Source organism: Rhodoluna sp. KAS3 (assembly GCF_026000575.1).
GTDB lineage: Bacteria > Actinomycetota > Actinomycetes > Actinomycetales > Microbacteriaceae > Rhodoluna.
Genome location: NZ_AP026910.1, coordinates 688,397 through 746,067 on the forward strand (window position 1 = coordinate 688,397; position 57,671 = coordinate 746,067).

A 57,671-nucleotide genomic window follows, 5' to 3' on the forward strand; every position below is an offset into this window, starting at 1 on the left:
AAAAGGCCAGCTTCGATTCGCTTAGCAAGCTCAACTTCAAGCTCTGCGTTAAGAAGGGCTACCTTTCCAATTTGCTTTAGGTAGTCCTTTACCGGGTCGGCTGTCGCACCGGTGATGGTTGTGGTCTGAACCGGAATGTCATCTTCTTCACGATTCGAAAGAACCAAAGCGCCCTCAGGAACAACGATTTTTTCGGTTTCTTCGTGCTCGTCATCGTGGTGTTCATCATCAACCGCTGCGATGTCGACTGCTGAAGCTGCCTCAGCGACAATCTCTTCGACTGACTCAAGGTCATCGATCTCTTCTTCTTCGGCGTCATCGCCGAGACCCTTAGGTGCCTTTGCTGCTTTTGGAGTCTTGGCCTTCGGTGCAGCCTTTGCTTTCGGCGCGGCTTTCTTTACCTTTGTCTCAGATTCGACAACTGCGTCAAGATCAATAACCTCGACGACTGCTTCAACCTTTGCTTTGGCTGTGGTCTTACCTGCTGCCTTAGGCTTCGCAGGAGCCTTGGCGGCAGCCGGGGCATCGGTAACTGCCGACACGGCCTTCTTTGGCTTGACTGCAGCAGCTGGCTTTGCTGCCTCAGTTGAAGCCTTTGGTTGGGCCTTGGTCTTTACTGGAGTGCTAATGGTCTCAGGTTCCTTACTGATTGTTGCTGTGTCCCCCGACGACTTTTCATTTGGGTGCAAAAGGCTAGCTAGAAACCCCCGTTTTTTGCCCGGCACAGAATCATTAGATTGCTTAGCCACTTCTACCTCTCGACATCCCCCGCCTCACGAGCGGGATCGCACGCACCGTTTCGGGCATTACTAAGACCCATGTCAAATCCGCAAATGCGACAGACTGGGTCTAAACGACAATTATGACACGAATCCAGACAAATCCACTAATTTGAACTGCGTTTCAAGCTCGTCGAATTCTAGAACACCTTTTAGACCGCGGTTATTCCTGTCCTTAGGAGTCGATGAAGGCTTTTTCTTTCAACTAGGTACATCGTTAGACCGACGGCAACGACTAGAAATTGAACACTCATAGCCCACCTGAATCCCAGTGCTGTGTAGAGACCTACGTCGAGACCAGCAGAATTTTGAGCCTGTTGCACGGCATCCAAAATAAGACCCGCGACAAACATGGCCATAAATGTGGCCAGAAAACCACCGATGTTCACCAGCCCGTTAGTTGCTCCGAGCGAGGACTTTTTGACAAATGTCCGGGTGTAGTCGAAGGCAATCATGGAAAAAGGTGCGCTAGACGAAAGCACAACAACTAGAAGAGTCAGCGTAAGAATCGAAACTCTTTCCGGACCAAAGATTGTTAGCGACCAAGCGAGGACTATCGATAGCGAAACCACCACAACTGCCCTATCGCGCATCGCAGGGTATTTGGAACACACGGTGCTTACTAATGGGCCAACCACGAAACCCATAATCACGAACGACCCAATGATGAGCGAGGCCAATTCTTTCGATAGCCCCTGACCATTTACTAAAAATGGGTATCCCCAAAGCAAGATAAAGACTGATGTTGCCGACTGGAGTGTGAAGTGCGTCCAAAATGCCATTCGAACCCCCGGATGGCGGCTATTTAAGAGGAGTGTACTGAAGACACTTTTTAGTGACTTCACCTTGTGATGCAGAACATCGGGCTCACGATCATCCCGTACCACCACAAGGCTCACAACTACAAGCAATAGGGTAACGATACTGAGCGTTGAAAACGCAATGGACCAACCTTGTAGATGGAGTAGAGCCGCAAACGGGATTGCCGAAACTGCCTGCCCCAACTGCCCAATGTTGGTAAGAAGCTGTTGTCGGCGCGAGGCTTTGGCTCCCGAGTACCAACCATTAATGAGCCGAATCATGGAGATGAAAATAAACGCATCCCCCATACCTAAAAGCATTCGACCTACCACTGCAGGTGAGATTTCGACACTGACGGCCACCAAAATCTGACCAACGCTCATTAGTACTGAGCCAAGCACCAACAAGATGCGTGCCCCATAGCGATCAAGAAGGAGGCCAACCGGAACCTGCATCGCAGCATAGACGGCCAACTGGGCAACAGCCAGGGTTGACAATTGTGCTGCTGAAACCGCAAACCTTTCGGAGGCCTCAAGCGTTGCCACACCCAGGCTGCTTCGATTAGTCACTGCAAGGAGGTAGGCAAAGGCCCCGGCAGCCATCACCCAGGAACCTCGCGAATTTCTCACTCTGCCATCATTACAGGACTTGAAGTCCTACGCTGACTAGATGAGCAAAAAACTGGCAATCGTCACCGGAGGCACTGCGGGAATCGGCTTAGAAACTGCAATTGCCTTGGCAAAATCAGGGTTTGACCTTGTCATAACAGGCCGCTCAAAATTCAAGGCCGAATCGGCGTTGGAGAAGCTTTCCGTAGCTGCCAGCAACGCCAAGGTTGAGTGGGTTGAGCTGGACCTATCAGACCTGGATTCCGTGCGATTTTTCAGCCGCTGGCTGGGTAGCAGAAAATGGGACCTGCTGGTGAATAACGCTGGGGCAAAGGTTGAACGCCCCTTCAAAACCACGAAGCAGGGATTCGAATGGCACATCGGTGTAAACCACATAGCCCACCTCTTTTTGTCGCAGGTCTTGGTAAATAGAGGAAGAGACGGCGCACGAATCGTTTTTGTTTCCTCCATCGTTGCGCGACGAAGCTCAGGGATGCTTCTGAATAACTACGAGTCGCAGTCCCCCGGTGTTGCCTATCGCGACTCCAAACTCGCGAATCTGGTCACCGCTATCAATCTGGGAAAAGCCCTAGCTGAAAACGACCTAGACATCACAGTGACCATGGCCCACCCGGGCTTTACCAGGGCATCAGCCTACGGCACAAAGCTGATTAGAGCGGCAGAGGTTGTATTGGCTCAACCGGCTTCTACGGGAGCCAAGCCGGTCATATCAGCGTGCTTCTCCGAAGCCAATACCTACTGGGGACCAAAGTATTTCGAACTTTGGGGACCTCCGACTCGGGTGAATCTACCCGAATCAGTAGTTTCTGCTATCGACAAGGGTGAGATTTGGTCCGACTCTCTTGGAGAGATTCGACGGTACCTAGCCGGTGAAATAAGACCTGATTAGCTCAATCCTCGTCGGCTGAGTTTTTTCGACGATTTGCCAGGTAGCTCTCAAGTTCTTCGGCGATTTCTTCTGCAGAAGGAATGCGTGATTCAGGCCTGACCATTGGTGCTCGAATTGGGCCACTTGATTCAGAGCCGTAACCCGCCTCGAGAGCCGAAATCATCTTGGCCAGATCCTCATTTTTCTCTACCTGTTCGTTGATCTTCCCAAGAACTACATCACCTAACTCTCGCAAGCTGTCAGTAGGGAAAACGAGACCGGTGGCAGCGGATACTTGCTCGAATGCCTTGACGGCGGCTTGAGGATAATCGGTGTCTGAAAGGTAGTGAGGAACAAGCATCACGAGCCCAGCAATGGGTAAGTCAATCGCCGAGAGTTTGAACTCGATCAAATGTAGAACGTTGCCTGGAACCTGGGTTTGAGGCTTCCACTCTGAAACCGAGGCAATGATGTCGGCTCGATTACCTGAGACCGTTACCCCCACAGGTTTGGTGTGTGGAACTGGGAAAGGAATGGCATTCACCCACGTGAAATCCTTCACCGCAAGATCTTCCACTATTTCCTGAACTGCAACGGTGAAGTTCTCCCAGCGAAAATCGGGCTCGTAGCCGTGCAGGTAGAGAAACGGCTGATTTGCTTCGTCATGAACTAGATACAGCCCCAGGGTTGCAGGCTCGTAGTCGGCGATGTGATCGCGCTCGAAGTACATGACTGGTCTTCTTGAACGGTAGTCGAGTAAATCATCGTTATTAAATCGCAGCACAAGTTCGTGCGACAGCGACGAAAATATGTGATCCGACATCTGAGTTAGTACATGCCCGGCATCAGTGAAGCCGCTGAATCCGGCCAACAGACTGAGCCCCTTAGGAATGCTCGCAGGATCTACGGCGTAGGTGTAAAGGTCTTGTTGCTGAGTCATGACGACAATCCTAACTTTCGGCCGATTAACATGGTCATTATGAATAACTTCAAGGTCCAAGTCACCGCCAAAATTCCTACGGCCAAGCAGGGTTCGGTGATTATCTGCGGAGTCTCTAAGACTCCTAATGAGCTGTCCTTGGTTTCAGCAGATTTGGACCTAGACGCACTTACCGGCCAAAAGCTTGAACTTTTGGGTGTGAAGGCAAACCTCGAATCGCTCGCACTTATACCCGGCCCCTCAGGTTCAGTACTTGGGTTGGTCGGTCTAGACGCTGACCTGGCACCAGAAGACAAACTTCGCCAGCTTGGAGGCGTAATTGCTCGCGGCTGCAAGGAATTTTCGGAAGTAGTAGTTGCACTCCCAGACTTGGATGGGAACGCAGCATTGAATCTGATTGAGGGTTTTTCACTCGGCTTGTATGAGTACACACCTTATAAGTCGAATGCAGCTAAGACTTTGGTGAAGAAGCTCACTGTGGTGTCATCAGCCAAGGTAACTGCAGCGGCACTTACTGAGATCCAATTGGTCTGCCAAGCCGTCCACGTTGCGCGCGACCTGGTGAACCAGCCGGCCAATGACTTGTATCCAGCATCTTTTGAGGCACATGCCAAAAAATCCATAAAAGGCCTGCCTCTATCCATTGAAACCTGGGATGAGAAGGCCTTGGTTAAGGCTGGCTTTGGGGGAATCGCTGCAGTAGGTGCTGGATCCTCGAGACCTCCACGCCTTCTAAAAATTACCTTCGCACCCAGGGGCGCAAAAAAGCATCTTGCTCTGGTTGGAAAGGGAATCACCTTCGACACTGGTGGCTTGAGTCTGAAACCTGCTGAGTCAATGGTTGGAATGAAGTACGACATGACCGGAGCAGCTACCGTTTTGCAGTCGGTAATTGCGGCTGCGCAGTTGGGCGTAAAGACCAGAGTGACGGGCTGGATTTGCCTAGCCGAAAACATGCCATCGGGTACAGCAACCCGACCAAACGACGTGATCAAGGCTCGCAATGGAAAGACCATTGAGGTTCTCAACACAGATGCAGAAGGACGCCTAGTCCTGGCTGATGGCCTCTCGGCCGCCAGCGAGGAACATCCTGACCTCATCGTTGACATCGCTACCCTCACCGGAGCAGCGACCATTGCACTCGGAAATCGCACGGCCGGCCTGATGGGCGATGACGATGCTGTTGAGCTAGTAAAGGGTGCAGCGTCAGAGACGGCCGAACCAGTTTGGCACATGCCCCTGCCACAGGAACTACGCCCGCTACTAAATTCTGACATCGCTGACATAGCTAATGTGAAGATCGGCAACCGTGCTGGCGGGATGCTTATCGGCGGGCTATTTCTTCGTGAGTTTGTTGGCTTCGAGAAAAAGAATCCGTCCAAACGAATTTCATGGGCACACCTCGACATTGCCGGACCATCAGACAACTCATCTGGCCCCTACGGCTTCACACCAAAGGGTGCCACCGGAACAATGGTCCGAACCATGGTCGTTTTGATAAAGCAACTTGCCTCAAAGGTTTAGTCGCGAAACATAGTAAAGTTTGAGGGTATTCGCGAGATGGAGATATAAGTGGCCGACCACAACTTTGACGTTGTAATCCTTGGTGGAGGAAGTGGTGGCTATGCAGCCGCCCTACGATCAGCTCAATTGGGTAAAACCGTTGCTCTGGTAGAGAAAGACAAACTAGGCGGAACTTGCCTTCACCGTGGTTGCATCCCAACCAAAGCACTGCTTCACTCTGCAGAAATTGCCGACAATGTCAAAGAAGCAGCTCACTTCGGTGTTCAGGCTACCTTCGGCTCAATTGACATGCCAGCCGTCAACAACTACCGAAACTCAATTGTTGACCGCCTCTTCAAAGGCCTTACTGGCTTGGTCGGATCAAAGAACATCACCGTTGTCTCAGGAGAAGGCCGCCTAGTGGGCCCAAAGACTATCCAGGTCAACGGCGATAACTACACCGGCGAGAACATTGTTCTCGCATCAGGCTCATACAGTCGAACCCTTCCAGGCCTAGAAATCGGCGGCCGTGTAATCACTTCAGAGCACGCGCTCCAGTTGAACTTTGTCCCAAACAAGGTCGTCGTACTCGGCGGCGGCGTGATCGGTGTTGAATTCGCTTCTATCTGGAAGTCTTTCGGAGCCGAAGTCACAATTATTGAGGGCCTACCTTCACTGGTGCCGAATGAAGACGCATCAGTTAGCAAGGCTTTGGAGCGCGCATTCCGCAAGCGCGGCATTGACTTTAAGACTGGTGTTCGGTTCTCTGGCGTTGACCAGAACGAGCACGGCGTGATCGTTCGCTTGGAGTCTGGCGAAGCAATTGAGGCAGAACTATTGCTTGTTGCTGTTGGGCGTGGCCCAAATACTGCTGGTCTCGGATACGAAGAGCAGGGCGTGCAGATGGACAGAGGATTTGTCCTCACCAACGAGCGTCTGCAGACCAACATTCCAGGCGTTTACGCAGCAGGCGACATTGTTCCTGGTCTTCAGCTGGCTCACCGAGGATTCCAGCAGGGTATTTTCATCGCAGAAGAGATTGCAGGGCTCAAGCCAGCAGTCATCGATGAAAACGGTATTCCAAAGGTCACCTACTGTGAGCCTGAGATTGCCTCTGTCGGATTGAGTGAGGCAAAAGCTGCCGAAACTTACGGTGCCGAAAACATCTCAACTTACGAATACAACCTTGGTGGCAACGGCAAGAGCCAGATCCTTGGCACCGCTGGCTTCATCAAGCTAGTTCGTCGCAACAACGGTCCGATTATCGGTGTTCACATGATTGGATCACGTGTCGGCGAGCAGATCGGCGAAGCACAACTTATTGTGAACTGGGAGGCATATCCTGAGGATGTCGCAACCTTGGTACACGCCCACCCAACCATGAATGAAGCAATCGGAGAGGCTCACCTAGCCATCGCCGGCAAGCCACTTCACGCCCACGCATAAAGAATATTTCCCACAAGGAGCAGCATTAAATGAGTGAATCAGTAGTACTTCCAGCGCTGGGTGAAAGCGTAACCGAGGGTACTGTTACCCGTTGGCTAAAGAAGGTCGGTGACAGCGTTGCCGTAGACGAACCTCTAGTAGAGGTCTCCACCGACAAAGTTGATACCGAGATTCCTTCGCCAGTCGCCGGTGTTATTGAGCAGATTTTGGTTCAAGAAGACGAAACCGTTCAGGTTGGTGCGGTCCTAGTAGTAATTGGAGACGGCTCAGGTTCTGCCGCTGCTCCAGTTGCAGACGCGCCAGCGGCAGCTCCGGTTGAAGCTGAGCCAGTCGTGGCCCCTGTTGTTGCAGCGCCTGTTGCTCCACCGGTTGCACCAGTTGTTGCTGCTCCAGTCGCACCAATTGTTCCTCCAGTTGTCGCAGCTCCTGTGGTTGCTCCAGTAGCACCCGTTGCTCCGGTAGCACCAGTTGTTCCGGCTCCAGCTATGACCACTCCATCCGTTGCTTCAGACGCTGGCTACGTGACTCCTCTGGTTCGCAAGCTGGCTAATGAGACCGGTATTGACTTGACCCAAATCGCTGGCACTGGCGTTGGTGGTCGTATCCGCAAGGATGACGTTCTTGCCGCTCAGTCAGCGCCTGCACAGTCTGTTCAAGCTGCTCCGTCTGCGCCACTTCACATCCGTGCCGAGGCGTCTCCGCTTCGTGGAACCACTGCTCCTATGTCTCGCCTACGCAAGGTTCTTGCCGAACGAGCTGTTGCGTCTATGGTCTCTACGGCACAGCTGACCACCGTTGTTGAGGTAGACGTCACCAAGATCGCTTTGCTCCGCCAGCGTGTGCAGGCCGACTTCGTTGCCAAATCTGGTGGCAAATTGAACTTCATGCCATTCTTTGCACTTGCCGCGGCCGAGGCCCTTCGTGTTCACCCGAAGCTAAACGCGACCATCGATGGCGACAACATCGTTTACCACGGTACCGAGAACATCTCATTTGCGGTTGACACTGAGAAGGGACTGCTCACACCGGTTATCCGTGATGCAGCGAGCCTGAACATCATGCAGACCGCCCAGCAGATCGCCGATCTAGCCGGGCGTACACGCGCCAACCAGCTGAAGCCTGATGAGCTCGGCGGTGGAACATTCACACTGACCAACACCGGTTCACGAGGCGCACTCTTCGACACTCCAGTTGTGTTCCTACCTCAGGTAGCGATTCTCGGAACCGGCGTAGTCACCAAGCGCCCTGTAGTTGTAACCGATTCAAATGGTCAGGACGCCATCGCAATTCGCAGCATGGTTTACCTAGCGTTGTCTTACGACCACCGTCTGGTCGATGGCGCTGACGCCAGCCGCTTCTTGGTTGATGTCAAGACCCGCCTAGAAGAGGCAAACTTTGAGGGCTTGCTGGGCCTATAGCGGCTAGTTTGGTCCTCAGGATTGCCCGGTAGATCTGCTGCTACCGGGCAATCTTTTTTAACTGCCAGGTAGAGCCACTCTTTACTAGGGTTGCCTTCAAAATCCAGGGGCCCTCCGCACAGTCAACCTCAACCACAAGCAGGCGCAATCCGCCGAGATCTACTCGGCTAACTTCTTTGAATCCAGAGCCCTCTCTCAGGAACGTCCCGACGGACTTTAAATCCTCACTTGAAGTGTGGCAAAGCCCCAGCGAAGACGTTGGGTCAGGCTTGGAATGAGCACTCACGACCGGCATCGGGTGGATTTGTTGCTCGCTCTGGATTTCCACAGGGAATGACGCGATTACCAGAAGAGCTGAAACCAGCAACAAGGGCAGTGCCAGAAACAAGCTCCAGCCACGCAAGTACTTGCCGGGTGACAAAGTGCGGACCTCACCTGGTTCGCTCGACATGAGCCAGATGCGACCGGACCGACATCGCAGTATGTCAACAAGGTTTTCATCCTGGTGCAAATTGACAGCCCATGGAGTCAGCACCGAGCGACGTAACATTACTCCCCCATTCGGACCGGTGTACTTGAAACCCCGTGAGTATCGGCGCAAGGATTTCTTGGGAATACCCCGGATGTTTGGCTTAGGTGAGAGGTGAACCATGCACTCATCATGCTCGCAGTCTCATTCCGTCTGGGCGCATGCAGCAAAACTGTTGAGAATTAGGGAACATACTCGGCGGGAGGCGAGTTTAGACTTAACAAATGCCTGACTTTCTCACCGCCGGACTTAGCCCTGATTTCATCGGCTATGAAGAGGGATGGCAACTGCAGCGTGAGATCCATACCAGGGTTGTTGCTCATGAAATCCCAGACACTGTAATCCTGCTTGAACATTCCTCGGTATTTACCGCTGGTAAGCGCACCGAAGACTCGGAGCGCCCAGTTGATGGCACGCCTGTAATCGATGTTGACCGCGGTGGAAAAATCACATGGCATGGTCCTGGTCAGTTGGTTGGCTATCCGATTATGAAACTCCCAAGACCAATCGATGTTGTCGGTTACGTACGATGGCTTGAAGAGGTTCTTATAAAAACCTGCGCCGAGTTTGGCCTGCTCACAGAGCGAGTCGAGGGGCGAAGTGGGGTGTGGGCTCCTCTGAATGGAAGCCATGTCAAGGTCGCTGCCATAGGCATTCGCGTAGCGGAACACACCACAATGCACGGGTTTGCTCTCAACTGCAATAATTCGCTCGATCCCTATGAAACAATCATTGCTTGTGGCATCAGAGATGCTAAAACCAGCACACTCACCGAACTTTTAGGGCGAGAGATCACCCCCGCCATGGCGGCCGAAGTTGTAAAAAAACACCTCAAAGAGATTGGCAAGGTCGAACTGTGACCGAACAAAAACCCGAGCGCAAGCTACTAAGAATCGAAGCTCGCAACAGCTCAGTACCAATCGAAAAGAAGCCGGAATGGATCAAGACCACGGCGCACATGGGGCCTGAGTATCAAGCCCTACAGAAGCTAGTTAAAGGCGAGAACCTTCACACCGTCTGCCAAGAGGCAGGATGCCCAAACATATTCGAGTGTTGGGAAGACCGCGAGGCAACATTTCTGATCGGTGGGTCTCAGTGCACGAGACGCTGCGATTTCTGCCAGATCGACACTGGTAAGCCAGACGCTTTTGACGCAGATGAACCGCGACGCGTGGGGGATTCTGTGCGCCAGATGGAACTTCGATACGCGACCGTCACTGGCGTTGCAAGAGATGATCTTGAGGACGAAGGTGCTTGGTTGTATGCCGAGACCATCCGCCAAATCCACCAGCAATCGCCAGGTACGGGCGTCGAAATTCTGGTACCTGACTTCTCAGGAAATCCGGCACTGCTTGGAAAAGTGTTTGACGCGCGCCCAGAGGTATTTGCCCACAATGTCGAGACGGTTCCACGAATCTTCAAAGAGATTCGACCTGCTTTCCGTTATGAGCGCTCACTAGATGTACTTACTCAGGCTAGAGATTACGGGCTCGTGACCAAATCGAATTTGATTCTCGGCATGGGAGAAACCCGCGAAGAGATTTCTCAGGCTATGCAGGACCTTTTTGATGCCGGAACTGACATCCTCACCATTACCCAGTACCTGCGACCAACACCTAAGCACCACCCAGTCAGCCGATGGGTAAAACCCATTGAGTTTGCAGAAATGGCCGAAGAAGCCGAAGAAATCGGATTCCTTGGGGTTCTATCGGGGCCACTGGTCCGCAGTTCCTACCGCGCCGGACGACTCTGGGCTCAAACAATGCAGAAGAAGGGCTTTGAAATCCCTTCCCATCTCAGTCATCTAGCCGAGGCTGCTGCGAAAAGCGGTTTTGGACAGGCAGTTCACTAGAAACTTCGCGATAAGGTTATTCAATGGCTAAAAAAGACACCAAAACTCAAAAAGCACCTGGTCAAATGCGTCAGCTTTGGCGCGTCTATGTAATGACCGCCAAGGGCGACAAGACTTCCGTCCTATGGGCGTCACTTGGATTTGTACTTACCGTTTTGGCAGCCATCACTTTTAGCGCCGTGACTGCTCCTGGCAATGTAACCAACCTGGTCCTATTCAGCATTACCGGAGTTCTCTCGGGCATTTTGGTCGCGATGATTGTCATGTCTCGCAAGGCCGAGCGCGTTGCGTACATGCAAATCGAAGGTCAGCAAGGCGCAGTTGGCGCAGTGGTGGCCAATGGACTGCGCCGTAACTGGCGCGGAAGCGAGATGCCGGTTGCGATCAACGGCAAGACCCGCGATGCCGTCTATCGCACCATCGGTCCGGGTGGAATCGTTTTGATTGGTGAGGGTCCGAAGTCACGCGTTCAGCCTTTGCTTGAAGACGAGCGCAAGAAGGTTTCGCGAATCGCTCCGGGCGCCCCGATTCAGACCATTATTGTGGGCACCGATGAGAATTCAGTGCGAATTTATGACTTGAAGAAGTCACTTTACAAACTCAAGAAGGTTCTGAACCGGTCTGAGGTTTCAGTGGTCGATAAGCGTCTGGCATCGCTTGGCATGAACATTTCAATTCCAAAGGGAATGGATCCTGCAAAAATCCGCGCATCACGCAAGTAATCGCTGCTTCTAGCAGAGTGTTTTTAGCGCAGTACTAACGCTGTTCCAGCCAATTTGTCGTGTAGACCGCGATTATCGTTGTCCCAAACAATTGCCGGGATGATCAGCAAGATCATCGAAACACGCAAAAATGCAGCTCTGAATCCGACGTATGGATGCCCCAGTCTAAGAACACGCATTCGACAAATCACGTGACCGAAGCTCGCACCGAGGGTGGCAACCATTAGCCATTGCATCAGCCCAAAGGCAACCAGGGTGGCTAGGTTATCGCCGGCGAACAACCCGGCGGAGATTAGCAGCGAAATCCCCCAGTCAATACAAAGCCCAATAACTCTCCTTGGAACCTTTGCGAGGGATCCGGGGCCCTGTTCTGGAAGGCCAAGCCGCTTTCCGGCCCACAGTTTTTCTGTCATCACCCTTCGAGCCTAGTCAAAAGTTTTACATGGCTGAAACATTCGCTGGTTAGCGAGCACGGCGCGAAAAGATAGACTTTTCCTTGATGGCGTAATGATGTGCCAGAGTTTCCACCATCCACCATTTGAAGGGATTCCCCCTATGTTCAAGACTGCCTCAGAGGTTGTTAAGTACATCAAGGACAACGACGTAAAGTTCCTTGACGTTCGATTCACCGACCTACCTGGTGTTCAGCAGCACTTCAACCTTCCAGCAGCGATGATCGATGAGCAGTTCTTCATCGATGGTCAGTTGTTCGACGGTTCATCTATCCGTGGCTTTGCCTCAATCAATGAGTCAGACATGCAGCTCATCCCAGACGTCGGCACCGCATACATCGATGCATTCCGTGCTCAGAAGACTCTGGTTATGATCTTCGACGTTTACAACCCACGTAACGGTGAAATCTACGGTCGCGACCCACGCCAGACTGCCAAGAAGGCTCAGGCTTACCTTGCAACCACCGGCATCGCAGACACCGCATTCTTTGCCCCAGAAGCTGAATTCTTCATCTTTGATGACGTTCGCTACGAGTACAAGCAGAACGGCTCAATGCACTTTGTTGACTCAGATGAAGCTGCTTGGAACTCAGGCCGCGAAGAGGCCGGCGGTAACCTAGCTAACAAGACCCCTTACAAGGGTGGATACTTCCCAGTTACCCCAACCGACAAGCACGCTGACATGCGCGATGACATCGTTTCAGAGCTTCTTGCAGTAGGCCTAGAGGTAGAGCGCAGCCACCACGAGGTTGGTACTGCAGGCCAGGGTGAGATCAACTACAAGTTCGACACCCTACTTTCATCTGCAGATGACATTCTGAAGTTCAAGTACATCGTCAAGAACGTAGCTGAGCGTTGGGGCAAGACTGCCACCTTCATGCCGAAGCCACTATTCGGCGACAACGGCTCAGGTATGCACGTTCACATGTCTCTCTGGAAAGATGGCAAGCCATTGTTCTACGACGAGTCAGGCTACGGCGGTCTTTCAGACCTAGCACGCTGGTACATCGGTGGTATTTTGAAGCACGCTCCATCACTGCTTGCATTCACCAACCCAACCGTAAACAGCTACCACCGCCTAGTTCCAGGTTTCGAAGCGCCAGTAAACCTTGTTTACTCAGCTGGTAACCGTTCGGCTGCTATCCGCATCCCGATGACCGGAACAAACCCTAAGGCAAAGCGCATTGAGTTCCGCGCTCCTGATGCATCGTCTAACCCATACCTAGCATTCGCAGCAATGCTTATGGCTGGTCTTGACGGTATCAAGAACCGCATCGAGCCACACGAGCCTGTTGACAAGGACCTTTACGAGCTACCAGCAGAGGAAGCAGCACTTATTCCTCAGGTTCCTGGAAACCTTGAAGATGTTCTTAAGGCTCTTGAGGCAGACCACGACTACCTTCTAGAGGGCGGCGTGTTCACCAAGGACCTCATCGAGAACTGGATCAACTACAAGCGCGAGCACGAGATCAAGCCTCTTGCTCTTCGACCTCACCCATACGAGTTCGAGCTGTACTTCGGTTGCTAATCAACTAAAGAGAAGGACCCTGCCGAAAGGCGGGGTCCTTTTTTTATACCTAATTCAAGAGGGAATGCTATTCGGGCTTGGCGTCCGGTTCGAATCCGTAAAAGATGCGCTCAAACACAGCACGAGAGCGCCGAGTGAACGCCAAATAATCCTCTTGAAGCTGGCCCGCTCCCCCTCGCGGATATTCCAGAATTCGAGCCATACCTTCGAGTTGACGACGATCAGTCGGCAGTACATCCGTCCGCTTGTTGGCCCACAAGATTGAAGCAGAACGAACCCGAGACGCAAGTGTCCAAGCCTCAGCTAACACGCGTGCGTCATGCTCCGCAATTAGCCCCTCACGTGCGCAAGCCTCAAGCGCCTGCAGCGTTTTGGGTGTTCGAATTGAGGGGTGTTCATTCCCGTACTGAAGCTGAAGAAGCTGCACGAGCCACTCGACGTCGCTCAATGAACCTCGGCCAAGTTTCAAGTGTCGGCGCGGGTCAGCGCCTAGCGGAAGTCGTTCAGTCTCAACCCGGGCCTTGATTCTGCGAATCTCTACTATGGCGCTTTCCGTCAACTCGGTTGGGTATCGGTATTGATTGATGAGCGTCAAAAATTGCGATTGCAACTCGGAGGAACCAGCTATCGGACGCGCTCTGAGCAGGGCCTGGGCCTCCCAGGTGTTAGCCCATCGGGCATAGTAGGCAGCATAGGAATCAAGCGAACGAGCAACCGGACCGTTTTTGCCTTCAGGTCGCAAATCAAGATCCAACTCAAATTCAAGAAGTGGGTCAGAACTTAGCCGCTTGATTTCACTAATAACTCTTTCGGCCACTTTTTGCGCGAGAGCGGGATCGGCGCCATCAGTTACCCGGTAAACGAACATCACATCCGCATCCGAACCAAAGCCGAGCTCTTCGCCGCCGAAGCGACCCATTGCAATAATTCCGAGATCTACGTGCTCACTGACTGATCCTGGTGCTAGATCCAGGTCCTTGAATTCAACTGCGATACTCAACACCGCCCGCAGATAGGATTCAAATAGGCCGCTGAGGCTGTTTGACACCTGTGTTATGTCGATGTCACCAAGGACAGCTCCAAGCGCTATGCGAAGGGTTTCACGCCTCCGAATGCTCCGGACACCGTTAATCGCCTTCTCTGAAGAATCGTGGCGCCCGATAACCGCTTCGAATTCACTTGTGATCTCGGAAGTAGCCAACGGAATTAGGTCTTCGGGCTTCTCGAACCAAGCCGCAGCCTCGGGGATACGCTCAAAAAGGCTTGTGGCCAGCTTGCTGTTAGCAAGAACCTGAGTCATTCGCTGGGCCGCATACGTGCTGTCCCGCAGCATGCGCAAGTACCAGTGGGACTCCCCTAGATCCTCGCTTAGTCGACGGAAGGAAAGCAGCGCAGAATCTGGGTCAGAACCCTCAGAGAACCATTGCAGCAGGACAGGCAGCAACTGCTTTTGAATCGCTGCCCTCCTCGACAACCCTGAAGTCAACGCGGCGATGTGTACAAGCGCTCCCTTTGGATCCTGAAAACCGATGGCGTGCAGTCGGTCCTCGGCCTGAGTGTCAGTGAGAGAGAGACTTTCACCATCTAAACGAGACACGGCGCTCAGCAGTGGCCGGTAAAAAATCTTTTGATGAAGAGCCCTGACTTCCAATTTGACCGAGTCCCAAGCCGATAAAAGCTCCTCAACGGTCCACTTTGGATTCACAGCGCGAGCCAATGCGCGACGGCGAGTATCACTCGCGGGCATCAGATGGGTACGACGCATGTCCGAAAGTTGAATCCGGTGCTCAAGAAGACGCAAGAAACGGTAGCTCTCTGCAAATGCCGCTGCCTCTGAACGGCCGACATACCCTGCAGTGGCCAGAGCGTTTATAGCCGAAATCGTGTCTCTGTGCCTGACCGATGGGTCGGTACGTCCATGCACAAGCTGCAGGAGTTGCACGGTGAATTCAACGTCTCTAAGGCCGCCGGGGCCGAGCTTAATTTGAGCGTCCACTTCACTTGCCGGAATGTAATCGGTGACACGCTCACGCATCTTTTGTACCGACTCAACGAAGTTCTCACGTGATGCAGAGGACCAAACCTTTGGCGCGAGAGCGTTGACATATGCTTCGCCCAGTTCCGAAGAACCTGCAAGCGGCCGTGCTTTAAGGAGCGCCTGGAACTCCCAGCTTTGGGCCCAACGCTCGTAGTAGGCGAGGTGCGATTCGAGAGTGCGAACCAGTGCTCCTGATTTACCCTCCGGTCGCAGATTTGGGTCTACCTGCCACAGCATAGGTTCAGCAGCCGTTGCGTCGATAGCCCGCATCATCCGGGTGGCTAACTTGGTGGCAATTTCAACTGCACGCTCATTAGCAAGTTCGGCGCTTTTGCTGCCAGCGACATAGATTACGTCAACATCGCTGATGTAATTCAGCTCACGGGCGCCACACTTACCCATAGCGATGACTGCAAATTCTGTACTTTGAATCTCCTCGGCAGTAAATACTCCATGGTCGGCAGTGCTCGACAGTTCAACCCGAGCAATTTCGATTGCGACTTCCAAAGCGGCACCAGCAATGTCTGCCAGAGATGCCGCGACAGACGGCAATCCGGCTTTGACGTCAACCATCGAAAGGTCATAGATAGCGATTTGCAGCAAAGATTCTCGGTAGGCAATTCGAAGAGCAGACCAGACATCAGGAGAATTGAACCCGGGCACCAGCAGGTGCGCAACTCTGGATCTAAAAAACTCGGTGGCCAAAGCCTGAGTCGGCAAGGCGGCAATTGCCTTATCGAAGTAGTTCAGGCATTCGGGCCGACGCTTTAGGAAATCGCCAAGCGCCGATGACGCTCCGAGCAGCAAACACAGCCTGCGCGATGAGTCCGGCTTTTTGAGGATTGCCTTTACCTTGGCCGAGTTTGATTCAGCTAGAAATAGCAAGGCATTCAATGCCTGGTCAGGATCAGCGCATACGGCTAGGTCAGCCAATGCTGAACGACCCGAGTCACCAACCAGTTTCACCAGTTGGTCGAGTTTTGCGGTCGTAGAACTTAGGTCGGCAAAACCGAACCTGGCCAGCTCAGACAGACCCATGCCACGACCTCTATCGGACATGCAATTCCCCTAGAGGGTCTCGAGGTTCTGCTTTAGTTCGAAAGGCGTCACCTGTGCTCGGTAGGCTGCCCACTCGCGGCGCTTGTTAGCCAGCACGTAACTGAATACTTCCTCGCCCAAGGTCTCTGCTACCAACTCAGACTCCTCTAACTTGCGAATCGCGTGGTCAAGGCTTTGTGGCAGCGGCTGAATTCCCATGGCGCGTCGTTCGGCGTCATTTAGGCTCCAAACATTGTCCTCGGTCTCAGCTGGCAGAGGATACTCTTCTTGAATTCCCTTGAGCCCAGCATTCAGCAGCAACGCGTACGCAAGGTACGGATTCGCAGCTGAATCGATCGCCCGATATTCAATGCGCGAAGAGTTTCCCTTGTCTGGCTTGTACAGCGGAACCCTAATTAGAGCCGAGCGGTTGTTGTGGCCCCAGCAAACAAAGCTCGGAGCCTCGCCGCCACCCCAGAGACGCTTATACGAATTCACGTACTGGTTAGTTACAGCGGTGATTTCTGGTGCGTGTCGAAGCAGTCCGGCAATGAAATGCTTTGCGGTTTTTGAAAGGTGATACTGGGAGCTTGGGTCGAAGAATGCGTTTGTATCACCCTCGAATAGCGACATGTGGGTGTGCATTCCAGAACCAGGGTGCTGGGTGAACGGCTTTGGCATAAAGGTGGCATAAACACCCTGCTCAATAGCAACCTCTTTGATCACAGTTCTAAAGGTCATGATGTTGTCAGCCATAGTTAGGGCGTCGGCATAACGAAGGTCGATCTCGTTCTGGCCCGGGCCACCTTCGTGGTGGCTAAACTCGACTGAAATACCGAGTTGCTCGAGCATCGAAACCGCACGGCGACGGAAATCATGGGCGGTGCCGCCCGGAACATTGTCAAAGTAGCCAGCGTTGTCAACTGGAACAGGCTCGCCGTTGGCATCAAGCTGGGTGGACTTCAGAAGGTAAAACTCAATCTCAGGGTGGATGTAGAACGAGAAGCCCATGTCAGAGGCCTTGGCAAGTGCCCGACGCAAAACATTTCGTGGATCAGCCGCAGCTGGCAAGCCATCCGGAGTCTGAATGTCACAGAACATTCGCGCGGTTGGATCGATCTCGCCACGCCAAGGAAGAATCTGGAAAGTGCTTGGATCAGGCTGAGCAAGCATGTCCGCCTCGTAGGTACGGGCTAGTCCCTCAATCGCTGACCCATCGAATCCAAGACCCTCAGCAAACGCCCCCTCGACTTCAGCCGGCGCGATCGCAACAGACTTCAATGTTCCTGCCACGTCCGTGAACCAAAGGCGAATAAATTTCACGCCTCGCTCTTCAATTGTGCGAAGGACGAAATCTGTCTGCTTATCCATCGAGTGTTCCTCTCTCTACCCTGCTACTAGGCTAATGGTTATGCCGATTGTTCGCTTAGCTATGGCCCAGACCAACCCGATTGTTGGAGACATTTCTGGAAACGTGGCCCGTTGCCTCGCCACAGTTCGTGAAGCCGCCGCCAACCAGGCCAATTTGGTGGTTTTCGGCGAAATGTGTGTTACCGGCTACCCAATCGAGGACCTAGCAACCAGACCTGATTTCATCGAGGCTGCCGAATCTGCCGTTCGTGAGTTGGCCGGTGACCTAGAGAGCGATGGATTTGGTGATATTGCTGTGGTCATCGGGCATCCGAGCCGGGCATCCTCGAGTACCTGGGCGATTGCGCACAACAGCTCCTCAGTCTTGCTTGGTGGAACGGTATTAGGACGCTATGACAAGCACCACCTGCCTAACTATTCAGTTTTTGACGAGTACCGCGTCTTCGTTCCAGGTAACCAACTCTTTACTTTCGAACACTGTGGCCTGAAGTTTTCGACCCTCATTTGCGAGGATATTTGGCAAAGTGGCGGACCGGTGGCTGAGATTTCAAACCACGGAACCGACGTTGCTCTGGTATTGAATGGCTCCCCGTTTGAAGTTGATAAGGGCGACCGCCGTCTCGAACTGGTCAGAGATCTTGCTATAACTCAAAACATTGCTGTGGCGTATGTGAACCTGACTGGCGGCCAGGATGATTTGGTCTTTGACGGCGACAGTCTCTTTGTTGATTCCAGTGGCGAATTAGTTGTTCGAGCTGAGCAGTTTCAGACCTCGATCGACTACGTAGACATCACGAGCAAATCAACCGCTGAAAGTAAAAACATGGGTGCCCCTGCCCTTACACGCTCCAGCCTCGAAGAGCAGGTCTGGAATGCGCTGGTCACTGGCCTCAAGGACTACGTAGCGAAGAACGGTTTCAAATCGGTGATTTTGGGACTGTCAGGCGGAATTGACTCTGCTGTGTGTGCTTCCATCGCCGCGGATGCAATCGGTGCTGAGAACGTGTTTGGTGTACTGATGCCGAGCGAGCACTCATCTGATCACTCCATCGGGGACGCAGTGGATCTTGCCCAGCGGATTGGGTTGAATTATCAGACAGAATCAATCAAGGATTTTGTCGATGCTTTTGAGAAGCAAATACCGCTGACCGGTCTGGCCGCAGAGAACCTTCAGGCTCGCGCACGCGGGTTGATCCTGATGTCACTGTCCAACCAGCGGGGCCACCTAACTCTGACCACTGGAAACAAGACTGAACTCGCAGTTGGATACAGCACCATCTACGGCGATTCGGTCGGAGGCTTTGCACCCATCAAGGATGTTGAGAAGACATTGGTCTGGCGCCTAGCAAACTGGAGAAATAAGCATGCCGTCGCAGTGGGTCACACTCCCCCAATTCCACAGAACTCGATTGAAAAACCTCCGTCAGCGGAATTGAGACCCGGGCAAGTTGATCAAGACAGCCTTCCCGATTACGAAACTCTTGACTCGCTTCTTGAGCTTTATGTCGAAAAGTCTTTCGGTAGAAAGCAGATAATTGATGCTGGGTTTGAAGTTGATACCGTCGACCGAGTCATCTCTCTAGTAGATCGTTCGGAATGGAAGCGTCGACAGGGTGCAATTGGCCCAAAAATTTCACCACTCGCCTTCGGGCGTGACCGTAGATTTCCGATTACCAATCGTTGGACACATAGAAAGAGTTAGAGCAAATGGCAGCAGACAAGTTGATTTCAAGCGGTGGACCATGGGAGTCAGTTTTGGGCTACTCTCGCGCGGTAGTAGCTGGCGATTACGTACACGTGTCCGGCTCCACAGCAACTGTGGACGGCCAACTTCAGCACGAAGGCGATGCCTATGGTCAGACCAAGGTTGCTCTTGAAGTGATTGCCAAGGCGCTTGCTCAGGTTGGTTATGGCGTTGAAGATGTCGTCCGCTCAAGGGTTTACCTAGCCAGCGGTGCTGACATGGATGCCGCAGGTAAAGCGCATGGTGAAGTCTTTGGTGAAATTCGCCCAGCACTAACCATGCTTGCAGGCATTCAGTTCATCAACCCAAACATGCTGGTCGAGATTGAAGTGGATGCCTGGAAGCGTAGCTAATGGAATTCCTTCCCAAGAAGGTTAGAACTTCTACTCTCAAAGAATTTAAGGCAAGCGGGCACAAGTTCAGTTGCCTTACCAGTTATGACCACCTGACTGCCGGCCTGTTTGATCAATCTGGGATAGACGTTCTCTTGGTGGGTGATTCCGCTGCTGATAACAGCCTGGGGTACTCGAGCACTTTGCCCATCACGGTAGCCGAGATGGCAACCTTTGGTCGCGCAGTGGCATCGGCAGCTCTGCGCGCTCTTGTCGTAATTGACATGCCGTTTGGCTCATACGAGACAGGCCCCGCGGACGCCCTCGCAAACGCAATAGCGCTAATGAAACCAACTGGCGCTGATGCCGTGAAGCTTGAAGGTGGCAAACGAAGCGCAGACCAGATTCGCACTCTTGTGGAGGCCGGAATCCCGGTTATGGGTCACATTGGCTTCACACCGCAGAGCGTCAATGTCTTGGGCGGCTTTAAAATTCAAGGTCGCGGAGATGCAGCCGAACAGTTGCTTGAGGATGCCCTAGCCGTCCAAAATGCGGGTGCATTTGCAGTAGTACTCGAAATGGTTCCATCAGCAATCGCCGGTGAAATTAGCGCCAAGCTAGACATTCCAACGATTGGAATTGGCGCTGGCCCACAGGTTGATGGTCAAATTTTGGTCTGGACGGATTTTGCTGGCATGACAGCAGGCCGGCCACGGAAGTTTGTCAAGCGCTATGCAAATCTCGGGGAACAACTGGCTTCAGCAGCATTGAACTACCGAACTGAAGTGGCAAACGGGCAGTTTCCGACGGCTGACCATTCATTCGAGGACTAGTCCTGCTCCTCGGCCTTCCGCCAGGCTTCAGAGCGCAACCGAATAGTCTGCAGAGCTTCTGCAGCCTCCTGCGAGGTCGCAAACGGTCCTACCCGGTTAGGTGAAGGCGATAGTCGGCCAACCTCAACTTTTAGTGACTTCAGGTTGAACCAGTACTCCGGTTTTTCCTCATGTTCTGAGTATGAACTTTCCATTTGAACCCCTTTTTTGAAAAGCCTAGCCCCAACGCAAAATAGACTTTAGTAATGCCTCGCGATTCGAAAACTGGCCATCTGATTCCCGGTGTCCTTAGCCCAACCCGGCAAGTTCCGGCAGAAATTGCCCGACCGGCCTACGTTGGTAAAAAGTCACCTGCGCCTTGGACTGGCGGCGACGTTCGGACGCCGGGTGAAATCGCCAAGATCCGAGCCGCTGGTCGTATTGCTGCGCAGGCAATTGAACTGGTCGGAAAGCATGCCGTACCAGGAGTCACAACCGATGAGCTTGATCGAATCGGGCACGAGTTCTTGATTAGCCAGGGCGCGTATCCATCAACCCTCGGTTACAGAGGTTTCCCAAAGTCGCTCTGCTCGTCAATCAACGAGGTCATCTGCCACGGCATTCCTGACGATACAGTCCTTCAGGAGGGTGACATCGTAAACATTGACATCACCGCGTTCAAGGACGGCTTCCACGGCGATAGCAATCAGACTTTCAAAGTTGGCGAAGTCACGGACGAAGTTAGCCTTCTGGTAGAGCGCACCCATGAGGCCATGATGCGGGGAATTCGGGCAGCCACAGTCGGTCGCCAAGTGAACATCATCGGCCGCGCCATCGAAACTTATGCAAAGCGCTTCAACTATGGGGTGGTTCGTGACTTTACCGGTCACGGAATCGGCGAGGCTTTCCATTCCGGACTGATAATTCCTCACTACGACTCTGCACCGGCGTACGACACTGAGATCAAGGTAGGTATGGTGTTTACCATCGAGCCGATGCTTACCCTCGGCACGCACGAATGGAACATGTGGTCGGACAACTGGACCGTAGTCACGCGAGATAAAAGCATCACCGCTCAGTTTGAGCACACCATCGCCATCACCGAGGATGGCCCGGAAATCCTTACTCTTCCTTAGGAGCAGACATGGCAAAGATTGCAATTGGAATTGACATTGGCGGCACCGGAATTAAGGGTGCTCTCGTCGATGTTTCAAATGGAGAGCTACTCTCCAGCAGAGTTCGCATCGAGACACCTGAGGGCGGCCGACCTAACGACATCGCTGAAGTGCTTAAGGTTTTGATCTCACAGATTCCGGGTGCCACGCAAGATCTTCCGGTCGGCATCTGCTTTCCCGCTGTGGTCCAACACGGTGTCACTATGTCAGCCGCAAATGTTTCTCCTGAGTGGATTGGGCTCGACGCCGATTCGCTATTCACCAAATCGCTAGGCCGTCCGGTCCATGTGATCAACGACGCAGATGCCGCAGGTGTTGCTGAGGTTAAGTTTGGGGCAGGTCGTAAACAAGACGGCCTAGTCATCATGACCACGTTGGGCACCGGCATTGGCACCGCTTTATTCATCAATGGAAAGCTCGTGCCCAACACCGAGCTAGGTCATCTAGAAATTGATGGCGTTGATTATGAATCGAAAGCCTCATTCGCAGCCAAGGAACGTGAAGAACTAGGTTGGGACAGCTGGGCCGAGCGACTTCAAAAGTACTACTCGACGCTTGAACGACTTTTCAGCCCCGATCTCTTCATCATCGGTGGCGGTGTCTCTAAACAGCACGAGGAATTTGTTCCGCTGCTAAAACTTCGCGCCAAGGTGGTTCCAGCAAAGAAGCGCAACAACGCCGGCATTCTTGGAGCGGCTGCGCTGGCGATTCGGTCAACTAAGAATTAGTGGATGGGCCGGCTATTACGCCGGGTTCTGTACCAAAAGGTGACGGTCATCTATCTAGGAATGCCGTTGCCGACACTCTCGAGCGGTCTACCCGAGAACATGAGCGAGCAGCTCTTAACGTTCTCTGTCTGACCTTGCTTCAAACGAGGTTTACATAGCCGCCATGTTCACACACGGCGCTGGTGGTCTCTTACACCACCGTTTCACCCTTACCGCAAAGCGGCGGTTTACTTTCTGTTGCACTATCTCGCGGGTTACCCCGGGTGGCCGTTAGCCACCGTCTTGCTCTATGAAGCCCGGACGTTCCTCGATGTTGCCATCGCGACCGCCTTGCCGACCCATCCGATAAAAGACTACTGGCTAAATGCCCTAGAGGTGACTCGTTGAATTTATCGTGACGACCTCAGCGCTTTGGCTACCCCAAAACCGCAACACCGATAGAGAACATGGCGCTACTTGTGGTCGCCAGTATCCTGAAATACCAGACTCCATGGCCTCACGGATGATTCCCCGAATTGGCATGACATGGCTAACAACCACGACTGTCTTACCTGCGTGTTGAATAAGTATTTCCAGTAGGCCACGCATGACGCGCTGATCGAAAGCCTCTAGAGATTCTCCGTTCGGCGGCGAGGCACTCCATGAGCCCTGCCAAGCCGTAAACTCAGCCGGCCACTGGTTCTCAACCTCGTCATTGGTGTGACCATCCCAGTCGCCGAAAGAAATCTCAGCAATCTCAGGCAGAGTGCTTACGCTGAGGCCAAGTTCGTTGGCGATGATATTTGCTGTGTCCTGCGTTCGCTGAATAGGTGATGCCACAATCGCCGAAATAGGCGCGATGTGAGCCCAAGGCCCCTTCGAACCGATTTCCGCCAAGGCTTTTGCCGCTGCGCGAGCATCAGCGCGCCCCAGGTCAGAGAGACCAGGATTTTCTCCGCCGCTACCAGAAATGCGCTTGGATTCCGTCAAATGGGTGCGTCCATGGCGCACCAGAATAAGAGTGGTTAGCGGCTCGGTGACCTTATCTGGGCTACGAACGGAACTCGGCTTTACCTGATTGAACTCAGCAACCGGAGACCGCTGCTTAGCGCCCTCACTGTGAACAATCGAATCCTCGCGTTCATCCATAGCCTTATTCGCCAGCGCGTCTGCACGTGAATTCTCTTCACGAGGAATCCACATCCAGCGAACCTGAAGATTGGCTACTAGTCGCTGCACCTGACTGCCAATTTGGATCATGTCCGGGTGTTTTATCTTCCAGCGGCCTGCCATTTGCTCAATGACGAGTTTGGAATCCATACGCACCAAAATCCGTGCCTCTGGATTTAGTTCTATAGCCGCTTCGAGCCCTGATTTCAATGCCAGATACTCGGCAACGTTGTTAGTTGCAATGCCTATGTACCTAGCAATCTCGATCAACACTTCGCCAGTGTCAGCGTCGATAACGACTGCGCCCGAACCGGCTAGACCTGGATTTCCTCGAGAGCCGCCATCAGCCTCGATTATGAGATTGCTTGACGCCACTAGCGGACCAAGAATGCTTGGCAGTCAGGGCAGGTAGCAAACTCATCAAACGGAAGCGCGTTGATTTCTGCGAGAGCGGTAGCGCCAATGCCGATGCGGCAGGCACCACACTCGCGACCCACCAGGCGGCCGACAGCAATCGAGCGTTCAAGCTTTTTCTCGTAGGCCTGCAGCAGATCCGGAGCGGTCGAGGCAGCCTGCTGCGCCCTGCGCTGAGTCAAAAGGTCCAGACCTGAACCTAGTTTGATGACCTCTGTTTCGACAGCGGCCTCTTTGGTTGCTATCTCGGCGTCGAGGCTAGACTTGCGGGCCATTACGTCGTCAAACGAAGCTAGGCATTCGTCTTTGCGCTCAAGAATCTGAAGCTCGGCGTCTTCTAAATCAGACTGTCTGCGAGCAAGAGTCGCCAATTCTGCTTGGATACCCTGCGCATCCTTTGCCGAAGTTGTTTGATTGAGTAGGGCGTTGTCTTTTTTGACCCGCTCTTCTACAAGCTTGAGGTCCGCCTCAGCTCGTTTGAGTTCAAGCTCCACGGTGTCCAAAGCATTACGAGCCTCGATGAGCTCGGTTGCCAAAGAAAGCTGCTGTGCTCTCAAGGTCTCAAACTGGTGACCGTTGGTCAGCTGTGCAAGAGCAGTTTTTGATCTCTTAATCTCAAGGTCCAACTCCCCCAGACTCAATAGTTCAGTCTGCTGATTATTGGTTGCTTTCATTTACTGCTCTCTTTTGAATTGGTACTACAAGTTTACTGAGTGATAACAAAGTCCCAGGGGTCAGTCCGAAGTTGGCTAACTACAAATTGGACCTGCGGAAACTTCTCCGACAACTGATTTGCGGCAACGTCCAGCCAGAGCCATTCGCTTGCCCAGTGTGAAACATCGATGATTGCCGGCCCCGTGCCCTGAGTAATTGCGTATTCTCGTGCATCTTGAACCGGATGATGCCTTAGGTCAGAACTCATGTAGACGTCTGCGCCGGATAAAATGGCTTCGCCAATAAAAGAGTCACCGGCACCACCACACAGTGCGACCGTTTGAACCAGTTGGGTAAATTCACCCGATACTCGCACACCGGTCGCGGTGGAAGGCATGACTTTCGCTATCCGCCGGGCTAGCTCACCAAGTGGCATCTCCTCTGGCAGGGTACCGATTCGTCCGTGTCCGACTCCAGGCGAGCTTTTGACCAGCGGTCGAATGTTGGCTAGACCAATGGACTTTGCAATAACGTCAGACACTCCATTTTCAACAATGTCAGCATTGGTGTGTGCTGCGAACAGAGAGACTCCAGCCCTGACAGCTCTTGATATCAAATGCCCCTTGGAGGTCTGTTCGGAAAGGCTGGTAACGCCTCGCATGAGAAACGGGTGGTGCGATATCACCATGTCGAAAGCACCGTCGATTGCCTCGTCAAGCACTGAAGAGGTTACATCAACGGTTAGCAGGACGCGCGAGATTTGCTGACGGGCGCTTCCTGAGACTAGCCCCGGAGCATCCCAGCCCTCGGCACCTGCGGTTGGCCACAAAACTTCTGCAGTGTCTATAAGACTTTGAATGGGTACGGACATTGTTACTCCAAAACTCCTAGAACGTCGAGCAATTCGGTGCGTCGTGCTTCGATTGCAAGCACCTCAACCTCCTGGCGTTTAATCCGCGGTATTCCTGTGGCCAAAGGAACTAGCACTCCAATAGCCAATGCAACTAGGACACCGAAATTCGTACTCAGCCAATAATCAGGGTTAGTCAAAGATGGCGCCATGTAGCCAAGCCAACTCAAGCCTTGCGACGAAGCGTCGACCAGACCGAGTCCGATCACCGTTGCGACAAACCAACCTGAAACATTCAAAACATTGACGCTTTTGTAGAACCCGTAGGTGCGGCTCAAGGAAATCTCGTGGTACGCGATTCTCCGGATTAGAACGTCTGATGCAAAAATGCCAGACCACGCTGCCACCGGGACTGCAAAAAATACGGCATAGTCAGCAACCAGTTGCCAAGCGAGATCGGTTCTGACTGTATAGACCACAAGCCCGGCAATCAATGCCACCAAAAGTGCAAGAACGGGTTGGGCCACAATTGGTCTTAACTTCAGTCCAAGAGCGTGTAGGCCTAGGTTGGTCGAGTACTGGGACATTGCCAAAATAACTGCAAGCGACACCAGAGCGCTCACCCCGAGAACAGCTGCCAACCACGGATAGCCGTAGTCGGCCAGTGCTGAAACAAAGTTTGCCTCATACGCACCAAGAAACTCTGGCCCGAACGAGCGCATTCCTCTTGCTAGAGCAAGCCCGAATGAACCGAACAAGGTTGGAATGATTGCCAAACTAATGAAGGCCAGCCCGACAACCTTTGCCCCCAGCTGATTCACCGAAAGTTTGCGAGCAAAATCGGCGCCGGTCCCAGACCAAGCCAATCCGAATATCGAAAATATGAGCGTGGCACTGGCAAAGGTTGCCACCCAGCTTCGATTGCTTTCAAGTAATAGGTCATTCCAAGCAATGCCAGAGGTTGTGACCGCAATCAACAGCAACCCCACAACCGCCCCGAAAGTGCCTGCAATTTGCTGCGCTTTGAACAGAACCTGCCCGCCGTAGAAGGCCAACGCAGTGGCGATTATCAGAACTGCAGCGGGTGCGACCAGACCTAAACCATTGAATGGAATGGTTTGAGACGCTGAAGCACCAACCGACTCACTCATGACAAACAGTGACCAAAGCAGGACAGAGGACCAGAAAACCCTGGCCAAGACTAAGAAAATTGCCGGACCAGCGTTTGCTCCCACACCAAAGGCCGCCCTAGACAGAAAGACCGTTGCCAAACCGCTTCTTTTACCCGCCAGCGAACCAATTGATATCACCGAGGCCGAGGCCAATGAGGCAAGAGCAACCGCCAAAACCCCTTGCAAAAAGGACACATCAAACTGCCCCAGAAGCGCACCCATACCGAAAGGAAGAACTGATCCGCTTAGACCAAGCCAGGCCCAAAACTGAGATATAGCCTGGCTCCGACGATTTACTCGTGGTTCGGAATCAACTGTGATGACTTCTGCGGCAAGGCTTGGAGCTGGCACTGGATCTGGAACTGGATTGAGAACTGGTACAGGAGCTGCAACTGACTGCAAAACTGAATCCGCGGTCACAGGCTCCGGCGAAACCTGAGGGGTATTGAAAGGCAGATCCGTTGGGGCAGAGTCGACGTCTGTCTCGGTATCTACCTGCGCAGAACTCAGAACGTGAGGGACCTCCCTAACGCTCTCAGGCAGCAGAACACCTGATGTGTCCGGAAGATCTTTTTCTATTTGATTGAAATTCGGGGCCGGGAGCGCCGGAAGGCCACTCCGCTGACGCATGGCGTTTTCTAGCGCCCAAAGCGCTTGAGGCGTGCCGTTCTGCTGCATTTTCTCAACCCAAGTTGAGAACTGCGCATTGTCTTCTGCTCGAAGTTTGGCCTGTTCCTCCAAGAAGGCCATAGCCTCCAGAGTGCCCTCGTAGTCCGACCGTACCCGACCTAATGCTTCTTGAAGATCACTGTCAGATAGCGACCGCTGAGAAGGCGGGATGTATGAGCTGGAGTCCATAGGGGAAATTCTAGTGTCGGCGCAGAACAGTACAGCAAAAGCAAAATCCCCAGACACATCGTGTCTGGGGATTTCATTTGTGGGCCCTACCGGGATCGAACCGATGACATCCACGGTGTAAGCGTGGCGCTCTACCAGCTGAGCTAAAGGCCCCTCTTTCGAGGGCTGCAGCGAACTGCAACTCGAAAAAGCCTACCGCATAAATGTGGTGGAATGCCAAATTACAGCGAAGCTAGTGCTCGTTTGTACTCATCAAGGTTTCTAGCCTGACCTGGGGCGGTGACGAACTTAGCCACAAGATCGCCGTCTTTATTGATCACAAACGTAGCGCGATTGGCGATGCCAGCATCTTCGATGAAGACACCATACTGCTTGGCAACCGCACCGTGAGGCCAGAAATCAGCAAGAACGGAGAACTCGTACTTCTCTTCTTCGGCGAACTTCTTCTGAACAAACTTTGAGTCCACGGAAATGGCTAGCAGCTCTACGTCAGCAGACTGGAACTGTGCGAAGTTATCACGGAGCTCACACAACTCGCCGGTGCAGATACCTGAGAAAGAAAGAGGGTAGAAGACCAAAACCACAGGTTTCTTGCCTGCAAAATCAGACAACTTTACGGTTGCACCGAATTGATTAACCAGTTCAAAATCTGGTGCCTTGTCGCCGATAAGTAGTGTCATTCCTAAATTCTCCTTTGGTCTTTTACTAATTCTGCTCTCAAGAACCGGCAAAACTAACATTTGCTTCCCTTTGTCGTCATAAACTTTTAGAGGCTTTACCAAAGCCAATCGGAATTCTTTGTCCATCCCCCACGAAAGAGGATGTCAGTTGTCCATCAACAACAACGATGCATACGCGGTCAACACCCCAGACCAAGACCCACAAGAGACCAGCGAGTGGCTCGAGTCACTCGACGCGGTAGCACGAGTACATGGCCGAGGCCGTGCTCGCGAAATCATGTTGAACCTTTTGCGTCGTTCACACGAACTTCAGCTGAATGTTCCGATTGTTCCAACCACGGACTACATCAACACCATCGCACCTGAGAACGAGGCTGAATTTCCTGGTGACGAAAAGATTGAGCGCACCTACCGTGCGTGGATGCGTTGGAACGCTGCTATGTTGGTGCACCGAGCTCAGCGCCCAGGTGTTGGCGTTGGTGGCCACATTTCAACTTTTGCCTCTTCAGCTTCGCTTTACGAGGTCGGTTTCAACCACTTCTTCAAGGGCCAGGATCACCCATCCGGCGGCGACCAGATTTTTATCCAAGGCCACGCATCGCCTGGTCCATATGCCCGCGCATTCCTAGAAGGTCGCCTGAGTGCCGGCCAACTAGACGGATTCCGTCAGGAAAAGTCTCACGCGGGTGGCAGCCTTTCTTCATACCCACACCCAAGACTTATGCCCGATTTCTGGCAATTCCCGACCGTTTCGATGGGACTCGGTCCGATCAACGCTATTTATCAGGCGCAATTCAACCGCTACTTGAGTGGACGCGGCTTCAAGGACACCTCAGAGCAGCACGTATGGGCGTTCCTCGGTGATGGTGAACTTGACGAAGTTGAGTCACGTGGTGCTCTTCAGCTTGCGGCAAACGACAACCTTGACAACCTGACTTTCGTTGTGAACGCAAACCTCCAGCGACTTGACGGTCCTGTTCGAGGTAACGGCAAAATTATCCAGGAACTTGAAAGCTTCTTCCGCGGAGCTGGATGGAACGTCATCAAGGTGGTTTGGGGACGTGAGTGGGACAGCCTGCTGGCGAATGACCACGAGGGCGCCCTAGTTGACCTGATGAACAAGACACCAGACGGCGACTACCAGACTTATAAGACCGAAGACGGCGCCTTCGTGCGCGAGAACTTCTTTGGCCGCGACCCGCGAACTCTTAAGTTGGTTGAGCACCTCTCGGACGACGAGATTTGGGGCCTCAAGCGCGGCGGACACGACTATCGCAAGGTCTACGCTGCCTACAAGTCGGCCCTCGAGCACAAGGGTCAGCCAACCGTAATCATCGCTAAGACAATCAAGGGCTTTACTCTTGGAAAGTCATTTGAGGGACGCAACGCAACCCACCAGATGAAGAAGCTGACGCTGGACAACTTGAAGAGCTTCCGCGATGAATTGCACATTCCGATCTCAGACGCTCAGCTTGAAGAGAACCCGTACCAGCCGCCGTACTTCCACCCAGGACAGGACGCGCCTGAGATTCAGTACATGCACGAGCGTCGTCGCGAATTGGGCGGTTACCTTCCAGAGCGAAGAAGCAAGTACGTTGACTTCAAGCTTCCTGAAGACTCTGCATACGCGGTTTCTAAGAAGGGCTCAGGCACTCAAGAAGTTGCCACCACGATGGCATTCGTCCGTCTTTTCAAAGACCTACTGCGCTCCCCAGAGTTCGGTGAACGAATTGTGCCGATCATCCCGGATGAGGCCCGCACCTTCGGTATGGATGCTTTTTTCCCAAGTGCCAAAATTTACAACCCGAATGGTCAGCACTACATCTCGGTAGACCGCGAATTGCTTTTGGCCTATAAGGAAAGCTCCGCTGGGCAGATTCTCCACACCGGTATCAATGAAGCCGGATCAGTAGCGGGCTTTACCGCTGCTGCCACCAGCTATGCAACGCAGGGTCAGCCGATGATCCCGTTCTATGTCTTCTACTCGATGTTCGGTTTCCAGCGCACCGCAGATGCTTTCTGGGCTGCAGCTGACCAGATGTCGCGTGGATTCATCATCGGTGCCACCGCTGGACGCACAACTTTGACCGGTGAAGGTCTACAGCACGCCGATGGCCACTCACCGCTCATTGCTGCTACAAACACCGCGGTGATTACCTACGACGCAGCCTACGGCTACGAAATTGGGCACATTGTCCGCTCTGGAATTGAGCGCATGTACGGTGGCCAGCACCCGGACCCGAACGTGATGTATTACCTAACCGTTTACAACGAACCATACGTTCAGCCTGCCGAGCCAGAGAACGTTGACGTCAACGGAATCGTTCGAGGCATCCACAAGATCAGCACTAACGAGCGCACAGGTCGAAAGGCCCAAATTCTCGCTTCTGGAGTTGCGGTTCCTTGGGCTTACGAGGCGCAGCAGCTACTACAGAACGACTGGGGTGTATCAGCCGACATTTGGTCCGTTACCTCATGGACTGAGCTTCGCCGCGATGGTCTAGTCTGCGACGAAGCCAAGTTCTTGAACCCGAGTCTTCCAGCTCCAAAGGCATTCGTCACTTCACAGCTCGAGGGATCTGAGGGTCCATTCCTGGGAGTGAGCGACTTCATGCACGCGGTGCAGGACCAGATTCGACCATGGGTACCGGGCGACTACGCAACCCTTGGTGCCGAGGGCTTTGGCTTCTCTGACACACGCGCAGCCGCTCGCCGATTCTTCAAGATTGACGGACCATCAATTGTGGTTCGTGTTCTTGAGCAGCTCGTTGAGCGCGGCGAGATGGACCCAAGTGTTCCTCAGATGGCAATCGACCGATACCGCCTTCACGACGTGAATGCCGGTACCTCAGGGTCAACCGGTGGCGAAAACTAAGCAAGAGACCCTCGACTGGCTGCAGTCGATATCTGGCGACCTCGCCACGATAACTCTGCAGCAACTCGACGAACTTTTGCCTTGGTATCGAACAATGCCGGCAGCCCGGCGATCGACCATTGGTTTGGTGGCTCAAGCCGGTATTACCTCGTTCGTGGCTTGGTATAAAGACCCAAAGTCTCAACCTTGGGTCGCTGCCGACGTCTTTGGCACCGCGCCAAGAGAATTGCTTAGGTCGATATCGCTGCAGGAAACCTTGCAATTGATCCGAGTAGTTGTACAGGTGGTTGAAGATCGCGTTGTTCAAGAGGATGAGTCACTCCGTGAGGCAGTTCTGCTCTACTCGCGCGAAATCGCTTTCTCAGCCGCCGATGTTTATGCACGGGCAGCTGAGGCAAGAGGCTTGTGGGACGCAAGGCTGGAGGCCCTGGTAGTCGATTCAATCTTGAGTGGTGAGCATGAAGAGGAACTTCCGTCAAGAATCGCAGCCCTTGGATGGCGCGCCAGAGGATCTGTGGCCGCTGTAATCGGCACCGCAGCAGAACCAATCGATCAAGATGGACTCCGGAGGATAGCCAGAAAACACAGCGTTGATGCACTTATCGGGGTACACGGAAATCGCCTAATCGTGGTTTTGGGTCGCATCGATGAGTCCAAAACTGAAAGCCAGCCATCATTTCAGAAGATTGCAACAGCGCTCGATCCCTTCTTTGGCGCCGGTGGAGTTGTCATCGGCCCGGAAGTCGGAAGTGTTGCCCAGGCTCATCGCTCAGCGAAAGCGGCACTCGCCGGTTTCGCCGCAATTAAGTCTTGGCCCAAGCCGCCTCGGCACATCGCAGCGGATGACCTACTTGCTGAACGGGCACTCGGCGGTGACATGCTTGCCAAATCAACGTTGCTGGACATTATTTATCGACCTTTAGCCAGCAACTCCCCCGAACTTCTTGAAACCTTGGCCCACTACCTTGAAACCGGAAGGTCCCTCGAATCCACCGCGCGGGAATTGTTTGTTCATCCCAACACCGTCCGATACCGCCTAAAGCGAATATCAGAGATTATTGGCTGGGATGCCACTGGCCCCCGCGAGGCATTCGTTCTTCAGGTGGCTATGGTTTTAGGCTCAATGAGTGAAATCGAAGCGCGTAAGCGCAGATAGGCAAAAATGATCGTTGTCGTATGCCCTGGGCAGGGCTCTCAAACCCCGGGTTTTCTTTCACCTTGGCTAGAACTACCAGCCTTCAGTGATTCAATCCAGCTAATGGAGCAGAACTCAGGGATTTCGATTTCAGAATTCGGCACTACTGCCGATGCCGATACTATTCGTGACACCGCAGTGGCTCAACCCTTGATTGTTGCCGCGGGTGTTGCAGCCTTTGCTGCCCTGAGCGGCGGCAAAACCGCCAGCGAGTTGGGAATTTCGGGCGTCGCCGGTCACTCAGTTGGCGAAGTAACCGCCGCAGTTACCTCAGGAGTTTTTACACCTGAGCAAGGCATCAAATTTGTTAAAACCCGCGGTGACGCAATGGCTGCCGCAGCCGCAATGGAACAGACCAGCATGGCAGCTGTGCTGGGCGGTGAGCAAAGCGAGGTCGAGGCTCGACTTCTTGAACTTGGCTTGGAACCAGCAAACTACAACGGTGGCGGCCAAATCGTAGCTGCAGGAACAGCTGAGGCTATTGCTGCGCTTCAGGCTGAGCCAGCCGCTGGCACCAGAGTGATTCCTCTGCAGGTGGCCGGTGCATTCCACACCCGATTTATGGCTCCAGCAGTTCAGGTACTGGCCGATTACTCGGCAAGTCTTGAAGTCAGTGACCCGTTGGTCTCACTTTGGAGCAACAACGGCGGACGAAAGATTGCCTCCGGTTCTGAATTTGTTCAACTGATGGTTAACCAGGTTTCTAGTCCAGTGCGTTGGGACCTTTGCATGGCAGCCATGGTCGAAGCGGGAGTTACGGCCCTTATAGAACTGGCACCGGCTGGAACCCTGACCGGTCTGGCAAAGCGCTCAATGCCGGGCATCGAAACTCTCGCTGTCAAGACCCCCGATAATCTCGACGCAGCTTTGTCGCTAATCAACAACCACCGTTGATTTTTTAAACAGTAAATTTGAATAATCTTTAGAAAACCGAGGATAAATGTCGCAGCCAACTCTCAAGCAGTACGAGACCGTAAAATTCTCGAAAATTTACTCACTCGGCGCCGCTCGTGGTGACCTCACAGTCACCAACGATGACATCGCAGGCCCGATTGACTCGAGTGATGAGTGGATTCGTCAGCGCACCGGCATCATCACCCGCAAGCGCGCAAGCGCTGATTTGAGCCTTATGGACATGGCCGTATCAGCCTCTAACGAAGCCATTACGAAGGCAGGCATCGATCCAAGTGAAATCGGTGCAGTTATTTTTAGCACGATCACTCACCCGCACCAGACACCTTCTGCGGCAGCACTACTTGCCGACAAAATTGGCGCAAACCCAGCACCTGCTTTTGACATTTCGGCCGCCTGCGCCGGCTACTGCTACGGAATTGCCCAGGCAGACGCACTGGTCCGCTCGGGTGTTGCCAAATACGTACTAGTTGTGGGTGGCGAGAAACTTTCAGATTTCATCGACCCAACCGACCGCACAATTTCGTTCCTGCTCGGAGACGGTGCAGGTGCTGCCATCGTGGGCCCTTCAGACACACCAGGAATTAGCCCTACAGTTTGGGGCTCAGATGGTTCGCACTGGGATGCAGTTGGCATGAGCGCCTCACTACTCGAGCTGCGCGACGGTACTGCATCATGGCCGACCTTGCGTCAAGAGGGCCTCACCGTGTTTAAGTGGGCAGTCTGGGAGATGGTTAAGGTTGCTCGCCAGGCGCTCGAAGTGGCCGGCATCACCGCCGATGACCTTACTGCGATTGTCACCCACCAGGCCAACATCCGAATCATTGACGAACTAGCCAAGCAGCTAGCCGTTCCAGAGCACGTAGTTGTGGCCAGGGACATCGTCTACACCGGCAACACTTCGGCCGCATCTATTCCGCTGGCAATGCACGCACTACTTGAGTCAGGCGAGGTAAAGTCCGGGGGTTTGGCACTTGAAATTGGCTTCGGCGCGGGCCTTGCCTTCGGCGCTCAAGTAGTAGTACTCCCGTAAACTTAACCTCGGTCAAATAACCAATAAGGAGAAATCAATGGCACTTTCACAGAGCGAAGTACTTGCCGGTCTTGCAGAGATCGTTAACGAAGAGACCGGTATTGCTACCGAGGCTGTTCAGCTAGAGAAGTCATTCACCGACGACCTAGACATCGACTCAATCTCAATGATGACCATCGTTGTTAACGCTGAAGACAAGTTCGGCGTAAAGATCCCTGACGAAGAGGTTAAGAACCTAATCACCGTTGGTGACGCAGTTAACTTCATCGTTTCAGCTCAGTAATTAGGCGAAGGCTAAAAACATTGTCTAAAAAAATCGTTGTCACCGGAATCGGCGCTACTACGCCTCTCGGTGGTGACGCGCGTTCAACCTGGCAGGCATTGCTTGCCGGAGAGTCTGGCATTTCGACTCTCGAACAGGAATGGATTGCGCGGTATGAGATCCCTGTGACTTTTGCCGGACAGGCAAAGGTTCCAGCAGCTGAGGTTCTAACCCCGCAGGAGGCCAAGCGCCTCGACCCATCAAGCCAGTTTGCGTTGATCGCAGCACGCGAGGCTTGGGCTGACGCTGGTTCGCCAGACGTCGAGCCTGAGCGTCTCGCGGTTGAATTTGCCACCGGAATCGGTGGAGTGTGGACTCTCCTGGACGCGTACGACACGCTCAAGGAGAAGGGCCCACGTCGCGTAATGCCGATGACTGTGCCAATGCTTATGCCTAACGGCCCAGCTGCCGCCATCGGTATGGAAATTTCTGCCCGTGGTGGTGTGCGCACCTCTGTATCAGCGTGTGCCTCAAGTACCGAAGCAATTGCAAATGCTCTAAACCGCCTACGTTCGGGCGAGGTTGACGTAATTGTTGCCGGTGGTTCTGAAGCTGCAATTCACCCAATGCCGATCGCAGCTTTTGCTTCGATGCACGCTCTATCTCGCCGAAACGAAGAGCCAACTCGCGCCTCACGTCCGTACGACGTAGCCCGCGATGGTTTTGTAATGGGAGAGGGCGGTGGTGCCCTGGTTCTTGAGACCGAGGAGCACGCCAAGGCCCGTGGAGCAAAGATTTATGCCGAGGTAGTTGGTGGCGCTGTAACCTCTGATGCCTACCACATCACTGCTCCAGACCCAGAGGGTAGCGGTGCTGCGCGAGCAGTCTTGGCTGCACTAAAGCAGGCTGACGCAGAGCTAACTGACGTAATCCACATCAATGCGCACGCAACGAGCACACCAGTGGGCGACATCGCCGAATACACCGCTCTTCGTCGAGTTTTTGGTGACCATCTTGATTCGGTAGCCATCTCGGCCACCAAGTCTTCAACTGGCCATCTACTAGGTGGAGCCGGTGCAATCGAGGCCATCTTCACCGTACTGGCTCTTCACGAGCGCACCGCTCCCCCAACAATCAACCTTGAGAATCAGGATCCAGAGATTCCACTTGATGTGGTTACCTCTCCTCGCGAGCTACCAGCCGGACCAATCCTGGCTATGAGCAACTCATTTGGTTTTGGTGGTCACAACGCGGTTATTGTCTTCCGCAGCTACGAATGAGCAAGCTTTACTTTCGCCACGGAGCAATGAACAGTGGCAAGAGCACCGCTCTGCTTCAGGCAGCACACAATTATGAAGAGCGTGACCAGCACGTTCTGTTGGCCAAACCAGCAATTGATATCAAGGGCGAGCGGGCGATAACCAGCCGACTAGGAGTTGACCGCGAGGTTGACTTCCTGATTACCCCTGACCTTAACCTGAGAGCAGAGTTTGCCTCGAGGGTTGAACAGTTCAGGACGAAGACTGGGAAAGAAATCGCGTGCCTACTGATTGACGAGGCACAATTTCTGACAGCTCAGCAGGTTGATCAGGCGCTCGAGATTGCTGTTCTAGATTCGGTTCCAGTCTTGGCCTACGGTATCCGCACCGACTTTCTGACGCACGGATTTCCGGGTTCACTTAGGTTGCTGGAAATTGCACACTCGTTGGAAGAGCTCAAGACAATTTGCCGGTGTGGTCGCAAGGCCATGTTCAACGCCCGCAAGCTGGACGGCAAATTCATCTTTGATGGTGAACAGGTTGCCATTGACGGCGTGCACGTGACCTACGAATCACTGTGCCCAACCTGCTACTTCAGTGAGAAATCTTCTAACTAAGCCTTAATCCACTCGCGAGAGACTGCATAGCGGTCAACAATCTCCGCAATCGGGTCAACACCGATTCCAGGCCCTGTCGGAACATCGATGTGGCCGTCAACCAATACAAACGGTGTTGTGGTGTCGACCTCGAAGTACCGCGACGATGCCGAGGTGTCACCCGGCAAAGTAAACCCTGGCATGGCTGCAAGCGCCAAGTTTGCTGCTCGCCCAATGCCGGTCTCGAGCATGCCGCCACACCAAACCGGGATGTTGTTGGCCACAGAAACATCATGAATCTTCTTGGATTCTAGGTAACCGCCAACACGTGAAGGTTTGATGTTGATGATCTCGGCTGCCCCGAGTTCAATTGCATCGCGGGCGATATCTGCCGAAATAATCGTCTCATCAAGACACACTGGGGTTTCGATGTAGTCGGCAAGCTTGGCGTGGCCCAGCATGTCCTCTTCGTTGATTGGCTGCTCAATCAACAGCAAGTTGAACTCGTCCAGACGCTTCAGCAAATCGAAGTCGTTGCGCGTGTAAGCGGTGTTGGCATCGACCTGAAGCAAGAGGTCATCACCGTAGGTTTCGCGAACCAATTTCACTGGCTCGTAGTCCCAACCCGGCTCAATCTTCAGCTTGATTCGAACATAACCCTCGTTCAGGTAACGCTCAACGTATTCCATTAGCTCAGGCAGTGAGTCCATGATGCCAACCGATACACCTGCTGGAACCTTGGTTTTGGTTGCGCCAAGGTAGGTGGCAAACGAAGTATTTGCCGCTCGCAACTGTGCGTCGAGAAGGGCTGTTTCAATTGCAGCCTTGGCCATGCGGTGGCCCTTGATCCACTCTAGAGTTGGTGCCACAGATTCGGCTGTGAGGTCATTTCCCAGTGCAAACAAGTCTGGAAGCATGAACTGCTTCAAAACGGCCATAGCGCCCGTGTGGTACTCGCTCGAGTAATCAGGGCGGTCATTCGCGCCGCACTCTGCCCAGCCCTCGCCAGAATCAGTAATGGCGTGGGCCCAAACCACCTCGTGGGTGTTTACCGAACTAAATGAAGTGCGGAAGGCGGACTTCAATGGGACATTTAGACGAATTAGCTCTACGGCTTCGAGTTTCATTGGTTCCTGTTTCTATTCGGTCTTGCTCAAAATCAGCGAGGTGCGGTCTGGAGTCATGGCGGTAACCTGCCATCCGGTGTTCATCAGGTCCAGCATTTGATCGCGCACCAGCATGCGCACTTTCAGCGCCGATTCAAGATCTACTGAGCGCATTGTTTCAATGTCTTCGGGTATCTCGACAACTACTTCTTCTGGTCCTGCGTTTCGTAGGCTTGCCAAGGGGCTATCGGTGCGTTGGCCTTTGACTGACCAGTAGGCAAATAAACGATCCGAAACGTCGCCCAGGTTGATCGAGTCGGTCATTGATCCATAGAAATTCGGTAGGTATTCAACAGCGATTGCGCCTAGCTTCACAAAATTGAAGTAGCAGTTCCGGCGAACCAGCGGGTCGAAGGTCCAGGTGATTGCATCGATGGAATTCTCTTTAGCCCATTCCATTTGGTGCTGCTTGATCTGAAAGCCAACACCCGAAACCGTGGCTGCGGTCACATGAGAGTGCAGAATGTTTTCAGAATTGAAGCTGCCCCTGATACCGAACGACGCACCAACTGCATGGCCATCCAGTTCGGCAATTACGCAGTAAGCCCCCACGTGTACGGCAGCCAGAATCAAATCAAAAGGGGCAACGTCGTCGCCGTCCTGCCAAACGGTTCTAAAAAACTCGGCCACCTTGATTGCGTCCTCAGCAGAAGACACCTCACGCAGCACAACGTTGTTCATACTTCAATTCTTCCAGATAAAAGTAAAGCGGGAGCACGCCTAAGCATACCCCCGCCTCAGATTTGAGATTACTTGGTGCCGTTGATGGTCGCCTCGGTAACGCCGAACGGTGACAGGTTCCACTTAGCCAAAAGCTGAGCGTAGGTACCGTCATCGATAAGTGACTGAACAGCGGCCTGAATGGCTGCGGTCAGGCCTGTGTTGGCCTTTAGAACACCGATACCGGTTAGAGCCGAGGTGTAGCCCTCAGGTGCGTCGGTAGGTGCAACTAGGTCAAAGTAGGCACCCTCGCCTGCAGTCTGAACGGTGTAGGCCGCAACCTGTCCGTCGTTTACACCGGCAACAGCCTTACCAGCACGGATTGCGTTCTGAGCATCGCCATCGGTTGGGAACTCAAGAACTTCAATCGGGGTGTCACAGCTTGGGTTCACCGCGTTGATTAGGTCGATCTGTGCGGTTGCAGTCTGAATTGCAACTACCTTGCCACATAGGTCTGCGAAGCTGTTGATCCCCTCTGGGTTTCCTTCAGCAACCACAACTGCAAAGCCAGCTGAGAAGTAGTCAACGAAGTCAAGGACTTCCTGGCGCTCTAGGGTGTCGTTCATACCCGACATGATGATGTCGTGGGTACCTGACTGAAGTGACGGAATGATTCCATCCCAGTCCTGGTCGTTGAAGCTAAGTACAACACCAAGCTTCTTGCCAATCTCAACTGACAGGTCGTAGTCGAAACCGGTTGGGTTGTCGTTCTCGTCGAACAGCTCCATTGGAGCGTAAGGAATGTCGCTGGCTACTGAGATGCCGTCCTTGTACTCTTCAGGCAAAAGCGCGGCCGCAGCTGCGTCAGTCGGAACAAGTTCATCGGTGTTGGTTGCTGCAGGTGCGGCACAACCGGTTAGAACAAAAAGGCTAGCGGTCGCAAGAGCTGCAAATCCCGCAATCTTTGAAACAGACACGTGTTCTCCTCTTAAGGGGTTTGTGGGGTGTACTTTTAGAGCCTAATTGAGGCTCGCGAAAATTATTCGGGTTTGGCGCAATGTTTACAAGAACGAAATGACTAAAGCACTGAGCTTAGGAAGGCTTTGGTCCTTGGGTTCTGTGGATTCTCAATAACCTCGGTCGGACTGCCAGACTCAACGACCACTCCGCCGTCCATAAATACGACGGTGTCGGCGACCTCACGGGCAAAGCCCATTTCGTGCGTCACGACAATCATGGTCATGCCGCTCTTGGCAAGCTTGCGCATTACATCCAAAACATCGCCGACGAGCTCTGGGTCAAGTGCCGAGGTTGGCTCGTCGAATAGCATCAGTTTTGGCTCCATCGCCAAAGCGCGGGCAATAGCAACACGCTGCTGCTGACCACCTGACAACTGCGATGGGTAGCTATCCGCTTTATCTGCCAAGCCGACCGAATCGAGAAGTTCTCGGGCTTTAGCGATTGCCTCAGCCTTTGACACACCCTTTACGCCAACCGGCGCTTCGATGATGTTCTCGAGAGCGGTTAGGTGAGGGAACAAGTTGAAACGCTGAAAAACCATACCGATTTCGGCACGCTGCTTGGCGATCGCGGTTGGCTTCATCTCATAGATAGCATCTGACTTTTCCTTGAAACCCATGAGCTCGCCATCTACATAGAGGCGACCACCGTTGATGGTTTCTAGGTGGTTGATACAGCGCAGAAACGTTGACTTACCGGAACCCGAAGGACCAAGCAAGCACAAAACCTGACCCTGCTCCACCTGAAGTGTGATTCCTTTGAGGACCTCGTTGGCACCGAAACTCTTGCGAATCGCGCGAGCGTCTACCATCAGCGGCTTGCTCATACGTTTCCCTTCATGCCAATACGCATCCAGCGCGATTTTTGATCGGCAACGCTAAAACCGCGACCGTATTTCTTCTCGAGGTAATTCTGAGGAATTGAGAGGACAGTAGTCATAACCAAGTACCAGAATCCGGCGACTACCAATAGCTCCACCTGGGCAAGGTTCTGTGATGAAATCTGCGAAGTGCGAGCGTAGAGCTCCATAACTGCGACTACCTGGAGCAACGAGGTGTTCTTGAGCATTGAAATAAACTCATTGCCCATCGGTGGAATGATCACGCGCATAGCCTGAGGCAAAACGATTCGGCGCAGGGTGTACCCAGAACTCATGCCAAGGGACTTTGCTGCCTCAGTCTGCCCGGCGTCAACTGAGAGGATTCCTGCTCGCACGATCTCGGCTGCGTAGGCACCCTCATTTAGAGAAAGTGCGATGATGCCGGCGATTAGCGCGGTGAACACCAAGCTGGTCTTTTCAGAGAACCAAATGATGTCGGTAAACGGGATTCCGATTTCAATGTTCGGGTAGATGATGCCCAGGTAACCCCAGAAAACTACCTGCAATAGCAGCGGGGTTCCGCGAAAGAAACCGACATATCCGGTGGCCACCGCGCGCAACACAGGGTTTGGAGAAAGTCGCATCACGGCAAAGATTACGGCCAGGATGGTACCGATAAACATTGAAATCACCGTAAGCACGACGGTAAGCAGCGCAGCTGCCATTACCTTCTCATTGAAAATGTACTTATCAATGATGTCGTGGTTGATGTTTGGCGATGCCCAGAGCGAGTAAACGAAGCTACCAATTAGGGCAACAAGAATAACTGCTGACACCCAACGCCAAGGATGACGAAGCGGCACCGCAACGATGTCGTCGCTTAGTGCCTTGTCCTTTGGAGACATCTAACCACCTTCGGCTGAAAAATTATTCTCGTCAAATCTTATGCCTTTATCGCAGTCAACTAACCGCGATAAACGGACTACTGGTAGGGAGTACGGGACTTGAACCCGTGACCGACGGATTATGAGTCCGCTGCTCTAACCGGCTGAGCTAACTCCCCCTGGTCTTGAGTTTCTAATTATCTTCGTTTCTCAAGCGTTCGGCTGCATCCTTCACAGCCTCTTTTGCCTTGTTGGCGGTTTTCTTCGCTGAGTTCCTGACCCGCTCGTTTACCTCGTGGGCCTTCTCTAGCACCTCGTCACGAATGTCCTCGAGTTTGTCGATAACCTCTTCGGCTACGTCTTCTGCTTTATCTCTCAGCTCATTAGTTGCCTCACGCAAGGCTCGTGCTCGCTCGCGAAGTGCCTCAACACGATCATGCAACGATTCCGGCAAAATACCGATTGGGCGGGTGTAGTCATCATTGTTGTCATCAGAGGTCTTATCGGTGTCATTATCACCACGATAGAGCCCCTCAAAAATGGTCAGGGTGCGCTCAATGTCGTGCGCCTGAATTAGGTGAAGTGAGTTTTCAGACAGACGATCGAGCTCAGCCTGATCTGCCGTGAGAATCCGCTTCAGCTTGTCGCTGAATTCAACTACGTCGTCAGGCTGGAAAAGGTAGCCGTTGTCACCATCGTGCACCAAGTGCGGCAGGGCCATGGCGTCTGCAGCAACGACCGGTCGACCCGAGGCCATCGCCTCCATGGTTGCAATACTCTGCAGCTCTGCAATAGATGGCATTGCGAACAAAGTCGCGCGCTCATACGCCTTCGGCAATTCTTGCTCGCTGATGTGCCCCAAGAAGTGCACGTTCTTCGCGATGCCCAGCTCAAGCGCCAGGTTTTCCAGATACTTACGCTCGCCGCCGTCACCAACAATCTCCACCTGCGTGTTGAGCGATTTCGGCAGCATGGCCACGGCCTTCAGCAGGTTGTGGATGTGTTTCTCGTAATCTAGGCGACCAAGAAACAGAATTCTCGGCTCTGCGTTTGAAGTCGGTGAGGTGTTAGCAAACTTTGAAGCATCGATTCCACAGCTAATCGCCAACACACCGTCGACCCCGGCAGCAGCCTCTAGAAGCTGAGCGGCACGGCGCGTTGGTGTAGTAATTGCATCAACCTGAGACAAAACGCGCCCGGCATCAGCCCAGGCCATTTTCATGACGGTCTTTTCGAGGAACTTTGGCACGATTACCGAGTACTTAATCAGGTTCTCAGGCATGATGTGGTTGGTCGCAAGAAGTCGAATGCCCTGTTCCTTGGCACTCTTGACCAGGTATCTACCCATAATCAGGTGCGACTGAATGTGAACAGCGTCAGGCTTTACCTCGCGCAGAATCTTGTCAGTCTTGGCCTTTAGCGAATATGGCCAAACGTAGCGCAGCGTTTTGTGCTGAGGAATTCGGTAGCTCTTGATGCGGTGAACGGTCATCTTGGCGCCGTCGTGCTGCTCGATGAAGGTGCCGTGCTGTTCGTTATATGCAGAGGCAATGATGTGAACATCGTGCCCATGGCGCGCCAGTCCGCCGGCTAGACGCTCGGCGAATCGCGCTGCACCATTGATGTCGGGCGGAAATGTGTCACAACCAATGACGATGGTAAGTTTTTTGAAACCAGGAGTACCGGGGGCTACTGCCAAAGTTCTAACCTCTACTAAGAAGACGATGTTGCGGGACGAACCCACACTGAAATTTTACTTGAACTCGCAGCCGGCGGAACTACGCGTGTGCTTTTTTAGGTCGAAGTTCGGGATGCACCTTTGAAATTAGGTAAACACCAACTACCGCCACCACCGCGCTGAGTCCAAAGCCAATCATGGTCGGAACGCTTGCCTGCTGAGCCTCACCGAGGATGACGATTCCGATAGACACGGCAACCAACGGATCAATAACAGTTAGGCCAGCAATTACTAGGTCAGGCGGCCCCGAAGAATAAGCATTTTGAACAAACCAGCCGCCAAGTGAAACAGCAATCAGAAGCCCCAAAGTACACAGTGCTGTCAACCATTCAAACTGGCCCTGATAAATACGCTGAATAACTACCTTTGCCAAGGTAGCAACGAACCCATACAGCACGCCCGCTCCAACCACGTAGATCAGCGCATTCATGCGCTTTCCGAGCGTGAAAAAGAGAACACCGAACACGACAAGGATGGAGGCAAGAACAATCAGAACCTCAACTAAGTGACCATCGGTGAGTTCGGTCTCGTCAGCAACACCTGAGGCCATCAATACAAAAGCGGCGATGCCGAAAGTACACAGCGAAATGGCAAGAATTGTGCCCCGATTTAGCCGAGTCTTAGTGGCTCGTGCATTGAGAAGTGAGGTAATCACCAGAGCAATAGCACCGATGGGCTGAACCACGATTAGGGGCGCAAGCGAGAGAGACCCGAGTTGAAGAATGATGGCCAACCCCATGAAAAAGGTGCCAGAAAGCCACTTTGGGTGCTTGATGACATTCAGCAGTTGTTTTAGTGACAGAGAGCCCTTGAGCTTGTCTTTTATTTTGCTTTTTTGAACAACCGCGTCGTTCTGGAACTGGGCACCAAAGGCCAAGGCCACAGCAGCTAGGACCGCAAGCAAGATAGCGACGGTGCGCATGTCTAGACCTGGTCCCATTTGCTCTCCCTTTTTGTAGCCCTTCGACTCTATCTTTGAAATCGAGGGTTTCCGGTGAGGCTCGGGGGTAAATTTGTAGGATGACCATTAGACCTATTTGCATCACTGGAGACCCAGTCCTACACAACCGAGCCGCCGAAGTTACTGAGTTTAACGACGAACTCAGAACCTTGGTAGCCGACATGTTTGAAACTATGGACAAGGCTCCGGGCGTGGGCCTAGCCGCGCCACAGATCGGTGTTGGTCTGCGAATTTTTACCTACGACTACGCCGACGATGAAGGAAACGAACGCCGTGGCGTGATCATCAACCCGAGCCTAGAGATTGGCCCGGTGAGCGACGAGCCGGCTGACGAGGACACCGAAATCGAAGGTTGCCTATCGGTACCGGGTGAGCGCTTTCCCCTCAAGCGAGCTGAGACTGCGATAGTCACAGGTGTTGATTTGGACCAGAAACCGGTACGCATCGAAGCAGACGGATGGTTTGCGCGAATCTTCCAGCACGAGTTTGATCACCTAGATGGAATTCTCTATGTTGACCGCCTCGCAGAACCGTGGAAAGAGATTTCGACGGACATTATCGAAGACAACGGTTGGGGCAAGCCTGGCAAGAGCTGGCTACCTGGTCGCGACAACCTTGAAGGCTAAAAACAGCTGAGCCCTGGTGGCAAATCCACACTTTGCCGTCAGGTCGTTCAGGGTCTTTCGTACCCGGTAATTAGGCACTTCAAAGTGCGCTGCAATTTCTGAATCGTCCTTTCCAGACAAGAACTCAGCAACAAATAGCCGGGTTTGCTCATCGAGGTTGGCCACGTTAAGCGCAAAACCTATTGGCGCCGCAGGGAGCTCATCAAACTGGGTAAGAAATTCACCCAACTCAGCAAAGTTTGGATTGTCTCCCTTAGCCTGCGAGGAACGAACCGCCCGCAAAAGCTCTTCTGGTCCGGCCTCTTGGGTAACTAGATCCGTCGCGCCAGCAGCGATGCTTGCCAACTGAAGTTCTTTGCTGAAGTAGGGTCCGGTCAAAATAACCGGCGGCATCTTTGAATCGGAAGCGAGATAAGCCCGATTTAGTTCAACAATTGCGGAAACGCCATCAAGGGATTTGAGGCGATGGTCAATTACTAGGACATCGATCAAAGCTTTGGGCGCGCGCTCGGCTAGCGAAACAGCATCATCATCTTCGAAAACAATTTGAAGGTCATCTTGGGCTTCGAAAATCATTCGACGTCCAGCTCTGATATCAGCGTCACCGTCAACTAATCCGACACGAATGAGATTGGCCATTGTTAGTGAATTCGTTGACCGGACGCAGCCAAGGTCTTGAGTCTAGGGAAAATTGCTGAAAGCGTGAAACCAACGCCCGGAACCTGAGTAGCCTCGATGCTGCCACCATACAGAGCTGCGCGCTCCCGCATGGCAGTGATACTAGCGCCCTTGATGGGCTCAATAAGAGCTCGTAGGTCGTCGTCGGCGGTGTAACCAGACTCTTCAACGCTCAGGTTTAGATCTGCGCGTCGGGAGACCTCAACGCCATTGTCTTTGACTAACACCTGCAGACCTTCGTCAACCCAGCTAAAGGCAATGCTCACATCGGTGCCAACTGGGCAGTGCTGCTTCACGTTTTCGAGGGCATCGACAACAATTCGATAGACCGCCAATTCAGCGCCGGAGTTGATTCGAAACGGCACTCCCTCATGGCTCATCGACACGGAATAGCCGAACTCGCGATAGGCCACAACCAGGTCTTCGAGATTCTTGATCCGAGGCGGTGCGGCAGTAACGGTGTGCTTACGGTTCAACATGTCGAAGAGTCTTCGCAGTTCGGTGTGTGCCGCTCTCGCACTCTGGCCGATACGCTCCAGAGTTCTAATCGAAGAGTTGATGTCGGCTTTGGCGGCGTAGAGACCACCCTCAGCCTGTGAAATCACGGCAGAAACCTTTTGAATGATGAGCTCGTTGATGTCACGAGCAATCTCAAAACGCTCAGTCTGCTCGGCAAGCTCCAGGGCCAACTGTGATTGAAGATCAGTAGCGATAGCTCGATCAAACGGAGTTCCAACGTGCAAGTGGCGAGTGATTAGGTACCGCCCGCCCAGAAACGCCGTTGCATTTAGGCCAACAATTGCCAGCCCAGAAATTGCCAAAGCGAAAAGACGCGCACTGTCATCGAGAAGAGCAATTCCAAAACTTTGAACGGCTGGACTTCCGGAGTAAATCAAAAGCCCAGCGAGGGTGGTTCCGGCAACAACATTCACGCCAAAAGTTACCCTCGCAAATAGCGGGTTGGCCATCATGGCAAGAATGAAGAGTGCCGCTAGCGCACTGACTACACCGGCAAGAGGCGAGAGCCCCAGGTAAATTGCTAGACCCGGTGCAATAACTAAGAGTGCAACACTCAGCCAAGGCTGCTTATAGAGAGCCAAAATTGCAAGGCTGAAAAGCGAGGATGACAGTAATGCCACATACCCCTGAGACATGAGGTCGATGCCGCCCAAAAATAGGACACCAAATAGTGAAAGGTAAGTTAGGGAGAGCCATTTACGGTCCTGGATCCAACGTATCAACGTGGCCTCCAGATCATCGAAAAAGAGTGGCTCCCCGGCTTGGACTCGAACCAAGAACCTATCGGTTAACAGCCGATTGCTCTGCCAATTGAGCTACCGAGGAATGTTGATTTAGCAACCTGAAAAGATTACCAAAGTTTTAGGTGCAAATCGCCGGTTTTCGCGAAATTAGTATCCAAGTTTTGCTGATACCGCACCAACCAGCGGCTCACCAGCAATAAAGGCGAGGGTGTTTTCACGGATACGCTCTGAAAACAAGCGCACCACCATTTCGCGTGTATCGGCTGTGTGCGGTGTGATCAGAATGTTCTTGGCATCCCACAGCGGGTGTCCTTCCGGCAGGGGTTCCGGATCAGTCACATCGAGCGCTGCACCGGCTATCACGCCTTCATCTAATGCAGAAATAAGGTCTTCCGACTTGATGATTGGTCCGCGAGCAATGTTGACCAGATACGCGGAGGGCTTCATTAGTCCAACGCGACGGGCATCAAACAGGTGCCTAGTCTCGGGTGTGAGGGCTGCTGTGATCAAGACCAGGTCCGCTTGCGGTAACTCAGCATCCAGGCTTTCAAAAGTAAGTGTTCTGCAGCCTTGAAGGCCAATAGCCTGCTTGCGAATCACCGTGACATCGGCACGAAATGGTGCCAGCAGATTCAGCAGCTCCTCAGTGATTCCTCCCCCACCAACGATTAGAACTTTTGCATCGTAAAGGCTCACCGCGAATGGCCGGCCCCAATGTTTTGCGCGCGCCCGCTCTGGCAAAATACGCATCAGAGCAAGGCTCAGAGCCAAGGCATGTTCGGCAACCGGTTCGCGATATGCACCCTTAGCTGACGTGAATCGATGAGGCACCTGAATCACCTGCTCGAACGCATCTACCCCAGCAAACGGTAATTGCACCCAATCGATTTGCGGATGGTTACGCAGCAGCTCGGCCAAGTCGCCAGGTGAAGAATAATCGGTCCAGATTAGCCCCTTGGTTTCGGTCGAAAGCGGCGCCAGCACTCCCCCTGCAGATTGAACTGCTTCCTCATACTCCGGAAAACTCTTTGGAGCAATCGAGATCACTTTAGGCACCTTGGAGCCGACGCCTTTCAGCTTCGAGATCAACCAGCTCGCGCTGAATCCTGGAAGACTCTTCTGGCTCTAGGGTTGCGTCCACGCGTCGAAGCGCCGCAAGGAGATCGGCTTTTGCGTGCGCAAGTGTGTTGACTAATGCGCGGCCAATTACACCCTGACCATACCTGACTAGGCCTGCCTGGTCGGCTGCCGGCAATGACTGTGCAGCAATTTCACGCAACAGAGGGTGAAGTTCCTCGGGTGTTGCTCTAGCAACGGTTGCCAAGAACTCAGGCTGCTGCCTAACCGCCGCCGCAGTTGCAACTGCCTCCAAAATGGAGTTGTGCGCCGAGGCAGAGAACCCGTCGCGAACAAGTCTGGCTAATTCCGCCTGGCTGTAGCTGTCAGGAACCTGGACAAGCACCTCAAGCACTTGGCGCTCGAATCGAGTAATCGGGTCACTTAGGTTTGGCAGCGAAAAGCCGGCCACTGGTGGTTCATGCTCAGACTGAGTGCTCACTTGATTCCGTCGAAGGTCTGCAACCGCTTCTTTACGAACGGCCTTACCTGCAGCATCGACCAACGCGGCTACCTCGTTGCCTTCAAGATTCACCCATCCGGCAAGTTCTCGAATATATGCTGGGCGAAGAGCCGAATCGCGGATTCCGGCGACGATAGGCGCTGCAGCGCGAGCCGCGCCAACCCGCCCCTCGATAGTTGCCAGATCGAACTTCGAAATCTTCTGTTTGATAGCAAACTCAAACAACGGGCGCTTGTTCTCAATCATCAGCCGGACAGCTTCGTCGCCCCTGGCTGACCTCAAATCGCACGGATCAAGACCGTCTGGCCCGACAGCAACAAATGTTTGAGCCGAGAATTTCTCTGAATCTGAGAATGCTCGCATAGCCGCCTTCTGACCGGCAGCATCAGGGTCAAAAGTAAAAATGACTTCTGCTGGAGTGTCTTTTTCAGCCGAGAGCATGCGGTTCAGGATCCTTATGTGATCATCACCGAATGCAGTTCCGCAGGTAGCTAAAGCTGTGGTGATTCCTGCTAGGTGGCAGGCCATTACGTCGGTGTACCCCTCGACAACAACTACCTTTTGCTGCTTGGCGATGTCGCGCTTTGCCAAATCAAGTCCGTAAAGGACCTGTGACTTGTGGTAAACCAAAGTGTCACTTGTGTTCAGATACTTTGGGCCCTGATCATCATCGAACAGTTTTCGTGCACCAAAACCAATTACCTGGCCGGTTGTGTCTCGAATTGGCCAAATTAGACGACCGCGAAATTTGTCGTACGCCCCGCGCTCACTCTTGGTTGCCAAACCGGCAGTCACTAGCTCATCAAGGGTGAACCCTTTGGCGGTGAGGTGGTCGACCAGGTTATTCCACCCCTGAGGTGCAAAACCAATGCCAAAATGCTCTGCCGCGGCTTTGTCAAAGCCCCTGCCCTTTAGGAAGTCGCGCCCAGGAATAGCTGCGTCAGTCATGAGTTGATTTGCATAGAATTCAGCAGCTGCAGAATTTGCCTCTAGCAATCGAGACCGCTGGCCCTGATCCGGACTTGAAGAGCCCTCTTCGTAGGTCAGTTCAAAGCCAACCCGAGCAGCCAACTTCTCGACTGCCTCATAGAAACTCAGCTGATCCATTTGCTGGACGAATTTGTAGACATCGCCTCCCTCGCCGCAACCGAAGCAGTGATAAAAACCCTGAGCAGGTCGGACATTGAATGACGGAGACTTCTCATCGTGGAATGGGCATAGTCCCTTGAGCGATCCAACGCTTGCCGGTCGAAGTGCGACATACTCGCTAATGACATCGGCGATATTTATCCGAGATTTGACCTCGTCAATGTCTCGCGACCGAATCTTGCCTGCCATAGAAGTTATCCTAGGTCGCATTCGGAGAGCCGACTAAGCGGTGATGCAGGTTGATTGCACTCTGATCGGTGAGAGACGCAACTTGATCAACAATCACACGACGGTGCTCGGCCTCAGTCTTGGCGCCTGCCCAGGCTGCGCGAGAGTAGGCGTCTAGGTGCTGGCCATTTGCATCCAGCAGGGCATCAGCTAACTCAGCGAGCAAGGCACGTTGCCATTCATAAAATGGACGGCGAGACTCGTGAGACATCAGGAATGCCGAGACAATGCCCTTGAGTGTGGCAATTTCTTGTCGAACCGAAACCGGAACCACAATGTTGGCACCGAAACGCGCCATCGAATCACTCGGTGAGGCGTCGACAATGGCATCGATGGTCTGACTGACAAATCGTCCGATCAGGGCGCTACTGAGGTTCTTCAGGGTGCCCTGGGCTTCTGCGCTCTTGTCGTAGTGCTTCAACCAGTAGGTTTCGGCCTTAAGTCGATCCAAGGCTTCACTAAGCTCATCCTCGCTGTAGATACCCAGACTCCACTCGGCGATTTTGGCTACCAGTTCACTACCTGAGCGCACATCACTCAGGACCGAAAGGTCAACGAATCCACCGACAATAGCGTCTTCAAAATCATGAACTGAGTAGGCAACATCATCGGCAAAATCCATGACCTGGGCCTCAACAGACTTAACCCGATACGGGGCGCCTTCTCGAAGCCAATCAAACACCGGCAGGTCATCTTCGTAAACACCAAACTTGATTGAGTGCTCGCGACCCTGAGGGGCATCAGCAAGACTCCACGGATACTTGCAGGTGGCATCTAGGCTGGCACGAGTAAGATTTAGTCCGAGCGAGGTGCCGTCAGGCAGGAAAACTTTTGGTTCGATGCGGGTGAGCAAACGCAGAGTCTGAGCGTTGCCCTCAAACCCACCGATGTTCTCAGACCAGTCGTTCAAGGCCTTTTCACCATTGTGTCCGAACGGCGGATGACCCAAATCATGGGCCAAACAAGCCATGTCAACGATGTCAGCGTTGAGGTTTAGGTCACGTGCCATTTCGCGACCAATCTGAGCCACCTCTAGAGAGTGGGTCAAACGAGTGCGGGCAAAATCTCCACCAGATGGAGAAAGTACTTGAGTCTTGGCACCGAGTCGGCGAAGGGCAGACGAATGAACCACGCGTGCCCGATCGCGGGCAAACTCTCCGCGCCGAGTGCCGCTGGTTCGCTCTTCGGTCAGGAACCGTTCACGATCGAAGTCACTGTAGCCAGGCTCGATTGAGTTTCGAATGTCCATTTAGCCTCCTGAAACTCCGATTTCCGCATCTAGAAGGACCTTACGCTGGTCGCCGATCAACTCACGCGACTGAAGCCAATTTTCTGGGAGTGCGCAAACTTTTGCACCACCCAGTCGTCCACGTGGGCCTTCGGCTTCTTCACCCGGATACGGCTGATCGCGATCGAGTGTTCCCAGAATGTCATCCATGTGTGCCAGCGACTCAACCTGTGCAAGCGAGGCTCTGAATTCCCCACCTACCGGATAACCCTTGAAGTACCAGGCAACGTGCTTGCGAATGTCTCGGCAGGCGTGTTCTTCGCTCTCAAAAAACTCGACTAGAAGCTCGCCGTGACGCTTGAACGCATCAGCAACTTGACCAAGGTTTGGCTGAATCGGCGAAATAGCAGCATTTGAGTTTGGATCACGCTGGTACTCATCGAAGGCCGCCTGAAGGTCTCCAAACAGCCATGGGCGACCCAGGCAACCGCGACCAACTACGACGCCGTCTACCCCGGTTTCACGCATCATTCGAATTGCATCCGCAGCTGACCAAATGTCACCGTTTCCAAGAACCTGGACATCCGGCAGAGACTCTCTGAGCGTTGCGATTGCCTGCCAGTCTGCCTGTCCCGAGTAATACTCCGAAGCTGTTCGGCCGTGCAGAGCAACCGCAGTCACACCGGCATCTCTGGCTGCTTTTCCGGCATCCAGGTAAGTTAGGTGATCCGAATCGATACCTTTGCGCATTTTTACGGTCAGCGGAATATCGCCCGCGGCCTTAACTGCGGCCGTGACAATTGAAGCGAAGAGGTCTTGCTTCCAAGGCAGAGCAGCTCCGCCTCCCTTTCGGGTCACCTTTGGCACCGGGCATCCGAAATTCAAATCGATGTGGTCGGCGCGGTCCTCAGCAACCAGCATGGTTACAGCCTCAGCGATGGTCTTTGGGTCAACACCGTAGAGCTGCACTGAGCGGATGTCTTCGGACTCGTGATGCCCCACGAGTCGCAAAGACTCTTCGGTACGCTCGACGAGCGCCCTAGAAGTGACCATTTCAGAAACAAACAGCCCGCCGCCAAATTCACGACACAGCCGTCGAAAAGCGGTGTTAGTGATGCCAGCCATAGGTGCCAGCACCACCGGGGTTTTAATCCCGATGGAACCGTACTGCAGAGCCGGCTTCTCGCCCAGTTGATCGGTCATGGTTCCTAAGAAACTAGCTTGGCGCCAAGGTATTCGCGCAGCTTAGACAGCGACACGCGCTCCTGCTGCATGGTGTCTCGTTCGCGAACGGTAACTGCCTGGTCATCAAGAGTCTCGAAGTCGACGGTCACACAGAATGGGGTTCCGATCTCGTCCTGACGACGGTATCGGCGACCAATCGCACCCGAGTCATCAAAGTCGATGTTCCAGTAACCACGCAGCTCCTGAGCGAGGTTACGCGCAACTGGCGATAGGTCCTCATTACGAGACAACGGAAGAATAGCGGCCTTAACTGGAGCCAGTCGGTAATCAAGACGGAGAACTGTACGGACGTCTACGCCACCCTTGGTGTTTGGTGCTTCATCCTCAGAATACGCGTCAACCAAGAAGGCCATTAGCGAACGGGTCAGACCCGCAGCTGGCTCAATTACGTAGGGAGTCCAACGCTCACCCTTGGCCTGGTCGAAGTAGCTCAGATCGGTGCCTGATTCACGGGAGTGAGTGGTGAGGTCAAAGTCGGTGCGGTTTGCAATACCTTCAAGCTCGCCAAATTCACTGCCCGGGAAACCGAAGCGATACTCGATGTCGACGGTGCGCTTTGAGTAGTGTGACAGCTTCTCTTTGGCGTGCTCGTAGAGGCGCAGGTTGTCTGGATTGATACCCAAATCGGTGTACCAATTCATACGCTGTTCAATCCAATAGTCGTGCCATTCTTCGTCGGTTCCAGGCTCGACAAAGAATTCCATCTCCATCTGCTCGAACTCGCGAGTACGGAAGATGAAGTTTCCAGGTGTGATCTCGTTTCGGAATGACTTTCCGATTTGACCGATTCCAAACGGAGGCTTCATTCGAGCTGCACCAAGAACATTGGCGAAGTTAACAAAAATGCCCTGCGCAGTCTCTGGACGAAGGTAGTGAAGCCCTTCCTCAGCTGCTACCGGACCCAAGAAGGTTTGTAGCAATCCATTGAAGGCCTTCGGCTCAGTCCAGATGTCCTTGCCGCCGCAGTTCGGGCAGGCAATGTCAGCCATGCTCCCAGGAGCACGGCCCTTTTTCTCTTCGAAGGCTTCTTCTAGGTGATCCTGACGGAAGCGCTTGTGGCAGCTGGTGCACTCAATTAGAGGGTCTGAGAACTCACGAACGTGGCCAGATGCCTCCCAGACCTTGCGAGGCAGGATTACTGACGAGTCAAGTCCAACAATGTCTTCGCGGCTCTGTACTACAGTCCGCCACCACTGCTTTTTGATGTTCTCTTTGAGTTCAACACCAAGTGGTCCGTAATCCCAAGCCGAGCGGCTTCCGCCGTAAATCTCGCCAGCCTGGAAAACAAATCCGCGACGTTTTGCGAGAGAAATTACTGAATCTAGACGATTTGGGGTAGCCACTTAAACTCCTTGCCCAAGCTGGATGCCTGGCACTTGTTCGAAGTTCTTAGTCTACTTTGAAGCCTGGGATTTTGGCTGATCTACAGCGCCACCAAATCTTCTATCTCGCTGGTGATAGTGCCCGATGGCAGCCCACAAAGAGGTTCGATCAAAGTCTGGCCAGAGGGTATCCATAAAAACAAATTCCGCATAGGCAGACTGCCAAAGTAGAAAGTTTGAGGTGCGCTGCTCCCCCGAGCTTCGAAGGAACAAATCAACATCTGGCAGGTAGTTGGTGTTGAGATACTTCTGAATGGTGCGCTCTGACACTGCGCTAGCCTTTAGCTTGCCTGATTCAACATCGGTTGCAATTGCCTTCACAGCGTCGGCGATCTCAATTCGTGACCCATAATTCACACACATAGTCAGAGTCAGCGTCGTGTTCTTTTCGGTCAACTTTTCGGCTGCTCTAAGCTCATCGATCACCGATAACCAAAGCCGCGGCCTGCGACCAGCCCAGCGAATCCGGACACCCCAGGAATTCAGTTGGTCGCGACGCTTTCGAAGCACCTCGCGGTTGAAGCCCATAAGAAAACGAACCTCGTCAGGTGAACGCTTCCAATTCTCGGTAGAAAACGCGTAGACCGTGAGGTACTTAACCCCGGCTTCAATCGCGCCGGCAACAACGTCAAGCAAGGCCGCCTCACCGGCTTTATGCCCCTCTACCCGAGTGAGTCCGCGTTGGTTGGCCCATCGGCCGTTGCCATCCATAACAATGGCAATGTGCTGCGGCACAGATCCGGGCACAAAACTTGGCACGGTTACGCCCGGCTTGGCTACTGAATCAAAAGTACTCATTGACGTTCCACGTGTTGAAGGGACTTTAGTCCGCGCTCGATGTGCCACTGACTATAAGCAGCAACGATACCCGATGCTGCGGAGCGAATACCGTCAGGAGCAGCCTCAACTACTTCCCACTCGCCAGACAACAGCGCTCCAAGCATGACCGCGGTTTGCTGGTCAATCACTGCCGCACCTGCTGGCCGGCAATCACGACAAACCACGCCGCCGAGCTGCATCACAAACGCCTGATGAGGTCCTGGAGCGGAACAACGAGAGCAGTCAACAAAGTTTGGAGCCCAACCCGCAATTGCCAGTGCACGAAGGAGATAAGAATCTAATACCAATGAGGCAGCATGTTCACGGTTGGCCAGTGACCTGAGCGCACCAACCAACAGCAAATACTGCTGAGGACTTGAGTCATCACCGGTAAGTTTTTCGGCGGTTTCAACCATCGCGGTTGCAGCGGTGTAGGCAGGGTAATCGGCAATTATTTCGCGGCCGTAGGCCCCAATAGTTTCAACCTGATTGACGACATCGAGTGTGCGACCCTCATAAAACTGAGCTTCAACAACCATGAACGGCTCAAGACGGGCACCGAACTTTGAACCGGTTCGGCGAACACCCTTGGCTACAGCCCTGATTTGCCCGTTGTACCTCGACAAAAGCGTGACGATGCGGTCAGCCTCACCCAACTTGTGGGTACGCAGCACAACCGCTTCATCTCTGTATAAAGGCACAGAGCAAGTATCCGACTAATTGTCCTGATTAGTCGCGAATGGCTCGGTTCACCGCGGAAATAACCGCCTTGAGAGACGCAGTCGAGATGTCGCCATCAATACCAACACCCCAAAGTGTCTTTCCGTTGACCTCTAGCTCGACGTAGGCAGCAGCCTGAGCGTCGCCACCCTCACTCAAGGTGTGTTCAACATAGTCGAGCAGGCGAACTTCGACGCCCTGCTGACTCAAGACACTCAAGAAAGCTGAAATCGGGCCGTTACCGGTACCGTGTGCTTCCAACTCGCCAGTTCCATCACGCAACACGATGTCAAGGTCGACAGTGCCGTTCATGTCGCTGGCGGTGCGCATCTTTTTGAGCTCGAAACGGCCCCACTTAAGGTCAATTCGGTCCGCAGGGGCCGGCAAGTACTCATCGGTGAAGATGTCCCAAAGCATGGCTGATGAGACTTCGCCGCCCTTTTCATCGGTGCGGTTTTGAACCACGCGCGAGAACTCAATCTGAAGCTTTCTAGGTAGGTCTAGGTGGTGATCGGTCTTCAAAAGATAAGCCACGCCACCCTTACCCGACTGTGAATTCACACGGATAACAGCCTCGTATGAACGACCAACGTCCTTAGGGTCGATTGGCAGGTAAGGAACGGCCCAAACCAAGTCGTCGACCGACACGCCCTTGTCATCAGCCTCTTTGGCCATGAGCTCGAAGCCCTTTTTGATAGCGTCCTGGTGCGAACCTGAGAACGCTGTGTAAACCAAATCTCCACCGTAAGGAGCGCGTTCTGGCACGGCCAATTGGTTGCAGTACTCCACTGTCCGCTTAATCTCGTCTAGATCACTGAAGTCGATGTGAGGGTCAATACCCTGACTGAAGAGGTTCATACCCAGAGTGATTAGGTCTACGTTTCCAGTACGCTCGCCGTTTCCGAACAGGCAGCCCTCAATACGGTCGGCACCGGCCATGTATCCGAGCTCAGCCGCGGCAACTGCAGTTCCACGGTCATTGTGCGGGTGCAACGAAATCAGAACGCTGTCGCGTCGGGCGATGTTTCGGCTCATCCATTCGATGGAGTCAGCGTAAACATTCGGAGTTGCCATCTCTACCGTTGCCGGTAGGTTGATGACCATCTTGTGATCCGGCTTTGGATCTAGAACCTCGATGACGGCATTGCAAACCTCAACCGCATACTCGAGCTCGGTGCCGGTGTATGACTCTGGAGAGTACTCGTAGTAAACGTCGGTTTCAGGAATCAGCGACTCCATCGAGCGGCATTTGCGAGCACCCGAGAGTGCGATCTCCATGATGCCCTGTTTGTCCTGATTGAAAACCACTCGGCGCTGAAGAACTGAAGTTGAGTTGTAGAAGTGCACGATTGCCTTCTTGGCACCCTTTAGCGACTCGTAGGTGCGCTCAATAAGCGCATCGCGGGCCTGAGTGAGCACCTGAATCGTCACATCTTCTGGGATGTGCCCATCTTCAATTAGTAGACGAACGAAATCAAAGTCAGTCTGGCTGGCCGATGGAAATCCAACCTCGATCTCCTTGTAGCCCATTTTGACTAAAAGTTTGAACATCTTGAGCTTGCGCTCCGGACTCATCGGGTCAATCAAGGCTTGGTTGCCATCGCGAAGGTCAACTGCGCACCAGCGCGGAGCCTCAGAAATTACTTTGTTCGGCCAGGTGCGGTCTGGAAGCGAAACCGCAATTTGCTCGTGAAATGGTACATATTTGTGAACCGGCATTCCCGAAGGACGCTGTGTGTTTTCCATGATGTTCTCCTGTTGACCCGAGAGCTAAAACTATGCCTTCGGACTAAAAATGTGGGCCAATTCAATGGCGTGAGTGCGACCAGCAAAAAGCTCCGCAACGAGGAAGGCCGGGTTAGGCCTCGTTGCGGCCGCTAAGCAGGAGCGAGAACACACTTTTAGAGTAGACCTGAAATCCCTAGAATCCAAGTTTCCCAAGCTGTTTTGGATCGCGCTGCCACTCTGATGCAACCTTTACCCGCAGTCCCAGAAACACCTTGTGCCCGATTAGCTTTTCGATTTCTAGTCGTGAGCGCTTTCCGACATCAATTAGTCGTGAGCCCTTGTGGCCAATGATGATGCCTTTTTGACTGTCTCGCTCAACAAAAATGTTGGCATGGATGTCGGTAAGGTTCTGACCCTTACGCTTTGACATTTCATCGATGGTGACAGCGATTGAGTGAGGCAACTCATCACGAACACCTTCGAGCGCAGCCTCACGAATCAATTCGCAGATGCGATTCTCAAGTGTCTCGTCGGTAACAGCCTCTGGCGGATAAAGAGCCGGCGATTCAGGCAGCAGGTCGATTAGCACCTTCGTCAAAACTTCAAGTTGGTCCTCGGCGACTGCGGAAACCGGAACGATTGCACGCCAATCACGCAACTCAGCCACGGCTATCAGCTGCCTAGCCAGCTCCTCAGGACTAACCAGTTCTGATTTTGTGACGATTGCCACAAGCTTGGCCCTTCTGAACTCGTTCAGCTGCTCATTGATGAACTGGTCACCCGGACCAATTTTTTCGTTGGCTGGGATGCAAAACCCAATCACGTCGACGTCGCCGAGGGTTTGCTCGACTAGATCATTGAGGCGCTGTCCAAGTAGCGTGCGAGGTCGGTGTAAACCTGGAGTGTCAACAAGGATGAGTTGACCAAAATCACGGTGGACGATTCCTCGAATCGCACGGCGAGTGGTCTGCGGCTTGGCACTGGTGATGGCGATCTTCTCGCCCACCAAAGCGTTGGTCAAAGTTGACTTACCCACGTTTGGGCGCCCAACGAATGATGCAAATCCTGAACGGTGCTCGCTCATTAGTTCTCCTGATCCAGTTGCTCAAAGGCAGACTGGGCGTCAGCCAAACTCTGTGCTTTCTGCACGATTACCGAGGTTAG

The 57,671-nt window shown here is 53.2% G+C and carries 53 protein-coding genes, 3 tRNA genes and 1 other RNA gene (2 of these 57 running past the window's edge); 21 read left to right on the top strand and 36 right to left on the bottom strand.

The features are described 5' to 3' along the window. Together OO731_RS03430 and OO731_RS03435 are read right to left on the bottom strand one after the other, a co-directional pair. Nucleotides 1-749, bottom strand: partial view of an RNA polymerase sigma factor gene (locus OO731_RS03430; protein WP_264889661.1) — the start only. The gene continues 805 nt to the left of window position 1, outside the view; only the first 749 of its 1,554 coding nucleotides appear in the window; it begins with the start codon at nt 747-749; its stop codon lies beyond the left edge, outside the window. 182 nt (nt 750-931) lie between these two features. Continuing rightward, complete coding sequence (locus OO731_RS03435; protein WP_264889662.1) at nt 932-2,182, bottom strand: MFS transporter; 1,251 nt, start codon at nt 2,180-2,182, stop codon at nt 932-934. 67 nt (nt 2,183-2,249) lie between these two features. Between OO731_RS03435 and OO731_RS03440 the strand changes: the two genes are divergently transcribed. After that, complete coding sequence (locus tag OO731_RS03440) at nt 2,250-3,098, top strand: SDR family NAD(P)-dependent oxidoreductase (protein WP_264889663.1); 849 nt, start codon at nt 2,250-2,252, stop codon at nt 3,096-3,098. Nucleotide 3,099: 1 nt separating this feature from the next. Here OO731_RS03440 and OO731_RS03445 read toward each other — a convergent pair whose 3' ends face one another. Continuing rightward, nucleotides 3,100-4,017 (bottom strand): PAC2 family protein, encoded by a 918-nt coding sequence (locus tag OO731_RS03445; RefSeq protein WP_264889664.1) that lies wholly within the window; start codon nt 4,015-4,017, stop codon nt 3,100-3,102. A gap of 39 nt (nt 4,018-4,056) precedes the next feature. Here OO731_RS03445 and OO731_RS03450 point away from each other — a divergent pair, with 39 nt between their 5' ends. The 3 genes from OO731_RS03450 to sucB are packed head-to-tail and all read left to right on the top strand — an operon-like array spanning nt 4,057 to nt 8,384. Beyond that, nucleotides 4,057-5,541: a leucyl aminopeptidase gene (locus OO731_RS03450; RefSeq protein WP_264889665.1), complete on the top strand. Its 1,485-nt coding sequence runs from the start codon at nt 4,057-4,059 to the stop codon at nt 5,539-5,541. Between the two features lie 48 nt (nt 5,542-5,589). After that, nucleotides 5,590-6,966, top strand: coding sequence for a dihydrolipoyl dehydrogenase (gene lpdA, locus OO731_RS03455; RefSeq protein WP_264889666.1), 1,377 nt, complete (start codon nt 5,590-5,592; stop codon nt 6,964-6,966). A gap of 29 nt (nt 6,967-6,995) precedes the next feature. Beyond that, a complete protein-coding gene (sucB, locus tag OO731_RS03460) occupies nt 6,996-8,384 on the top strand; it encodes a 2-oxoglutarate dehydrogenase, E2 component, dihydrolipoamide succinyltransferase (RefSeq protein WP_264889667.1) in 1,389 nt (462 codons plus the stop codon). 40 nt (nt 8,385-8,424) lie between these two features. Here the strand turns inward: sucB and OO731_RS03465 are convergent, their stop codons facing one another. Beyond that, nucleotides 8,425-8,835, bottom strand: a complete 411-nt coding sequence (locus OO731_RS03465; protein ID WP_264889668.1) for a hypothetical protein — start codon at nt 8,833-8,835, stop codon at nt 8,425-8,427. A 302-nt stretch (nt 8,836-9,137) separates the two neighbouring features. On the opposite strand from OO731_RS03465, the gene lipB reads away from it, so the two are divergent. The 3 genes from lipB to OO731_RS03480 are packed head-to-tail and all read left to right on the top strand — an operon-like array spanning nt 9,138 to nt 11,487. Continuing rightward, on the top strand, nt 9,138-9,773 hold the full coding sequence (gene lipB, locus OO731_RS03470) for a lipoyl(octanoyl) transferase LipB (RefSeq protein WP_264889669.1): 636 nt from the start codon (nt 9,138-9,140) through the stop codon (nt 9,771-9,773). After that, nucleotides 9,770-10,765 (top strand): lipoyl synthase, encoded by a 996-nt coding sequence (gene lipA, locus OO731_RS03475; RefSeq protein WP_264889670.1) that lies wholly within the window; start codon nt 9,770-9,772, stop codon nt 10,763-10,765. Before lipB ends, lipA begins: the two co-directional genes overlap by 4 nt. Nucleotides 10,766-10,788: 23 nt before the next feature. Further along, nucleotides 10,789-11,487: a DUF4191 domain-containing protein gene (locus OO731_RS03480; protein ID WP_264889671.1), complete on the top strand. Its 699-nt coding sequence runs from the start codon at nt 10,789-10,791 to the stop codon at nt 11,485-11,487. Between the two features lie 23 nt (nt 11,488-11,510). Here the strand turns inward: OO731_RS03480 and OO731_RS03485 are convergent, their stop codons facing one another. Further along, nucleotides 11,511-11,900 carry an RDD family protein gene (locus OO731_RS03485; RefSeq protein WP_264889672.1) on the bottom strand — a complete coding sequence of 130 codons (390 nt, stop codon included), beginning with the start codon at nt 11,898-11,900 and terminating at the stop codon, nt 11,511-11,513. A 142-nt stretch (nt 11,901-12,042) separates the two neighbouring features. Here OO731_RS03485 and glnA (OO731_RS03490) point away from each other — a divergent pair, with 142 nt between their 5' ends. Continuing rightward, a complete protein-coding gene (gene glnA, locus OO731_RS03490) occupies nt 12,043-13,467 on the top strand; it encodes a type I glutamate--ammonia ligase (RefSeq protein ID WP_138275420.1) in 1,425 nt (474 codons plus the stop codon). A 67-nt stretch (nt 13,468-13,534) separates the two neighbouring features. Here the strand turns inward: glnA (OO731_RS03490) and OO731_RS03495 are convergent, their stop codons facing one another. Continuing rightward, nucleotides 13,535-16,564: a bifunctional [glutamine synthetase] adenylyltransferase/[glutamine synthetase]-adenylyl-L-tyrosine phosphorylase gene (locus OO731_RS03495; RefSeq protein ID WP_264889673.1), complete on the bottom strand. Its 3,030-nt coding sequence runs from the start codon at nt 16,562-16,564 to the stop codon at nt 13,535-13,537. Nucleotides 16,565-16,573: 9 nt separating this feature from the next. After that, nucleotides 16,574-17,914, bottom strand: coding sequence for a type I glutamate--ammonia ligase (glnA, locus tag OO731_RS03500; RefSeq protein WP_138275422.1), 1,341 nt, complete (start codon nt 17,912-17,914; stop codon nt 16,574-16,576). 40 nt (nt 17,915-17,954) lie between these two features. Here glnA (OO731_RS03500) and OO731_RS03505 point away from each other — a divergent pair, with 40 nt between their 5' ends. The 3 genes from OO731_RS03505 to panB are packed head-to-tail and all read left to right on the top strand — an operon-like array spanning nt 17,955 to nt 20,823. Then, nucleotides 17,955-19,616: an NAD+ synthase gene (locus OO731_RS03505; protein ID WP_264889674.1), complete on the top strand. Its 1,662-nt coding sequence runs from the start codon at nt 17,955-17,957 to the stop codon at nt 19,614-19,616. Nucleotides 19,617-19,621: 5 nt separating this feature from the next. Further along, the gene (locus OO731_RS03510) at nt 19,622-20,011 is read left to right on the top strand and encodes a RidA family protein (RefSeq protein WP_264889675.1); all 390 of its coding nucleotides are present in this window, start codon (nt 19,622-19,624) and stop codon (nt 20,009-20,011) included. Continuing rightward, a complete protein-coding gene (gene panB, locus OO731_RS03515) occupies nt 20,011-20,823 on the top strand; it encodes a 3-methyl-2-oxobutanoate hydroxymethyltransferase (protein WP_264889676.1) in 813 nt (270 codons plus the stop codon). Before OO731_RS03510 ends, panB begins: the two co-directional genes overlap by 1 nt. Here the strand turns inward: panB and OO731_RS03520 are convergent. Continuing rightward, complete coding sequence (locus tag OO731_RS03520; RefSeq protein WP_264889677.1) at nt 20,820-21,017, bottom strand: SPOR domain-containing protein; 198 nt, start codon at nt 21,015-21,017, stop codon at nt 20,820-20,822. The two genes, panB and OO731_RS03520, sit on opposite strands and share 4 nt — an antisense overlap. A 51-nt stretch (nt 21,018-21,068) precedes the next feature. Here OO731_RS03520 and map point away from each other — a divergent pair, with 51 nt between their 5' ends. Both map and OO731_RS03530 read left to right on the top strand, forming a co-directional pair. Further along, nucleotides 21,069-21,938: a type I methionyl aminopeptidase gene (gene map, locus OO731_RS03525; RefSeq protein ID WP_264889678.1), complete on the top strand. Its 870-nt coding sequence runs from the start codon at nt 21,069-21,071 to the stop codon at nt 21,936-21,938. Between the two features lie 8 nt (nt 21,939-21,946). Continuing rightward, nucleotides 21,947-22,705, top strand: coding sequence for a polyphosphate--glucose phosphotransferase (locus tag OO731_RS03530; RefSeq protein ID WP_264889679.1), 759 nt, complete (start codon nt 21,947-21,949; stop codon nt 22,703-22,705). Here the strand turns inward: OO731_RS03530 and rnpB are convergent. From rnpB to OO731_RS03565, 7 genes are all read right to left on the bottom strand, one after another. Beyond that, an RNA gene (gene rnpB / locus OO731_RS03535) (RNase P RNA component class A) lies at nt 22,706-23,046 on the bottom strand. It lies immediately after the preceding gene. Between the two features lie 28 nt (nt 23,047-23,074). Beyond that, nucleotides 23,075-24,229 (bottom strand): bifunctional RNase H/acid phosphatase, encoded by a 1,155-nt coding sequence (locus tag OO731_RS03540; protein ID WP_264889680.1) that lies wholly within the window; start codon nt 24,227-24,229, stop codon nt 23,075-23,077. Beyond that, nucleotides 24,229-24,942, bottom strand: a complete 714-nt coding sequence (locus OO731_RS03545; RefSeq protein WP_264889681.1) for a hypothetical protein — start codon at nt 24,940-24,942, stop codon at nt 24,229-24,231. Before OO731_RS03545 ends, OO731_RS03540 begins: the two co-directional genes overlap by 1 nt. Nucleotides 24,943-24,974: 32 nt before the next feature. Then, complete coding sequence (locus OO731_RS03550) at nt 24,975-25,793, bottom strand: Nif3-like dinuclear metal center hexameric protein (protein ID WP_264889682.1); 819 nt, start codon at nt 25,791-25,793, stop codon at nt 24,975-24,977. A gap of 2 nt (nt 25,794-25,795) precedes the next feature. After that, entirely contained in the window at nt 25,796-27,802 is a 2,007-nt protein-coding gene (locus OO731_RS03555; RefSeq protein ID WP_264889683.1) for a cytosine permease, read from the bottom strand. A gap of 80 nt (nt 27,803-27,882) precedes the next feature. Continuing rightward, a tRNA-Val gene (locus tag OO731_RS03560) sits at nt 27,883-27,955 on the bottom strand. Nucleotides 27,956-28,023: 68 nt separating this feature from the next. Beyond that, nucleotides 28,024-28,482 (bottom strand): peroxiredoxin, encoded by a 459-nt coding sequence (locus OO731_RS03565; protein ID WP_264889684.1) that lies wholly within the window; start codon nt 28,480-28,482, stop codon nt 28,024-28,026. Between the two features lie 148 nt (nt 28,483-28,630). On the opposite strand from OO731_RS03565, the gene aceE reads away from it, so the two are divergent. From aceE to OO731_RS03600, 7 genes are read left to right on the top strand one after another with little or no spacing between them, the layout of a single operon-like run. Continuing rightward, complete coding sequence (aceE, locus tag OO731_RS03570) at nt 28,631-31,357, top strand: pyruvate dehydrogenase (acetyl-transferring), homodimeric type (protein WP_264889685.1); 2,727 nt, start codon at nt 28,631-28,633, stop codon at nt 31,355-31,357. Beyond that, entirely contained in the window at nt 31,320-32,513 is a 1,194-nt protein-coding gene (locus tag OO731_RS03575) for a helix-turn-helix domain-containing protein (RefSeq protein ID WP_264889686.1), read from the top strand. Before aceE ends, OO731_RS03575 begins: the two co-directional genes overlap by 38 nt. Nucleotides 32,514-32,519: 6 nt before the next feature. Then, on the top strand, nt 32,520-33,446 hold the full coding sequence (locus OO731_RS03580) for an ACP S-malonyltransferase (protein ID WP_264889687.1): 927 nt from the start codon (nt 32,520-32,522) through the stop codon (nt 33,444-33,446). A gap of 46 nt (nt 33,447-33,492) precedes the next feature. Beyond that, nucleotides 33,493-34,497: a beta-ketoacyl-ACP synthase III gene (locus tag OO731_RS03585; RefSeq protein ID WP_264889688.1), complete on the top strand. Its 1,005-nt coding sequence runs from the start codon at nt 33,493-33,495 to the stop codon at nt 34,495-34,497. A 37-nt stretch (nt 34,498-34,534) separates the two neighbouring features. After that, nucleotides 34,535-34,780 (top strand): acyl carrier protein, encoded by a 246-nt coding sequence (locus tag OO731_RS03590; protein ID WP_138275438.1) that lies wholly within the window; start codon nt 34,535-34,537, stop codon nt 34,778-34,780. 20 nt (nt 34,781-34,800) lie between these two features. Beyond that, on the top strand, nt 34,801-36,039 hold the full coding sequence (fabF, locus tag OO731_RS03595) for a beta-ketoacyl-ACP synthase II (protein ID WP_264889689.1): 1,239 nt from the start codon (nt 34,801-34,803) through the stop codon (nt 36,037-36,039). Continuing rightward, nucleotides 36,036-36,635 carry a thymidine kinase gene (locus OO731_RS03600; RefSeq protein ID WP_264889690.1) on the top strand — a complete coding sequence of 200 codons (600 nt, stop codon included), beginning with the start codon at nt 36,036-36,038 and terminating at the stop codon, nt 36,633-36,635. Before fabF ends, OO731_RS03600 begins: the two co-directional genes overlap by 4 nt. Here OO731_RS03600 and menC read toward each other — a convergent pair. From menC to OO731_RS03640, 8 genes are all read right to left on the bottom strand, one after another. Continuing rightward, nucleotides 36,632-37,741 (bottom strand): o-succinylbenzoate synthase, encoded by a 1,110-nt coding sequence (menC, locus tag OO731_RS03605; protein WP_138315558.1) that lies wholly within the window; start codon nt 37,739-37,741, stop codon nt 36,632-36,634. The genes OO731_RS03600 and menC overlap by 4 nt on opposite strands. Before the next feature lie 12 nt (nt 37,742-37,753). After that, complete coding sequence (locus OO731_RS03610) at nt 37,754-38,461, bottom strand: hypothetical protein (protein ID WP_264889691.1); 708 nt, start codon at nt 38,459-38,461, stop codon at nt 37,754-37,756. 68 nt (nt 38,462-38,529) lie between these two features. Further along, nucleotides 38,530-39,417, bottom strand: a complete 888-nt coding sequence (locus OO731_RS03615; RefSeq protein WP_264889692.1) for an ABC transporter substrate-binding protein — start codon at nt 39,415-39,417, stop codon at nt 38,530-38,532. Between the two features lie 101 nt (nt 39,418-39,518). Beyond that, nucleotides 39,519-40,271 (bottom strand): amino acid ABC transporter ATP-binding protein, encoded by a 753-nt coding sequence (locus tag OO731_RS03620; protein WP_138276053.1) that lies wholly within the window; start codon nt 40,269-40,271, stop codon nt 39,519-39,521. A gap of 11 nt (nt 40,272-40,282) precedes the next feature. Beyond that, entirely contained in the window at nt 40,283-41,185 is a 903-nt protein-coding gene (locus tag OO731_RS03625; RefSeq protein ID WP_138275444.1) for an amino acid ABC transporter permease, read from the bottom strand. A gap of 81 nt (nt 41,186-41,266) precedes the next feature. Beyond that, nucleotides 41,267-41,343, bottom strand: a tRNA-Ile gene (locus OO731_RS03630). A 14-nt stretch (nt 41,344-41,357) separates the two neighbouring features. Further along, a complete protein-coding gene (locus OO731_RS03635; RefSeq protein WP_346732375.1) occupies nt 41,358-42,908 on the bottom strand; it encodes a glycosyltransferase in 1,551 nt (516 codons plus the stop codon). A 34-nt stretch (nt 42,909-42,942) separates the two neighbouring features. Next, nucleotides 42,943-43,842 (bottom strand): DMT family transporter, encoded by a 900-nt coding sequence (locus OO731_RS03640; protein ID WP_264889693.1) that lies wholly within the window; start codon nt 43,840-43,842, stop codon nt 42,943-42,945. An 80-nt stretch (nt 43,843-43,922) separates the two neighbouring features. Here OO731_RS03640 and def point away from each other — a divergent pair, with 80 nt between their 5' ends. Beyond that, nucleotides 43,923-44,489: a peptide deformylase gene (gene def / locus OO731_RS03645; protein WP_264889694.1), complete on the top strand. Its 567-nt coding sequence runs from the start codon at nt 43,923-43,925 to the stop codon at nt 44,487-44,489. Here def and OO731_RS03650 read toward each other — a convergent pair. The 13 genes from OO731_RS03650 to OO731_RS03710 all read right to left on the bottom strand — a co-directional run. After that, a complete protein-coding gene (locus tag OO731_RS03650; protein ID WP_264889695.1) occupies nt 44,460-45,128 on the bottom strand; it encodes a response regulator in 669 nt (222 codons plus the stop codon). The two genes, def and OO731_RS03650, sit on opposite strands and share 30 nt — an antisense overlap. A 2-nt stretch (nt 45,129-45,130) precedes the next feature. After that, a complete protein-coding gene (locus OO731_RS03655) occupies nt 45,131-46,408 on the bottom strand; it encodes a histidine kinase (RefSeq protein WP_264889696.1) in 1,278 nt (425 codons plus the stop codon). 27 nt (nt 46,409-46,435) lie between these two features. After that, nucleotides 46,436-46,511, bottom strand: a tRNA-Asn gene (locus OO731_RS03660). A 65-nt stretch (nt 46,512-46,576) separates the two neighbouring features. Next, a complete protein-coding gene (locus tag OO731_RS03665) occupies nt 46,577-47,485 on the bottom strand; it encodes a D-isomer specific 2-hydroxyacid dehydrogenase family protein (protein WP_264889697.1) in 909 nt (302 codons plus the stop codon). Further along, entirely contained in the window at nt 47,478-49,346 is a 1,869-nt protein-coding gene (gene dnaG / locus OO731_RS03670) for a DNA primase (RefSeq protein WP_264889698.1), read from the bottom strand. The genes OO731_RS03665 and dnaG overlap by 8 nt, the downstream gene beginning before the upstream one ends. A 10-nt stretch (nt 49,347-49,356) precedes the next feature. Further along, nucleotides 49,357-50,634: a deoxyguanosinetriphosphate triphosphohydrolase gene (locus OO731_RS03675; RefSeq protein WP_264889699.1), complete on the bottom strand. Its 1,278-nt coding sequence runs from the start codon at nt 50,632-50,634 to the stop codon at nt 49,357-49,359. Continuing rightward, nucleotides 50,635-51,816, bottom strand: a complete 1,182-nt coding sequence (dusB, locus tag OO731_RS03680) for a tRNA dihydrouridine synthase DusB (protein ID WP_264889700.1) — start codon at nt 51,814-51,816, stop codon at nt 50,635-50,637. A 5-nt stretch (nt 51,817-51,821) separates the two neighbouring features. Then, nucleotides 51,822-53,201 carry a glycine--tRNA ligase gene (locus OO731_RS03685; protein ID WP_264889701.1) on the bottom strand — a complete coding sequence of 460 codons (1,380 nt, stop codon included), beginning with the start codon at nt 53,199-53,201 and terminating at the stop codon, nt 51,822-51,824. Between the two features lie 51 nt (nt 53,202-53,252). Next, nucleotides 53,253-54,038, bottom strand: a complete 786-nt coding sequence (locus OO731_RS03690) for an isoprenyl transferase (protein WP_264889702.1) — start codon at nt 54,036-54,038, stop codon at nt 53,253-53,255. Further along, nucleotides 54,035-54,760 (bottom strand): DNA repair protein RecO, encoded by a 726-nt coding sequence (recO, locus tag OO731_RS03695; protein ID WP_264889703.1) that lies wholly within the window; start codon nt 54,758-54,760, stop codon nt 54,035-54,037. The genes OO731_RS03690 and recO overlap by 4 nt, the downstream gene beginning before the upstream one ends. Before the next feature lie 28 nt (nt 54,761-54,788). After that, nucleotides 54,789-56,525, bottom strand: coding sequence for a 2-isopropylmalate synthase (gene leuA, locus OO731_RS03700; RefSeq protein WP_264889704.1), 1,737 nt, complete (start codon nt 56,523-56,525; stop codon nt 54,789-54,791). Nucleotides 56,526-56,700: 175 nt separating this feature from the next. After that, the gene (gene era, locus OO731_RS03705) at nt 56,701-57,591 is read right to left on the bottom strand and encodes a GTPase Era (RefSeq protein ID WP_138275456.1); all 891 of its coding nucleotides are present in this window, start codon (nt 57,589-57,591) and stop codon (nt 56,701-56,703) included. Further along, a protein-coding gene (locus OO731_RS03710) for a CBS domain-containing protein (protein WP_264889705.1) crosses the window boundary here: on the bottom strand, nt 57,591-57,671 show its 3' portion. It continues 1,050 nt past the right edge of the window; only the last 81 of its 1,131 coding nucleotides appear in the window; its start codon lies off the right edge, out of view; it ends in the stop codon at nt 57,591-57,593. Before OO731_RS03710 ends, era begins: the two co-directional genes overlap by 1 nt.

What these genes read in the sequence shown, in the direction of transcription:
- OO731_RS03435 (WP_264889662.1), bottom strand. Translation starts at nt 2,182, where the DNA reads ATGGCTGCCGGGGCCTTTGCCTACCTCCTTGCAGTGACTAATCGAAGC.
- OO731_RS03440 (WP_264889663.1), top strand. Translation starts at nt 2,250, where the DNA reads ATGAGCAAAAAACTGGCAATCGTCACCGGAGGCACTGCGGGAATCGGC.
- OO731_RS03445 (WP_264889664.1), bottom strand. Translation starts at nt 4,017, where the DNA reads ATGACTCAGCAACAAGACCTTTACACCTACGCCGTAGATCCTGCGAGC.
- OO731_RS03450 (WP_264889665.1), top strand. Translation starts at nt 4,057, where the DNA reads ATGAATAACTTCAAGGTCCAAGTCACCGCCAAAATTCCTACGGCCAAG.
- sucB (WP_264889667.1), top strand. Translation starts at nt 6,996, where the DNA reads ATGAGTGAATCAGTAGTACTTCCAGCGCTGGGTGAAAGCGTAACCGAG.
- OO731_RS03465 (WP_264889668.1), bottom strand. Translation starts at nt 8,835, where the DNA reads ATGTCGAGCGAACCAGGTGAGGTCCGCACTTTGTCACCCGGCAAGTAC.
- lipB (WP_264889669.1), top strand. Translation starts at nt 9,138, where the DNA reads ATGCCTGACTTTCTCACCGCCGGACTTAGCCCTGATTTCATCGGCTAT.
- OO731_RS03480 (WP_264889671.1), top strand. Translation starts at nt 10,789, where the DNA reads ATGGCTAAAAAAGACACCAAAACTCAAAAAGCACCTGGTCAAATGCGT.
- OO731_RS03485 (WP_264889672.1), bottom strand. Translation starts at nt 11,900, where the DNA reads ATGACAGAAAAACTGTGGGCCGGAAAGCGGCTTGGCCTTCCAGAACAG.
- glnA (WP_138275420.1), top strand. Translation starts at nt 12,043, where the DNA reads ATGTTCAAGACTGCCTCAGAGGTTGTTAAGTACATCAAGGACAACGAC.
- OO731_RS03495 (WP_264889673.1), bottom strand. Translation starts at nt 16,564, where the DNA reads ATGTCCGATAGAGGTCGTGGCATGGGTCTGTCTGAGCTGGCCAGGTTC.
- glnA (WP_138275422.1), bottom strand. Translation starts at nt 17,914, where the DNA reads ATGGATAAGCAGACAGATTTCGTCCTTCGCACAATTGAAGAGCGAGGC.
- OO731_RS03505 (WP_264889674.1), top strand. Translation starts at nt 17,955, where the DNA reads ATGCCGATTGTTCGCTTAGCTATGGCCCAGACCAACCCGATTGTTGGA.
- OO731_RS03510 (WP_264889675.1), top strand. Translation starts at nt 19,622, where the DNA reads ATGGCAGCAGACAAGTTGATTTCAAGCGGTGGACCATGGGAGTCAGTT.
- panB (WP_264889676.1), top strand. Translation starts at nt 20,011, where the DNA reads ATGGAATTCCTTCCCAAGAAGGTTAGAACTTCTACTCTCAAAGAATTT.
- OO731_RS03520 (WP_264889677.1), bottom strand. Translation starts at nt 21,017, where the DNA reads ATGGAAAGTTCATACTCAGAACATGAGGAAAAACCGGAGTACTGGTTC.
- map (WP_264889678.1), top strand. Translation starts at nt 21,069, where the DNA reads ATGCCTCGCGATTCGAAAACTGGCCATCTGATTCCCGGTGTCCTTAGC.
- OO731_RS03530 (WP_264889679.1), top strand. Translation starts at nt 21,947, where the DNA reads ATGGCAAAGATTGCAATTGGAATTGACATTGGCGGCACCGGAATTAAG.
- OO731_RS03545 (WP_264889681.1), bottom strand. Translation starts at nt 24,942, where the DNA reads ATGAAAGCAACCAATAATCAGCAGACTGAACTATTGAGTCTGGGGGAG.
- OO731_RS03550 (WP_264889682.1), bottom strand. Translation starts at nt 25,793, where the DNA reads ATGTCCGTACCCATTCAAAGTCTTATAGACACTGCAGAAGTTTTGTGG.
- OO731_RS03555 (WP_264889683.1), bottom strand. Translation starts at nt 27,802, where the DNA reads ATGGACTCCAGCTCATACATCCCGCCTTCTCAGCGGTCGCTATCTGAC.
- OO731_RS03565 (WP_264889684.1), bottom strand. Translation starts at nt 28,482, where the DNA reads ATGACACTACTTATCGGCGACAAGGCACCAGATTTTGAACTGGTTAAT.
- OO731_RS03575 (WP_264889686.1), top strand. Translation starts at nt 31,320, where the DNA reads ATGCCGGTACCTCAGGGTCAACCGGTGGCGAAAACTAAGCAAGAGACC.
- OO731_RS03580 (WP_264889687.1), top strand. Translation starts at nt 32,520, where the DNA reads ATGATCGTTGTCGTATGCCCTGGGCAGGGCTCTCAAACCCCGGGTTTT.
- OO731_RS03585 (WP_264889688.1), top strand. Translation starts at nt 33,493, where the DNA reads ATGTCGCAGCCAACTCTCAAGCAGTACGAGACCGTAAAATTCTCGAAA.
- OO731_RS03590 (WP_138275438.1), top strand. Translation starts at nt 34,535, where the DNA reads ATGGCACTTTCACAGAGCGAAGTACTTGCCGGTCTTGCAGAGATCGTT.
- OO731_RS03600 (WP_264889690.1), top strand. Translation starts at nt 36,036, where the DNA reads ATGAGCAAGCTTTACTTTCGCCACGGAGCAATGAACAGTGGCAAGAGC.
- menC (WP_138315558.1), bottom strand. Translation starts at nt 37,741, where the DNA reads ATGAAACTCGAAGCCGTAGAGCTAATTCGTCTAAATGTCCCATTGAAG.
- OO731_RS03610 (WP_264889691.1), bottom strand. Translation starts at nt 38,461, where the DNA reads ATGAACAACGTTGTGCTGCGTGAGGTGTCTTCTGCTGAGGACGCAATC.
- OO731_RS03620 (WP_138276053.1), bottom strand. Translation starts at nt 40,271, where the DNA reads ATGGTAGACGCTCGCGCGATTCGCAAGAGTTTCGGTGCCAACGAGGTC.
- OO731_RS03625 (WP_138275444.1), bottom strand. Translation starts at nt 41,185, where the DNA reads ATGTCTCCAAAGGACAAGGCACTAAGCGACGACATCGTTGCGGTGCCG.
- OO731_RS03640 (WP_264889693.1), bottom strand. Translation starts at nt 43,842, where the DNA reads ATGGGACCAGGTCTAGACATGCGCACCGTCGCTATCTTGCTTGCGGTC.
- def (WP_264889694.1), top strand. Translation starts at nt 43,923, where the DNA reads ATGACCATTAGACCTATTTGCATCACTGGAGACCCAGTCCTACACAAC.
- OO731_RS03650 (WP_264889695.1), bottom strand. Translation starts at nt 45,128, where the DNA reads ATGGCCAATCTCATTCGTGTCGGATTAGTTGACGGTGACGCTGATATC.
- dnaG (WP_264889698.1), bottom strand. Translation starts at nt 49,346, where the DNA reads ATGGCAGGCAAGATTCGGTCGCGAGACATTGACGAGGTCAAATCTCGG.
- OO731_RS03675 (WP_264889699.1), bottom strand. Translation starts at nt 50,634, where the DNA reads ATGGACATTCGAAACTCAATCGAGCCTGGCTACAGTGACTTCGATCGT.
- dusB (WP_264889700.1), bottom strand. Translation starts at nt 51,816, where the DNA reads ATGACCGATCAACTGGGCGAGAAGCCGGCTCTGCAGTACGGTTCCATC.
- OO731_RS03690 (WP_264889702.1), bottom strand. Translation starts at nt 54,038, where the DNA reads ATGAGTACTTTTGATTCAGTAGCCAAGCCGGGCGTAACCGTGCCAAGT.
- leuA (WP_264889704.1), bottom strand. Translation starts at nt 56,525, where the DNA reads ATGGAAAACACACAGCGTCCTTCGGGAATGCCGGTTCACAAATATGTA.
- era (WP_138275456.1), bottom strand. Translation starts at nt 57,591, where the DNA reads ATGAGCGAGCACCGTTCAGGATTTGCATCATTCGTTGGGCGCCCAAAC.